Source organism: Nocardiopsis sp. NPDC007018, from assembly GCF_040635075.1.
GTDB lineage: Bacteria > Actinomycetota > Actinomycetes > Streptosporangiales > Streptosporangiaceae > Nocardiopsis.
This window is the reverse complement of the sequence record NZ_JBEYHA010000013.1, coordinates 37004-93623: the sequence shown is the minus strand read 5'-3', so window position 1 is coordinate 93623 and position 56620 is coordinate 37004. Positions and strand designations below refer to the sequence as shown.

General features: G+C 73.3%; 51 protein-coding genes, 1 other RNA gene and 1 pseudogene (1 of these 53 only partly in view). 21 read left to right on the top strand and 32 right to left on the bottom strand.

Annotation, left to right across the window (positions count from 1 at the left end):
- The 13 genes from ABZ635_RS09930 to ABZ635_RS09870 form a co-directional block, all read right to left on the bottom strand.
- Positions 1 to 997, bottom strand: the 5' portion of a protein-coding gene (locus ABZ635_RS09930) for a peptidase C39 family protein (protein WP_357761719.1). 119 nt of this gene lie to the left of the window's left edge; only the first 997 of its 1116 coding nucleotides appear in the window; its start codon is at positions 995 to 997; the stop codon falls past the left edge of the window.
- 51 nt (positions 998 to 1048) lie between these two features.
- Entirely contained in the window at positions 1049 to 3151 is a 2103-nt protein-coding gene (locus ABZ635_RS09925; protein WP_357761716.1) for an iron ABC transporter permease, read from the bottom strand.
- Positions 3148 to 4203: an iron-siderophore ABC transporter substrate-binding protein gene (locus ABZ635_RS09920; RefSeq protein ID WP_357761713.1), complete on the bottom strand. Its 1056-nt coding sequence runs from the start codon at positions 4201 to 4203 to the stop codon at positions 3148 to 3150. The genes ABZ635_RS09925 and ABZ635_RS09920 overlap by 4 nt, the downstream gene beginning before the upstream one ends.
- 107 nt (positions 4204 to 4310) lie before the next feature.
- A complete protein-coding gene (locus ABZ635_RS09915) occupies positions 4311 to 5147 on the bottom strand; it encodes an ABC transporter ATP-binding protein (RefSeq protein WP_357761711.1) in 837 nt (278 codons plus the stop codon).
- A gap of 258 nt (positions 5148 to 5405) precedes the next feature.
- Positions 5406 to 6131: an AraC family transcriptional regulator gene (locus ABZ635_RS09910; RefSeq protein WP_357761709.1), complete on the bottom strand. Its 726-nt coding sequence runs from the start codon at positions 6129 to 6131 to the stop codon at positions 5406 to 5408.
- 231 nt (positions 6132 to 6362) lie between these two features.
- Positions 6363 to 7337 (bottom strand): bile acid:sodium symporter, encoded by a 975-nt coding sequence (locus tag ABZ635_RS09905; protein ID WP_357761707.1) that lies wholly within the window; start codon positions 7335 to 7337, stop codon positions 6363 to 6365.
- A gap of 180 nt (positions 7338 to 7517) precedes the next feature.
- Positions 7518 to 8471: an alpha/beta hydrolase gene (locus ABZ635_RS09900; protein WP_357761704.1), complete on the bottom strand. Its 954-nt coding sequence runs from the start codon at positions 8469 to 8471 to the stop codon at positions 7518 to 7520.
- 136 nt (positions 8472 to 8607) lie between these two features.
- Positions 8608 to 9429: an ABC transporter ATP-binding protein gene (locus ABZ635_RS09895; protein WP_357761702.1), complete on the bottom strand. Its 822-nt coding sequence runs from the start codon at positions 9427 to 9429 to the stop codon at positions 8608 to 8610.
- Positions 9426 to 10493, bottom strand: a complete 1068-nt coding sequence (locus tag ABZ635_RS09890; RefSeq protein WP_357761699.1) for an iron ABC transporter permease — start codon at positions 10491 to 10493, stop codon at positions 9426 to 9428. Before ABZ635_RS09890 ends, ABZ635_RS09895 begins: the two co-directional genes overlap by 4 nt.
- Positions 10490 to 11509 carry an iron ABC transporter permease gene (locus ABZ635_RS09885; protein WP_357761695.1) on the bottom strand — a complete coding sequence of 340 codons (1020 nt, stop codon included), beginning with the start codon at positions 11507 to 11509 and terminating at the stop codon, positions 10490 to 10492. The genes ABZ635_RS09890 and ABZ635_RS09885 overlap by 4 nt, the downstream gene beginning before the upstream one ends.
- On the bottom strand, positions 11506 to 12552 hold the full coding sequence (locus ABZ635_RS09880) for an iron-siderophore ABC transporter substrate-binding protein (RefSeq protein WP_357761692.1): 1047 nt from the start codon (positions 12550 to 12552) through the stop codon (positions 11506 to 11508). Before ABZ635_RS09880 ends, ABZ635_RS09885 begins: the two co-directional genes overlap by 4 nt.
- Positions 12553 to 12862: 310 nt before the next feature.
- The gene (locus ABZ635_RS09875; protein WP_357761689.1) at positions 12863 to 13660 is read right to left on the bottom strand and encodes an ABC transporter permease; all 798 of its coding nucleotides are present in this window, start codon (positions 13658 to 13660) and stop codon (positions 12863 to 12865) included.
- A complete protein-coding gene (locus ABZ635_RS09870) occupies positions 13657 to 14667 on the bottom strand; it encodes an ATP-binding cassette domain-containing protein (protein ID WP_357761686.1) in 1011 nt (336 codons plus the stop codon). Before ABZ635_RS09870 ends, ABZ635_RS09875 begins: the two co-directional genes overlap by 4 nt.
- A 113-nt stretch (positions 14668 to 14780) precedes the next feature.
- Here ABZ635_RS09870 and ABZ635_RS09865 point away from each other — a divergent pair, with 113 nt between their 5' ends.
- On the top strand, positions 14781 to 15881 hold the full coding sequence (locus ABZ635_RS09865) for a helix-turn-helix domain-containing protein (RefSeq protein WP_357761683.1): 1101 nt from the start codon (positions 14781 to 14783) through the stop codon (positions 15879 to 15881).
- A gap of 354 nt (positions 15882 to 16235) precedes the next feature.
- Positions 16236 to 17450: a PP2C family protein-serine/threonine phosphatase gene (locus ABZ635_RS09860; RefSeq protein WP_357761680.1), complete on the top strand. Its 1215-nt coding sequence runs from the start codon at positions 16236 to 16238 to the stop codon at positions 17448 to 17450.
- A gap of 18 nt (positions 17451 to 17468) precedes the next feature.
- On the opposite strand, the gene ABZ635_RS09855 is transcribed toward ABZ635_RS09860, so the two are convergent.
- Together ABZ635_RS09855 and ABZ635_RS09850 are read right to left on the bottom strand one after the other, a co-directional pair.
- Positions 17469 to 18278 carry a cyclase family protein gene (locus ABZ635_RS09855; protein ID WP_357761677.1) on the bottom strand — a complete coding sequence of 270 codons (810 nt, stop codon included), beginning with the start codon at positions 18276 to 18278 and terminating at the stop codon, positions 17469 to 17471.
- Positions 18248 to 19603 (bottom strand): MFS transporter, encoded by a 1356-nt coding sequence (locus ABZ635_RS09850; protein WP_357761674.1) that lies wholly within the window; start codon positions 19601 to 19603, stop codon positions 18248 to 18250. Before ABZ635_RS09850 ends, ABZ635_RS09855 begins: the two co-directional genes overlap by 31 nt.
- Positions 19604 to 19784: 181 nt before the next feature.
- Here ABZ635_RS09850 and ABZ635_RS09845 point away from each other — a divergent pair, with 181 nt between their 5' ends.
- The 6 genes from ABZ635_RS09845 (at position 19785) to ABZ635_RS09820 (ending at position 26942) form a co-directional block, all read left to right on the top strand.
- On the top strand, positions 19785 to 21458 hold the full coding sequence (locus ABZ635_RS09845) for an alpha-glucosidase (protein WP_357761671.1): 1674 nt from the start codon (positions 19785 to 19787) through the stop codon (positions 21456 to 21458).
- Between the two features lie 82 nt (positions 21459 to 21540).
- The gene (locus ABZ635_RS09840; RefSeq protein WP_357761668.1) at positions 21541 to 22692 is read left to right on the top strand and encodes an FAD-dependent monooxygenase; all 1152 of its coding nucleotides are present in this window, start codon (positions 21541 to 21543) and stop codon (positions 22690 to 22692) included.
- Positions 22693 to 22994: 302 nt separating this feature from the next.
- Positions 22995 to 24020 carry an iron-siderophore ABC transporter substrate-binding protein gene (locus ABZ635_RS09835; protein ID WP_357761665.1) on the top strand — a complete coding sequence of 342 codons (1026 nt, stop codon included), beginning with the start codon at positions 22995 to 22997 and terminating at the stop codon, positions 24018 to 24020.
- Between the two features lie 20 nt (positions 24021 to 24040).
- Positions 24041 to 25057 (top strand): iron chelate uptake ABC transporter family permease subunit, encoded by a 1017-nt coding sequence (locus ABZ635_RS09830; RefSeq protein WP_357761817.1) that lies wholly within the window; start codon positions 24041 to 24043, stop codon positions 25055 to 25057.
- Positions 25054 to 26139, top strand: coding sequence for an iron chelate uptake ABC transporter family permease subunit (locus tag ABZ635_RS09825; protein WP_357761662.1), 1086 nt, complete (start codon positions 25054 to 25056; stop codon positions 26137 to 26139). The genes ABZ635_RS09830 and ABZ635_RS09825 overlap by 4 nt, the downstream gene beginning before the upstream one ends.
- On the top strand, positions 26136 to 26942 hold the full coding sequence (locus ABZ635_RS09820; protein ID WP_357761659.1) for an ABC transporter ATP-binding protein: 807 nt from the start codon (positions 26136 to 26138) through the stop codon (positions 26940 to 26942). The genes ABZ635_RS09825 and ABZ635_RS09820 overlap by 4 nt, the downstream gene beginning before the upstream one ends.
- A 2-nt stretch (positions 26943 to 26944) precedes the next feature.
- Here the strand turns inward: ABZ635_RS09820 and ABZ635_RS09815 are convergent, their stop codons facing one another.
- Positions 26945 to 27529, bottom strand: a complete 585-nt coding sequence (locus ABZ635_RS09815; RefSeq protein WP_357761656.1) for a MarR family transcriptional regulator — start codon at positions 27527 to 27529, stop codon at positions 26945 to 26947.
- A 9-nt stretch (positions 27530 to 27538) separates the two neighbouring features.
- Positions 27539 to 28183 carry a TetR/AcrR family transcriptional regulator gene (locus tag ABZ635_RS09810; RefSeq protein WP_357761653.1) on the bottom strand — a complete coding sequence of 215 codons (645 nt, stop codon included), beginning with the start codon at positions 28181 to 28183 and terminating at the stop codon, positions 27539 to 27541.
- Between the two features lie 75 nt (positions 28184 to 28258).
- Here ABZ635_RS09810 and ABZ635_RS09805 point away from each other — a divergent pair, with 75 nt between their 5' ends.
- Together ABZ635_RS09805 and ABZ635_RS09800 are read left to right on the top strand one after the other, a co-directional pair.
- Entirely contained in the window at positions 28259 to 28675 is a 417-nt protein-coding gene (locus ABZ635_RS09805) for a VOC family protein (RefSeq protein ID WP_357761650.1), read from the top strand.
- A gap of 138 nt (positions 28676 to 28813) precedes the next feature.
- A complete protein-coding gene (locus tag ABZ635_RS09800; protein WP_357761647.1) occupies positions 28814 to 29428 on the top strand; it encodes a TetR/AcrR family transcriptional regulator in 615 nt (204 codons plus the stop codon).
- Between the two features lie 327 nt (positions 29429 to 29755).
- Here the strand turns inward: ABZ635_RS09800 and ABZ635_RS09795 are convergent, their stop codons facing one another.
- Genes ABZ635_RS09795 through ABZ635_RS09780 form a run of 4 tightly spaced genes read right to left on the bottom strand, consistent with a single transcriptional unit; the run spans position 29756 to position 33527 of the window.
- On the bottom strand, positions 29756 to 30967 hold the full coding sequence (locus ABZ635_RS09795; protein ID WP_357761644.1) for an acyl-CoA dehydrogenase family protein: 1212 nt from the start codon (positions 30965 to 30967) through the stop codon (positions 29756 to 29758).
- A gap of 6 nt (positions 30968 to 30973) precedes the next feature.
- Positions 30974 to 31987 (bottom strand): phosphotransferase family protein, encoded by a 1014-nt coding sequence (locus ABZ635_RS09790; protein ID WP_357761641.1) that lies wholly within the window; start codon positions 31985 to 31987, stop codon positions 30974 to 30976.
- Complete coding sequence (locus tag ABZ635_RS09785) at positions 31984 to 32766, bottom strand: SDR family oxidoreductase (RefSeq protein ID WP_357761815.1); 783 nt, start codon at positions 32764 to 32766, stop codon at positions 31984 to 31986. Before ABZ635_RS09785 ends, ABZ635_RS09790 begins: the two co-directional genes overlap by 4 nt.
- 5 nt (positions 32767 to 32771) lie before the next feature.
- The gene (locus ABZ635_RS09780; RefSeq protein ID WP_357761638.1) at positions 32772 to 33527 is read right to left on the bottom strand and encodes an SDR family oxidoreductase; all 756 of its coding nucleotides are present in this window, start codon (positions 33525 to 33527) and stop codon (positions 32772 to 32774) included.
- A 150-nt stretch (positions 33528 to 33677) separates the two neighbouring features.
- Between ABZ635_RS09780 and ABZ635_RS09775 the strand changes: the two genes are divergently transcribed.
- Together ABZ635_RS09775 and ABZ635_RS09770 are read left to right on the top strand one after the other, a co-directional pair.
- Positions 33678 to 33959, top strand: a complete 282-nt coding sequence (locus tag ABZ635_RS09775; protein ID WP_357761635.1) for a GNAT family N-acetyltransferase — start codon at positions 33678 to 33680, stop codon at positions 33957 to 33959.
- Between the two features lie 27 nt (positions 33960 to 33986).
- The gene (locus ABZ635_RS09770) at positions 33987 to 34901 is read left to right on the top strand and encodes an LLM class flavin-dependent oxidoreductase (protein WP_357761633.1); all 915 of its coding nucleotides are present in this window, start codon (positions 33987 to 33989) and stop codon (positions 34899 to 34901) included.
- A 103-nt stretch (positions 34902 to 35004) separates the two neighbouring features.
- On the opposite strand, the gene ABZ635_RS09765 is transcribed toward ABZ635_RS09770, so the two are convergent.
- Together ABZ635_RS09765 and ABZ635_RS09760 are read right to left on the bottom strand one after the other, a co-directional pair.
- Entirely contained in the window at positions 35005 to 35964 is a 960-nt protein-coding gene (locus tag ABZ635_RS09765) for a zinc-binding dehydrogenase (RefSeq protein ID WP_357761630.1), read from the bottom strand.
- 167 nt (positions 35965 to 36131) lie between these two features.
- Positions 36132 to 37547, bottom strand: a complete 1416-nt coding sequence (locus ABZ635_RS09760; RefSeq protein WP_357761627.1) for a phospholipid scramblase-related protein — start codon at positions 37545 to 37547, stop codon at positions 36132 to 36134.
- 275 nt (positions 37548 to 37822) lie between these two features.
- Between ABZ635_RS09760 and ABZ635_RS09755 the strand changes: the two genes are divergently transcribed.
- Complete coding sequence (locus ABZ635_RS09755) at positions 37823 to 39337, top strand: carboxylesterase family protein (protein WP_357761624.1); 1515 nt, start codon at positions 37823 to 37825, stop codon at positions 39335 to 39337.
- 80 nt (positions 39338 to 39417) lie between these two features.
- Complete coding sequence (locus ABZ635_RS09750; protein WP_357761812.1) at positions 39418 to 40158, top strand: GTP pyrophosphokinase family protein; 741 nt, start codon at positions 39418 to 39420, stop codon at positions 40156 to 40158.
- A 19-nt stretch (positions 40159 to 40177) separates the two neighbouring features.
- Here the strand turns inward: ABZ635_RS09750 and ABZ635_RS09745 are convergent, their stop codons facing one another.
- From ABZ635_RS09745 to ABZ635_RS09730, 4 genes are all read right to left on the bottom strand, one after another.
- Positions 40178 to 40480: a hypothetical protein gene (locus ABZ635_RS09745; RefSeq protein WP_357761621.1), complete on the bottom strand. Its 303-nt coding sequence runs from the start codon at positions 40478 to 40480 to the stop codon at positions 40178 to 40180.
- Between the two features lie 43 nt (positions 40481 to 40523).
- The gene (locus ABZ635_RS09740) at positions 40524 to 42947 is read right to left on the bottom strand and encodes a Tex family protein (RefSeq protein WP_357761618.1); all 2424 of its coding nucleotides are present in this window, start codon (positions 42945 to 42947) and stop codon (positions 40524 to 40526) included.
- A 247-nt stretch (positions 42948 to 43194) separates the two neighbouring features.
- Positions 43195 to 43719, bottom strand: coding sequence for an SRPBCC family protein (locus ABZ635_RS09735; RefSeq protein WP_357761615.1), 525 nt, complete (start codon positions 43717 to 43719; stop codon positions 43195 to 43197).
- 149 nt (positions 43720 to 43868) lie between these two features.
- A complete protein-coding gene (locus tag ABZ635_RS09730; protein WP_357761612.1) occupies positions 43869 to 44216 on the bottom strand; it encodes a hypothetical protein in 348 nt (115 codons plus the stop codon).
- Between the two features lie 178 nt (positions 44217 to 44394).
- Between ABZ635_RS09730 and ABZ635_RS09725 the strand changes: the two genes are divergently transcribed.
- Together ABZ635_RS09725 and ABZ635_RS09720 are read left to right on the top strand one after the other, a co-directional pair.
- Positions 44395 to 45087, top strand: a complete 693-nt coding sequence (locus ABZ635_RS09725; protein ID WP_357761609.1) for a helix-turn-helix domain-containing protein — start codon at positions 44395 to 44397, stop codon at positions 45085 to 45087.
- Between the two features lie 499 nt (positions 45088 to 45586).
- Positions 45587 to 46882, top strand: coding sequence for an MFS transporter (locus ABZ635_RS09720; RefSeq protein ID WP_357761606.1), 1296 nt, complete (start codon positions 45587 to 45589; stop codon positions 46880 to 46882).
- A 113-nt stretch (positions 46883 to 46995) separates the two neighbouring features.
- On the opposite strand, the gene ABZ635_RS09715 is transcribed toward ABZ635_RS09720, so the two are convergent.
- Positions 46996 to 47862: a deoxyribonuclease IV gene (locus ABZ635_RS09715; protein ID WP_357761603.1), complete on the bottom strand. Its 867-nt coding sequence runs from the start codon at positions 47860 to 47862 to the stop codon at positions 46996 to 46998.
- A gap of 46 nt (positions 47863 to 47908) precedes the next feature.
- Complete coding sequence (locus ABZ635_RS09710; protein ID WP_357761600.1) at positions 47909 to 48733, bottom strand: alpha/beta hydrolase; 825 nt, start codon at positions 48731 to 48733, stop codon at positions 47909 to 47911.
- 108 nt (positions 48734 to 48841) lie between these two features.
- Here ABZ635_RS09710 and ABZ635_RS09705 point away from each other — a divergent pair, with 108 nt between their 5' ends.
- From ABZ635_RS09705 to rnpB, 4 genes are all read left to right on the top strand, one after another.
- Positions 48842 to 49714 carry a Nif3-like dinuclear metal center hexameric protein gene (locus ABZ635_RS09705; RefSeq protein ID WP_357761597.1) on the top strand — a complete coding sequence of 291 codons (873 nt, stop codon included), beginning with the start codon at positions 48842 to 48844 and terminating at the stop codon, positions 49712 to 49714.
- A gap of 77 nt (positions 49715 to 49791) precedes the next feature.
- Positions 49792 to 50553 carry a C4-type zinc ribbon domain-containing protein gene (locus ABZ635_RS09700; RefSeq protein ID WP_357761594.1) on the top strand — a complete coding sequence of 254 codons (762 nt, stop codon included), beginning with the start codon at positions 49792 to 49794 and terminating at the stop codon, positions 50551 to 50553.
- On the top strand, positions 50550 to 51209 hold the full coding sequence (locus ABZ635_RS09695; RefSeq protein WP_357761591.1) for a histidine phosphatase family protein: 660 nt from the start codon (positions 50550 to 50552) through the stop codon (positions 51207 to 51209). The genes ABZ635_RS09700 and ABZ635_RS09695 overlap by 4 nt, the downstream gene beginning before the upstream one ends.
- 16 nt (positions 51210 to 51225) lie before the next feature.
- Positions 51226 to 51608, top strand: an RNA gene (gene rnpB, locus ABZ635_RS09690) — RNase P RNA component class A.
- A gap of 113 nt (positions 51609 to 51721) precedes the next feature.
- On the opposite strand, the gene ABZ635_RS09685 is transcribed toward rnpB, so the two are convergent.
- Positions 51722 to 52690, bottom strand: a complete 969-nt coding sequence (locus ABZ635_RS09685) for a peptidoglycan-binding protein (protein ID WP_357761588.1) — start codon at positions 52688 to 52690, stop codon at positions 51722 to 51724.
- A 308-nt stretch (positions 52691 to 52998) separates the two neighbouring features.
- Between ABZ635_RS09685 and ABZ635_RS09680 the strand changes: the two genes are divergently transcribed.
- On the top strand, positions 52999 to 53148 hold the full coding sequence (locus ABZ635_RS09680; RefSeq protein ID WP_357761585.1) for a hypothetical protein: 150 nt from the start codon (positions 52999 to 53001) through the stop codon (positions 53146 to 53148).
- On the opposite strand, the gene ABZ635_RS09675 is transcribed toward ABZ635_RS09680, so the two are convergent.
- Positions 53097 to 55463 (bottom strand): bifunctional SulP family inorganic anion transporter/carbonic anhydrase, encoded by a 2367-nt coding sequence (locus ABZ635_RS09675; protein ID WP_357761582.1) that lies wholly within the window; start codon positions 55461 to 55463, stop codon positions 53097 to 53099. The two genes, ABZ635_RS09680 and ABZ635_RS09675, sit on opposite strands and share 52 nt — an antisense overlap.
- Before the next feature lie 314 nt (positions 55464 to 55777).
- A pseudogene (locus ABZ635_RS09670) lies at positions 55778 to 56620 on the bottom strand (hypothetical protein); the annotation flags it as partial.

Genomic DNA, 56620 nt, shown 5'->3' with positions numbered 1-56620 from the left:
CGACGGGTAGCAGGTGGGCGTCCACCCAGGTGTCGCCCGTGGCGGTGTTGGTCCAGGGGTCCTCGACCACCAGGGCCCCCGGCACCGCGCCGTGGCAGAGCACCCAGTGCGGCACGTCGAACCCCTGCATCGCGGCCAGCGACACCAGCAGGAGCACCTGCCCGCCCCGGGCCACGACCGCGCGCATCTCCTCCGTGGAGAGCCGGAGGGGGTCGACCGGGAGTCCGGCCCGGGCCGCGTCCTCCCGGGACCGCCGCTGGAGCACGGCCCGCCACGCGCGCTCGTCGCCGTCGTAGGAGTCGAGCAGCACGGGTGCGTCGGTGTCGAGGCGTACCGTGACGGAGGCGTCCGGCCACGCGCGGTGCGCGGCCAGGCCCAACCCGACGGGTTCGCAGGCGGGGAAGTTGGTGGCCTCGCGCCACAGCGCGAGCTCGGCGGGGCGGTCGAGGTCCGCGGGCCGCAGGGCCCCCGCGTGCGCCCGGGCGGCCAGCGCGGCCACCGCCCCGCAGGTGAAGGTGGTGGTCTGCCGGTAGTACGGGGGCTCGGCCACCCCGGCGCCGTCCCGCCAGCGCACATAGCCGGTGGCGGGCTGGCCGGGGTCGTCCACGCCGCCGCGCGGGGAACGCAGCGGGGCGAACCCGGCGGCGGCCGCCTCGTCGGCGCCGACGGTCCATCCCTCCCACACGACCTGGGGGTGTCCCCGCTCCCGCGCGAGGTCGACGACGGCCGCGACCGTGCGCGCGCGATCGCCCGCCACGTCCACGATCTTGGCGTAGGCCGCCCCGGGGCGGGAGGTCACCAGGGCGGCACCGGTCCACGCGCCGCCCGGCCGGTCGGCGACGGCCACGACCACGGGGGAGTGGGTGGACCGGTCCGGTGCGGCCCAGCGTTCGCGCACGTCGGAGGGGACGACGCGCTCCAGCTCCGGTGGTGGGGCGGCCGGGTCGAACGGGACGACCACGCGGTTCTCGGACGGGCTCCGACGGTCTGCGGACATGCTGTGCTCCGGGGGTTCACCGGCGCGGCCCCCAAGCGGCGCCGCACCGTCTCACGCGCGCGAACGGCGCAGGACGTAGATCAGGTAGGGGCCGCCGACCAGGCAGATCATCAACCCGGCCGGTACCTGGGAGGGGGCGATCAGCGTGCGGCCGAGGGTGTCGGCGACACAGACCAGGAGCCCGCCCAGCAGCATCGCCACCGGAACCAGGCGGCCGTGCCGGGCCCCCACCAGGGCGCGCGCCAGGTGGGGCGCCATGAGGCCGACGAAGCCCACCACGCCCACCGCGACGACACTCACGGCGGCCAGGACGGCGCCGACCGCCAGTAGGCCCAGCCGGGTCGGCCCCACCCGCACCCCGAGGACACGCGGGGTGTCCTCGTCCACCGACACCAGGTCCAGGTGACGGCTCGCCCCGAGCACCAGCGGCGTCGCCACCAGCAGGGCCACGGCCACGGGGAGGACGTCGGGCAGGGTACGGCCGTAGGTGGTCCCCGACAGCCACGTGAAGATGCGCGGAGTCTGCCAGGGGTCAGCGCGCAGCAGCAGGAACGTGGTCACCGCGCTCAGGGCGTACCCGCTCCCGATCCCGACCAGGACGAACTGGTCCGGGCGGAACCCGCCCCGCCACGCCAGCGCGCAGATCAGCGCGAAGGTGGCCAGCCCCGTCAGCACGGCCATCGACGTCAGCGAGAGGACCCCGGCGACCGCACCGGAGGTCACGACGAGCACCGCGCCCAGGCCCGCCCCGGCCGTGATGCCCAGTAGGCCCGGCTCGGCCAGGGGGTTGCGCACCGTGCCCTGGACCACGCTTCCGGCCAGACCGAGCGCGGCGCCCGCGAGGACCGCCGCGGCCACCCGGGGGAACCGTTCGTCGAGTGCCCGGCCCACCAGGTCGGGGGCGGTGCCCTGGAACCAGGGCACGAGGTCCCCGGTCCGCAGCCACAGGCTGCCCGCGAGCACACCGACCAGCGCGGCCGCGGCCAGCAGCACGGCGGTGGCGAGGAGGACACCGAGGAACCGCCGAGGCGTGCGGGGGCCGGTCCGTGCCCCGGGCGGTCGGCGGAGCGTTCCGGCGTCACGCAGGCGCAGGGCCAGGACGACGATGAGGACGCCGCCGAGCACCGCCGTGGGCACCCCGGTGGGGATGGACGCGGCGCCCTCGGCGCCCACCAGGGCCCGCAGGGACGCGTCCGCCAGGAGGATGAGGGCGGCGCCGAGCAGCCCGGAGACCGTCACCAGGAGCAGGTGTCGGTGCAGGGCGGGTACCCGGGCGGCGATGAGGCGGGTCAACACGGGTGCGGCCAGACCGACGAAGGCGATCGGGCCCGCCAGCGTCACGGCGGCTCCGGTGAGCAGCACCGCGCACACCACCGCCGTGATCCGGGTGGAGCGCACGGGCACGCCGAGGGACGCCGCGGTGTCCTCGCCCAGACCGAGCACGTCCAGCCGTCGGCTCAACAGCAGCGCCACCACCAGCACCGCCGCGACGAGCGGCAGCGCGCGCAGCGACGCGTCCGCGTTGAGCTGGGCCAGGGAACCGCTGCCCCAGGCGTACAGGCCGGTGGTGTTCTCCTTGAACAGGATCAACAGCATGCCGGTGGCCGCGTCCAGGGCCAGCGCCAACGCCGAACCGGCGAGCACGAGTCGCGTGGTGGCGGTCCCGGCGGCGCTTCCGGCCAGCGCCAGGACGAGCGCGGCTGCCAGCAGGCCCCCGGAGAAGGCCACCAGGCCCGACGCCCACAGCGGGATGGCGAGGCCGAACGCGGCGACCAGCGTGAGCGAGAAGTAGGAGCCCGCTGTGACGGCGAGCGTGTCGGGGGAGGCGAGCGGGTTGCGGGTCACGGACTGGAGCAGCGCACCGGCCACACCCAGGGCGAAACCCACCGCCACACCGGCGAACAGGCGGGGGACCCGCGACCCCTCCAGCACGTGGGCGACCGGCACCCCGCCGACCTCGGCGCGCTCCCCGGCGAGGAACCGCACGAGGTCCCACCACCCCACGCCCGAGGTGCCCTGCGTGAGGTGCCACAGGCCCAGCGCGGCGACGGCGACGGCCAGGACGGCGACCACCGCCGCCCCGGCGGCCGCGCCGCGCGGACCCGGCCCCCGCGGTGGGGCCGTCCGGGGCCCGGCGGCGCGGAGGTCGCTCATGCCCCGGTGAGGGAGTCGACGAAGGCGTCGATCGCCTGCGCGGTCGAACGCGGGCCCCCGGCCCCCCACACGCGCGGCGGGAAGGCGTGCGCCCGGTCCTCCTTGACGGCGGGCAGGGAGGTCCAGATCGGGTTCTTGCCCAGCTCCTCCACGTAACCGCCGACGCCCTCGTCGTTGGCGTAGAAGAGGTTGGCCCCGCCCACTGCGGTCAGGCCCTCGACGTCGGTCTGCGCCAGCCCGTAGGAGGGGTCGACGCCGCCGTCACCGTAGGCGTCGTTGATGTCGTCGGTCCAGGCGGAGGTCATCCCCAGCTCCTCGCCGAGCGCGGTGAACAGCGCGCCCTGGCCGTAGGGGCGGATCGTGAGGTTCCCGCCCTGGAGCCAGCCGTCGAAGAAGAGGAAGTCGGTGGTGGGCAGGTCGACCCCCTCCACCTGCTCGCGGGCCTCGGCGAGGTGGTCGTCGAACTCGCGCGTGACCTGGTCGGCGCGTTCGGTGCGCCCGGTGGCCTCGCCGATCATCCCGAACACGTCGAGCATGTTGCCGATGGGGTCGGCCGGGTCGGCGCCCCGGGTGACCAGCACGGGCACACCCCGCTCCTCCAGCCGGGAGATGATCTCGTCGTCGGGGGAGGCGGCCTCCACGATGATCAGGTCCGGGTCCTGCGCGTACAGGGTGTCGAGGTCGGGCTCCTCGCGGCTACCGATGTCGGTCACGCCCTCGGGAAGCTCCTCGGCGCTCACCCACGTGCTGTAGCCCTCGGGATCGGCGACGGCCACGGGGGTGACGCACAGCGTGAGGGCGTCCTCGACCTGCTGCCACTCCAGGACGGCGACGCGTTCGGCGGGCTGGTCGAGTTCGACCTCGCGGCCGACGCCGTCGGTGAGCGCGACCGGGTCGCCGGAGGTGGCCGTGGTGTCCTGGGCACAGTCCTCGGACGCGGGGGCGGCCGGGGCATCGGAGGCGGACTCGTCGACGGTGGTGGTGCCGCACCCCGCCGCGGTGAGGGCGAGAGCCGCGGCGGCGAGGGCCGCGCGTCGGGTGGCGCTGGTCATGGTGGGTTCTCCCTGCTCTGTACTGCTCTGGAGACTGCTGTCGAGGGGGTGGGTGGAGGCGTGGGGGGCGGGGCCGCCGGAGAGGCGGACGGTCCGTTGGGCGCGGTCTACCGGCGGAGTTCGGCTCGTCGGCCGACCGGGTCCATGCGCAGGCGGCCGGTGACCGGGTCCTCGCTGACCTCGATCCGGATGCCGTAGACCTCGCTGAGGTGGTCGGTGGTGAGCACCTCGGCGGGAGGGCCCTCGGCGTGCGCGCGACCGGCGTTCAGGAGCAGCACCCGGTCGGCGACCCGCGCGGCGTGGTCGAGGTCGTGCAGCACGACCCCCACCGCGACCCCGTGATCCTCCGCCAGGTCGCGGATCAGGTCGAGGGTCTCGACCTGGTGGCGCAGGTCGAGGTGGTTGGTGGGTTCGTCGAGCAGCACCACGCCGGTGTCCTGTGCCAGGCAGGCGGCGAGCCAGACCCGCTGCATCTCGCCGCCGGAGAGCGCCCCGGCGGCGCGGTCGGCCATGTCCGCCACCCCGGTGGCGCGCATGGCGCGCCCGACGGCGTCCCGGTCCTCGGCGCTCGGTCCCGCGAACCCGCGCCGGTGCGGGTGGCGGCCGAAGGCCACGATCTCGCTGACGGTCAGCCCCTCCGGTACGGGCCGGGACTGGGCGAACAGGGTGACCTCCCGGGCGAACCGGCGCGCGCTGAGCAGGGACACCGGCCGTTCGTGCCCTCCGTCCGGGGCTCCGAGCGTCACCCGGCCGCCGTCGACGCGGTGGAGTCGGGCGAGCGAGCGCAGGAGGGTGGTCTTCCCGCTGCCGTTGGGGCCCACCAGGGCGGTGACCCGGCCGGAGGTCAGGGTCAGCGAGGTGCCGTGGACGACGGTGGTTCCGCCGTGGCTCAGGACGAGCCCCTCGCCGCGCAGGGCGCTCACGGGTGGCGCGGCGTCGGGCACGCCGAGGGGTCGGTGCGGGTGGGGTCCGCAGGGCCGATCACGCCTCCGGTTCGCACGGTGCGGCCGGGGCCGGAGCGGTGCGCGGGGGCGTCGGCGATGCCCGGCCCCTCGTGGCCGTTTCGGGCACGGGGCACGGTCGGACACGTGTGAGCAGGGCCGACGCCAGAAGAAGTTAGGTTAGCCTTCACTCACTCAGAATAGGATCGGCGGTGTCCTGGCCGCAATCAGGACTTCCGGACACCGGATACGGAGAACCGGTCAGCGCCCCCGCGTGCTCCCCGCGAAGGACCCCGGAGTCGTGCCCATCACCCGCCGGAACGCGTCGATGAACGTGCTGGTCTGCGCGTAGCCGAGCAGGTCGGAGGCCTCTTGTACCTCGTGCCCCTCGCTGAGTAGCACCAGTGCCCGGTGGATGCGCAGTGACTGCCGCCACTGCGCGAAGGACAGGCCGGTGGAGGCACGGAACGCGCGGCTGACCGTACGGGGACTCGTACCCAGGTCCCGCGCCCACTCCTCCAGGGAGCGGTCGTCGGAGGGGTCGGCCATCAGGGCCCGGGCGACCGCGTCAGCCCGGGGGTCGCCGGGCATCCGCAGCGCCAGTCGCGGAGCGGCGGGCTCCAACAGGTCGAACACGACCGCCTCCGCGCGGGCGCGCGCCTGGGCGTCGAGGTCCGTGCGGGACAGGTGGACCAGAAGCGACTCCAGGGGCGGGGTCATCGCGATGACCGTGGGCTCCCCGAACGCGAGGGGTGTGCGCTCCGGAGCGAAGAAGGCGTTGTGGAGCCCGGCCCCCGTCGTCAACCGACCCGCGTGCACCCGCCCCTCGGGAACCCACAGGCCGCATCCCTCGGAGACGGTGAACAGGCGGTCTCCCACCCGCGCGGTCAGTGCCCCGTGGCGCACCCACACCAGCTCGTGCGCCGGGTGCGCGTGCGGTTCCCACTCGGTGGGGCCGTCCGGAGCGTGCGACTCGGAGACGATCACGAAGGGCGACGGAGTTCCCTCGGGCAGAGCGGAGGCCCGCCGTAGCCGTGTCCTCGGCTCACGCCGCCAGACCCCCCGCCCGGCACCCTCCGAGGACGCCGCCGACCCGGTCACACGCACGCGCCCCCCAGCCCCTCGCTCCGCGTACCACCCGACACCGCAAAAATATCCGAATCGTCCCAGGTCATCGCACGCGGGGGCTCGTTTCCACGCCCACGGGGCGCGCCCGACTCAGCCGACGGCTGCGCCCTGCCCGGTGTTCGGGCGCACCCGCACCAGTTGGGCCAGCAGGGCCAGGACCGGCAGTTCCACGAGCGGGCCGACCACGAGGGCGACCGCGATCAGGGGGCGGTCCGGGAAGGCCGCCACCGCGATGGCCAGCGCGATGGGGGAGTTACGGGCGACCGTGACCATGGTCAGCGTCACCCGCTGGTCGGCGGGCAGCCGCAGCGCCCGGGACAGCCCCGTCGCGACCAGCGGCAGGAGGACGAAGAAGACCGCCAGGGGCGCCAGCAGGGCCACCAGGGCACCGAGGTGGTCCACGACCGTCCTCGCCTGCCAGGCGAACATCGCAAACACGGCCACGTACAGCAGCGGCAACACCAGGTTCCCGGCCGGTCCTGTGACACGGCGCTCGCGCCAGTCGGCGTCCCCGAACCGGGCCGACGCCCACCGCACCAGCATCGCCACCGCCAACGGCACCACCAGCACCAGCAGCACCGCCTCCGCGAGGGTGCCCGCGTCCACCATGGCGGCCCGTCCGCCCAACAGGAGCACGTACACCGGCAGCAACAGCAGTTGGAGGACCAGGTTGACGGGCAGCAGGGCGGCGGCTATACCCGTGTGCCCCCGTGCCATCGCGGTGAAGACCAGGTACCAGTCCGTGCAGGGGGTGACCAGCAGCAACAGCAGGCCGATGCGCAGGTCCGGCTGCCCGCCGAGCAGTCCCGCGCCCAGAGCCCAGGCCAGCGCCGGAGTGAACACGAAGTTCAGCACCAGACTGGCCGCCACCAGGGTCCGCGCCCGCCCCGCCTCGCCCACGTGGGCCGCGTCCATCTGGACGAACACCGCGGCGAGCATCACCAGCAGGGCGGGCAGTACCACGTGCTCGGCCGCCGGGCCGATCGGCAGCAGTAGGCCCGCGACCAGGCCCGCCGCCGCGGCCAGGGCCACGAACAGACTCTGGAGGCGTTCGGCGATCGACATCGGTTCAGTGCTCCTTGGCGGCGGGATCGAAGGCGCCCGGGATCAGGGCGGCCTCCCCGGCGGGGGAACCGGGGTCGGGACGGTGGTCGGGGTGGACGGACGCGTGCAGGTGCACACGGTGGGCCCTCGAGTCGGCTGGAAGGACAGCCGCTGGTGCGGGCCCGGGCGCGCGGGTGCCGATCACAGGGCGGCGAGGAAGTCCAACAACGCCCGGTTGACCTCCTCGGGGCGTTCCTGCTGGGTCCAGTGGCCGCACCCGGGCAGGGTGAGGTCGGCGCGCAGCCGTGGGACGATCCGGCGCAGCGACGCGCGCAGCTCGGGCACACCGCGCAGCGTGGTCACCATGTCCCGGTCACCCACCGCGTACAGGGCCGGGACCTCGATCCGCAGCCCCTCGAAGGCCGCCATCAGCCCCTGGTTGCGGTCGATGTTGCGATACCAGCCGAGAGGGCCGGTGAAGGCGTCCGGGGCCGCGTAGTCCTCGGCGAACACGGCCAGGTCCTCGGCGGTGAGCCACCCGGGCAGCTCATCGGGCTCGGGCAGGCTGTCCAGCAGCCCCACGCCCTCAGGGACGACCCAGGGCCGGGGCCGGTGCGCCCCGGAGGCCCCCACCAGCATCCGCCGCAGGAACGCCGCCGGGTCCGCCGCCAGCTCCGCCTCGGCACGCCCGGGCTCCTGGAAGCGGACCTGGTAGTAGCCCTCGCCGTAGGCGCGGCGGGACGACGCGATCGAGGGCACCCCCGCGGGCGGCACCGGGGGCACGCTCAGCCCCGCCACCGCGCGGACCAGGTCCGGCCGGAGCAGCGCCGCCGTCCAGGCGACCACCGCGCCCCAGTCGTGGCCGACCACCACGGCGTCCTCGGCACCCAGGGCACGGATCAGCCCGGTGACGTCGCCCACCAGGTGGGGCAGCGCGTACTCCTCGGGGGAGGGAGCGCGGTCGCTGCGGGCGTACCCGCGCTGGTCGGGGGCGACCACCCGGTACCCGGCGTCGGCGAGGGCGTCGAACTGGTACCGCCACGAGTACCAGCTCTCGGGGAAGCCGTGCAGCAGCAGGACCAGCGGCCCCTCACCCTGCTCGGCGACGTGCAGGCCGAGGCCGTTCACCCCGACGCGGTGGTGCCTGACGTTCAACACGACTCCTCTCGTGCCCCGAGGGGGCGGCGGACCGGTCCGGCGGGGCCAGCCTAGGGGAGCGGGGAGGACGGGCTCGGCTCACCGGAGCGGGCCCGCCGGGTTCGGGCCCGATCAGGTCTGGTGCCGCCCCCGATCAGGTCCGGACGGTGCGCTGGGGGACGATCACCGGGGTGCCCGACACCGGGTCGGTGAGCACCGCGGCCTCCACGGAGAACACCTCGCGCAGCAGGTCCTCGGTCACCACCTCGGACGGCGGCCCCTGGGTGACGATCCGGCCCGCCCGCATGGCCACGATGTGGTGGGCGTACCGGCAGGCCAGGTTGAGGTCGTGCAGCACCATCACCACGGTGCTGCCCCGCTCGCGGTTGAGGTCGGCGACCAGCTCCAGTACGTCCAGCTGGTGCGCCATGTCCAGGTAGGTGGTGGGCTCGTCCAACAGGAGCAGGTCGGTGCGCTGGGCCACCGCCATGGCGATCCACACCCGCTGCCTCTGGCCGCCGGACAGCTCGTCCACGTCGCGGTCGGCGAGCTGGTCGGTGCCGGTCGCCCGCAGCGCGTCGTCCACGGCCGCGTGGTCGTCCTCGCCCCACTGCCGCCACCAGCTCTGGTGCGGATGGCGGCCCCGGGAGACCAGGTCGCGCACGGTGATGCCCTCGGGGGAGGTGGGGGACTGCGGCAGCATGCCCAGCACCCGCGCGACCTCGCGGGACGGGGTCCTCGCCAGGTCCCTGCCGTCCAGGAGCACCGTGCCGCCGGAGGGCTCCAACAGCCGGGCCAGTCCGCGCAGCAGCGTCGACTTGCCGCAGGCGTTGGCGCCCACCACGGTCGTCACCAGGCCGTCGGGGACCTCCAGGGACAGGCCCGGCACGATCGGTTCCCCGCCATAGCCCAGGCGGAGGTCGCGGGCCTCCAGACGGGTGGCCCGCCCCCCGCCCCGGTTCTCGGTCTCGGTCATCGGGCGGTACCTCTCGATCCACGGCGTCGCTGCAACAGGTACAGCAGGTACGGGGCGCCGACCAGCGCGGTGAGCACGCCGACCGGGAGCTGCACGGGCAGCGCGGTGCGCGCCACCGTGTCGGCCACCAGCACCAGGGCGGCGCCGATCAGCGCGGACAACAGGGGCGGGATGTCGGGCACGGCGGCGATCCGCCGGGCGACCTGGCCCGACACCAGGGCGACGAAGGCCACCGGCCCGGCCGCCGCCGTCGCGAGCGCCGCCAGGCACACCGACACCAGCAGCAGCGTCCCCCGGGCGCGCCCGGTGCGCACGCCCCAGCCGGCGACCACGTCGTCCTCGAACAGCAGGGCGCGGTTGGTGTGCGCCATGACCAGCGCGGCGGGCAGCAGCACCGCCAGGCCGAGGCCGACCGGGAGGGCGTCGTCCCAGGAGCGCGTGTTCAGGCTGCCGGTGAGCCACACGGCCGCGCGCTGGGCGTCGTGCACCTCCACCACGGTCAGCAGGTACTGCGTGAACCCGGTCAGCGCCGCCGACAGCGCGATCCCGACCAGGAGGAGCCGCCGACCCCGCAGCGACTCGTCTTTGGACAGCAGGAAGATCAGCGCGGCGGCGCCCAGGCCCCCGGCGAGGGCCGCCACCGGGATCGGGACGACGCCGACGGGGCCGCCCAGCGTTCCCACGGCGATCACCCCGACGGCGGCGGCGGAGGCGCCCGCGCTGATCCCGAGGACGTCGGGACTGGCCAACGGGTTGCGCAGCACGCTCTGGCTGAGCCCGCCCGCCAGACCGAACGCCCCGCCGACCAGCACCGCGAGCACCACGCGCGGGAGCCGGACCTCCAGCACCGCGTAGACGGTGTTCTCCGCGCCCCGGCCGTGCAGCGCCGCCCACAGTTCGGCCGGGGCCGTGGGCCGGTCCCCCAGGCTCAGGGCCACGAGCGCGGCGACCACCACCACGGCCGCCGTGGCCAGGGTCGCCGCCACCACGCGCACGCGCGGCCGGGGTCGGGGAAGCAGGTCGAGGGCGCGGTGAGGACGGCCTCCGCGCACGGTGGCGGTCACAGGCCACGCTCCTTGGTACGCCGGGTCAGCCAGAGGAAGAAGGGGGCTCCGACCAGGGCGGTCACGACCCCCACCTGGAGTTCGCCGGGACGCGCGACCAACCGCCCCACGACGTCGGCGACCAGGAGGAGCAGCGGGCCGAGCAGGGCTGCGCAGAGCAGCAGCCGTCGGACGTCTGCGCCGACCAGCGCCCGCGCGATGTGCGGGATCACCAGGCCCACGAAGGCGATCGGCCCCGCCAGGGCGACGGCGGTGCCCGAGAGCAGGACCACCGCCGCACCGGCCAGCAGACGGGTCCGCGCGACCCGGACCCCCAGGGCGGCGGCGGTGTCGTCGCCCAGCGCCATCGCGTTGAGCGAGCCGGAGACCAGCAGGGCCAGCACGGCTCCCGCGACCATGAAGGGTAGGGCGGGCGGCAGCACCCCGGCTCCGGGCATGGTCAGCGCCCCGACCACCCAGAACCGGTACTGGTCCATGGTCGAGGCGCTCAGCAGCACGGTCGCTGAGGTCACCGCGCCGAGGAACGCGGTGGTGGCGGCGCCGGCCAGGGTCATGTTGACGGGGGTGAGGCCCTCAGGGGAGCGCCGGGCGAACGTGTACACCGCGGCGGTGGCCAGCGCGGCTCCCAGCAGGGCGAGCAGCACGCGCGGAAGGCCCGCGCCCAGGCCGAGCAGGGCGCTGCCCGCGACCACGGCGACCGCCGCCCCGGCGGAGATGCCCAGCAGCCCGGGATCGGCGAGGGGATTGCGGGTCACGGACTGGGCGAGCACCCCGGCCGCGCCCAGGCTCGCCCCGACGAGCAGGCCCAGCAGGGTCCGGGGGAAGCGCATCTCCCAGATGACGGTCGAGGCCACCCCCTCACGGCCGAACAGCCCCTGGAGCGTCTCGGCCGGGGACAGCACGCGCGTGCCGACGGCGAGGCTGACCAGGGCGGCGGCGACCAGCAGGACGAGGGCGCCGAGCAGGACCGTGCCGGTGGGCGCGGTCCTGCCCGGCGTGAGGGAGCGGAGTGTCACCGGAGGCTGTCGGCGATCTCGGCCAGGTCGTCCAGCACGTGCTCGGCGCCGGTCACGCCCAGCCCCAGGTACCAGGTCTCGTCGGGGATCTCCCGGACCAGGCCGTCCTCGGCGACGGCGGGTACCTCGCCCCACAGGGGGCCGTCCACGACGTTGGCCTGCTCGGTGGAGTCGGCCTCGCCGTAGGTGCCCCAGAGCACCCAGTCGCCCTCGGCGAGGGTGATCTCCTCGGGCGAGATCTCCAGGGCCAGTTCGTCGATGTCCTCGGCCTCGGGACGGTCAAGGCCGACGTCACGGAGGAGGACGCCGATGAAGGAGTCGTTGCCGTACAGGCGGGTGCGCCCGGCCATGAACCGCAGCATGGACACGGTGGGGACCTCGCCCGCGTTGGCCTCGACGATCGACGCGCCGACCTCGCGGGCGCGCTCCTCGTAGGAGTCGAGGAGATCGCGGGCCTGCTCCTCCTCGCCCAGGGCGTCCGCGTTGAGGAGGAAGTTCTCCTTCCAGAGCACGCCCGGTCGGGGCGCCAGGACGGTCGGGGCGATGTCCTGGAGGCGCTCCTTCAGCCCGTCGTCGTCGATCCGGAGCGTGGTGCCCAGGATGAGGTCGGGCTCCAGGTTCTTGATCTGTTCGAGGTCGAGCGCGTCGTAGGCGCCCAGGTCCACCGCGTCGCCGACCTCCATGTAGTCGGGGGCGATCCCGGCGTCGGCGGGGTGCGCGATTCCGACGGGCTCGATGCCCAGGGAGAGCACGTTGTCCAGCTCACCGGTGTCGAGGACGACGACCCGCTCGGGCTTGGCCGGGATCTCGGTCTGTCCGATCTCGCCGTTGGCGACGAGGTTGTCGACCACACGGGGGAACTCGCCGGGAGCGGCGTCCGTGCCCAGCTGGGCGGCGAGCTCGCGGACGTCCTGGAAACCCTCCTGGCCCGCGGCCACGTTCGACTGGTTGTCGCCGGTGCCGGAGGTGCCGGTGGTGCCGCAGCCGGTGAGCAGGAGCGCTCCCGCCACGAGGGCCGTGGTGAGGGTGGTGGTTCTGGACAAGGGAATCCTCTGATCGCTGATGGGTCGCCACGGGCGGTTCCCCGGAGGGCGGAGGCGGAGCGCGGGGCGGCCTCGGCCGCGCACGGGTCCGTCACCGTGCTGCCCGTGGTCCCGGAGGGCGCACGACGGCACCGGGGTGCCCGAAGAACACCCCGGTGCCCGATTTAGGTAAAGCTAACCTATAAGTCGTGCCCGTCGCCACTCGGGGGCGCCGAACTCCCTGGCCAGCCGGGTGGGGCCGGTCCGGTCATCGGCGGCCGCGAGGCGTCCGTCGCCCCCGGCGGCGTTCCCTGCGGCCCGGGGGGAGGTGTCAGCGCTCGCGACCGAAGGCCCACACCGACAGCGGCGCGAACACCGCGACCAGGGCGGCCGACCACACCAGCGCCAAGGCCACCGAGTCACCGGCGGGGGCGCCGGTGAGCAGGGCACGCGCGGCGTCCATGGCGTGGGTGACCGGGTTGGCTCCCGCCCAGGCCCGCAACCACCCGGGCAGCGTCTCCACCGGCGCGGCCATGCTGGTACCCAGCAGCAGGGGGATGATCGCGACGAAGGTGAGCGCCATGACCGCGCCCTCCTCGCGCAGCAGTACCCCCACGAACACCATCACCCAGCTCAACGCGAACCCGAAACCGACGGCGAGCGCGCACGCCGCCAACGCCTGCCCGGGACCGGTCTCCACCCGGAACCCCATCAGGTGTCCGATCGCGAGCAGGACGAGAACGGTGATCGCGTAGCGCACCAGGTCGGCGAGGACCGAGCCGAGCAGCGGGGCGAAACGGCTGATGGGCAGGCTCCGGAAGCGGTCGTAGACTCCCTTCTTCGCGTCGATGTTGATGGTCAGCCCGGAGGAGAGCATCCCGGCCACGCCCGCGCCCATGACCAGGACCCCGGGGAAGAGGTACTGGAGGTAGGCGCCGGTCGAGCCGGAGACGGACCCGCCGAACAGGTACACGAACAGGACGAGGAACATGCTGGGGGTCACCACGCCGTTCACCAGCGAACCGGGGTCGCGCAGTGACTTGGCGAGGCTCCGGCGGGCCAGGACCAGGCCGTGTCGCAGGAGCGGTGCGGGGCGCGGGGTGGGGCGGTCGGTCTCGGTGGTGTTCACGCGGTGTGCTCCTTCGCGGCGTCGGTGTCGTCATCGGTGCCGGTGCCGGTGTCGTCGTCGTTGTCGGTCCCGGTGCTCGGGGCCGTTCCTGTGAGGGCGTGGAAGACCTCGTCGAGGCTGGGCAGGTGGAGCGAGAACTCGGTCACCGCGATGCCTTCCTCCCGCAGCGCGTCGGCCACCTCCCAGGCGTCGGCGTCACCGCCGACCGGGACCGACAGGACGTGCCGGGTGTTCTCGGGGGGTCGGCCCGCGACCCGTTCCATGATCCGGGCGGCCCGCCCGGTTCGGTCGGGGTCGGCGGTGCGCAGTGACACCGCCTGTCCGCCGACCACGCGTTTGAGTTCGGCCGGTGTCCCCTCGGCGATCACGCGGCCCCGGTCGATCACCGCGATCCGGTCCGCGAGGGCGTCGGCCTCCTCCAGGTACTGGGTGGTCAGCAGGACGGTGGTGCCCTCGTCGGTGAGTGTGCGGACCATGCCCCACAGGTCCTCGCGCCGCCCGGGGTCGAGCCCCACGGAGGGTTCGTCGAGGAACACCACGCTGGGGCGCCCCACCAGGCTGGCTGCCAGGTCGAGTCGGCGCCGCATTCCCCCTGAGTAGGTGGAGGCGGGGCGGGCGGCGTCCTCGGAGAGCCCGAAGCGGGCCAGGAGCTGGTCGGCGCGGGCCCGGGCCTCACTGCGGCGCAGGTCCAGGAGCTGGCCGAGGAGTACCAGGTTGGCGCGGCCGGAGAGCTCGTCGTCGACCATCGAGGACTGCCCGGTCAACCCGATCAGGCGACGCGCGTCGGCGGCCCGGCGCACCACGTCGAACCCGCCGACCGCGGCGGTGCCCTCGTCGGGGCGGGCGAGGGTGGACAGGACGCGGATGGCCGTGGTCTTGCCGGCTCCGTTGGGGCCGAGGACCCCGAGCACCGATCCGGGGCGGGCCGCGAGGTCGACTCCGGCCAGCGCCGTCGTGCGTCCGAATCGTTTGACCAGGCCCCGGGCCTGGAACGCGTACTCATGCATGGCTCGCTTCGCCCTTCCGGAAGATTAAGATGATCTTGTCATTTGGATGTTGAGAGTATCTGAGTGCTCGTGGCATCTCAACGTAGGATGGGGGGACCGAGACGAGGAGGAAGATGGTCCGGCTCAACAGGGCGCAGCAGCAGGAACGCAACCGGGCGCGCGTGCTCGCCGCCGCCCGGGAGGAGTTCGCCGAACGCGGCTACCGCGACGCCAAGATCGACCGCATCGCCCACCGGGCCGACCTCACCCGGGGGGCCGTCTACTCCAACTTCCCGGGCAAGCGCGCCCTGTACTTCGCGGTGCTCGCCGAGGCGGCCGCCCGCGCTGAACCGGGCCACGCCCCCGCGTCCGGCGCTGACCCCGCCCAGGCCCTGGGCACCTTCGCCCGTGCCTGGGTGGCCCGCCTGCCCCTGACCGGCGACGAGGAGCGCGTTGGTGCCGAGCTCATGGGAGAGGTGGCCGCAGACCCACGGGTGGGTGCGGTGTTCTCCCAGCTCACAGCCCTCCAAGCGATCCTGCTCGGCCTGGCTCTGGAGAACCTGGAGGCCGGGTCGGAGCCCGGTCGACGCCGCGTCCGGACGGCCCGGAGCGTCCTGACCACCCTGCACGGAGCCGCGCAGCTGGCCGTCGCGGCGCCGGGGTTCGCGGACCCGTTCACGGTGATCCGCTCCTGCGAACGCCTGGCCGGGCTCGACCTGGAGGACGCCTGGCCCCTCCCGTACGTCGACCACCTCCCCGACGCCCGCGCCGTGGACGAACCGTGGTCCGCTCCCACGGGCGTCGACGTCCTGCGCGGCAAGGCGACCACGGTCGACGACGGCGTCGTGGCGGTGGTGGGGCTGCGCCGACTGGAGGCCGTGGAGGAGGCCCTGCGCGCCGCTCCCGAGGGGGCCCCGGTGACGGTCGTGCCCGTCACCACCGAACCCGCCGAACTCCTGCCGCTGGTCCGGCTGGCGCTGGCCGAGCTGCGGACCTGCCTGGTTCCGGCGTTTCCCGCGCGGTGCTGGGCGCGGCCGGTGTTCGTGCTCGACCCCGGGCTGGCCCTCGCGGCCGGTGCGGCCGATCCCCACGACGACCTCGAACTGGCCCTCCGTGTGCACGGGGGGCGGGTCGTCGCCCGGGCCGAGGGACGGGGCGCCGCGCACGCGGTGGGAGCGTTCGTGCCCGCCGGAAGCGGAGGGCGCGGATCGGCGGGGGGTCGGGCGGCGCGGTAGGCGGCGCCCGGGCCCCTCTCCGCCGGTGCCCGGCCGCGACGGGGTCGCGGTCCAGGCGTGCGGGGCTCCGGGAGCGGGAGCGTGGGTGTCGGCGGCGCGTGCCATGGGGTCCTCCCGCGTCGGCGGTGTCGAGGTTGGGGTGCTCGGGTCGGTGGGTTCGGCCGACCATGAAGTCAACCTAAGTTGACTTCCACCGAAAAGTCAACCTCGGTTGACTCGTGATGGTTCGAAGTGCCGACGACACCGCTGTGGCCTGCTGCGGGACACGCCACACACAGACTGGGACAGGCGCGCCCCCGGTGCGACACTGGGAGGCGCCGGAGACCCCCGCCCGGCCACGAGCGGGGGGTGGGCATGGCAGAGGGGCGCGAACCGGCCGGACCGCTCGGCGAGGGCGAACTCCTGTTCCAGAGCCTCGTCAGGTCCGTGCACGACAGCGGACCCGTGGAGGTGTTGGAGGCCGCCGACCGCTACGGAGCCTCGATCGGCCTCGGCAAGATCACCGTCCACCTCGTGGACCTGCAACAACGGCTCCTGGTGCCGCTCACCGGAGGGCCGATCCTCGACGTGGAGACCACCGTTGCCGGGGAGGCCTACCGCACGGACACCCTGCGGCTCGTCGAGGGCGGCGCCGACGCCCTCAGCCTGTGGCTGCCCCTCAAGGACGGTGCCGACCGCATCGGGGTCGTGCACATCAGGACCCCCTGCATCGACGAACCCACGCTCCGCCGCTGCCAGACCCTGGCCGCGCTGCTGGCGTTGGTCATCACGTCCAAACGCGCCTACAGCGACACCTACGTCCGCCGTACCCGCGCCCGTGACGTGCAGCTACGCACCGAGATGCTGCGCGCCTTCCTCCCGCCGCGGACCCTCGGGACCCGGCGCGGCGTCTCCACCGCCGTCCTCGAACCCGCCTACGAACTGGGCGGGGACGCCTTCGACCACTCCCTGACCCGCGACACCCTGCACGCGGTCATCCTGGACGCCATGGGCCACGACCTCGCCTCGGGGCTCACCGCGTCGGTCGCCATGGCGGGGGCCCGCAGCGCCCGCCGCAACGGCGCCGACCTGGCCGAACTCACCCAGAACGTCGAACGCGCGCTGGTCACCTGGCTCCCCGAACGCTTCTGCACGGCCATCTTCGCGACCCTGGACCTGTCCACCGGCGTGTTCTCGTGGGCCAACTGCGCCCACCCCGCTCCGCTGCTCATCCGCCGCCAGCGCCTGGTGGAGGGCGCCCTGGAACGCACGCCCGAGCTTCCGCTCGGCCTGGACGGGGTGGTGCCCGGCACCACCCCGCGCACCGTCCACCGGGCCGCCCTCGAGCCCGGTGACCAGGTCCTGCTCCACACCGACGGCGTCACGGAGGCGCACGACAGCGACGGGCGGATGTTCGGGCAGGAGCGCTTCGCCGACTTCGTCATCCGGGCCGCCTCCGCCGACGAACCCGCGCCCGAGACGCTGCGCCGGCTCATCCACGACATCCACGAACACCAGCGCGGCAGCTTCACCGACGACGCCACCATCATGCTGCTGGAGTGGACCCCCGACGCCACGGGGCGGGGATGACCGCCGGCGTCGGGCGGCTCACCAGAGGGCGAGGACCCGGCTGGGGCCGCCCGAGGCGTCCAGGCCGGGCAGGACGCCCACCGTGATCACGGCCCCGCTCGGAGGCAGCCGCTCCAGACCGGTCAGGGACTCCAGCCCCCACCGGTCGGCGCGCCCCACCACCTCGTGGGCGGCGAAGTCGGTGGACGCGCCCGGGTCCGTGCTGAGCGTGTCCACACCCGTTCCGGCGATGGCCCGCTCGGCGACCAGGAACTCGCAGGCCTCGGGGGAGAACCCGGGAAAGTGCCAGGAACCGTCCGCGGCCACGCCCCGGACCCGGTCGTCGCCCTCGGCCCAGCGGGCGCTCCACCCCGAACACATCAGGACCGCCGCCCCGGCCGGGATGCGCCCGTGGACGCGTTCGAAGGCGTGGACGTCGTCCACGGTCACCGTCGTGTCGGGGTCCTCGGCGGCCCGGGCCCGGATGTCGATCACCGCGGCCGGGGCGACCAGCTCGGACGGGTCGATGTCGGGTACCAGCCGTCCGCCCCCGATCACGTGTCCCGGCGCGTCCAGGTGGGTGCCGGTGTGCTCGGTCAGGCTCCACCTCTGGAGGTAGATCCCGAACTCCCCCTCGGCCGGTTGCGGTACGACGGTCTCCCGCACCGGTTTCTCGTCGTCCCAGGAGGCCATGCCGGGGGCGATCGTGTGGCTGAGGTCGGCCACCCGGCGAAAGCCCTTCGGCCAGGGGCGCGGCGTGGTGGGCGGGGTCGGCGGTCCGGCGGGCGCGGCGGGTCCGCCGTGCCCGGTTCGGGCCCTCACGGTCTCGCCGGTTCCGTGCAGGCACATGGCGTCCCCTTCGTCGTGGGTCCCTCGGGGCGGCGCCCGCGCGGGTGTGTGGGTATCACTCTCCCAGGCCTCGCGCGCGCGGGCCAGCCAAGGGCGGCGGTTCGGGAGCGCGTCGGCCTCAGGAGGGCGGCGGCACCCGGGAGGAGCACCGTCCGCGTCCCGAGCACCTCGGCGACGGGGCCCGCCAGGGCCTGACCCACCGGCAGCATCGCCACCGACCCCGCCACCTCGTAGGCGTGGATGCGGCCCAGGACCGGACCCGGTACCCGCGTCTGCACGCTGGTCATCCACATCACCCCCCAGAACCCCACGCACGCGCCGCTCACCGCCGCGCCCAGGGCCAGCCACGGAACCGCCGCCCCCAGGCCCACCGCCACCGAGTACGCACCCGCCCCGAAGAGCCCGACCGCCCCCGCGCGCAGCGGGTAACGCGGCCGTACGCGCATGGCCAGCACCCCGCCCAACGCGGTGCCTCCGCCCAGGGCCGCGCTGACCAGGCCGTACACCTGCGGTCCGTGCCCGAGGATGATCTCCGACGAGGTCAGCGGAATCTTGGGCCCCCACAGGGTCACCATGACCACCATCCACAGCAGGATCACCGACCACATCCAGGTCCGCGAGCGGAACTCGTGCCACCCCTCCACCAGATCGGCCAGGTACCCCGGTCCCTCCCCGCGCCGCCGCGCGGGCTCGCGCACCCGGATCAGCCCGAGCAGCAGCGCCCCCACCGCGTAGGTTCCGGCGTGTACCGCGAACACCCCGGCCGCCGACACCGTGGCCACCAGCACCCCCGCCACCGCCGGACCGACCAGCATCGCCAGGGCCTCGGCGGTGCGGATCACCCCGTTGGCCCCCTGCACGTCCCGGACCACCCTCGGCACCACCGAGGCCACCCCCGGCTGGAACGCCCCCGCCGCGATCCCGTTGACCGCCCCGATCAGGCAGATCTGCCAGAGCACCACGTGTCCGGTCAGGAACAGCACGGCCGCCGTTCCCTGCGTGACCACGCGCACCAGGTCGGCGCCGACCATCATCCAGCGCGCCCCCCAACGGTCGGAGAACACTCCGCCGAAGACCACGAACCCCACGAAGAACACGGTGAAGGCGGCCATCGCCAGACCGACCCCGCTCGCGCCCATCCCGTGGGCGAGCAGGCCCGCGGCCAACGCCACCGGCAGCATGCCGTCACCGGTCTTGGCCACCGCCCGCGCCGCGAAGAAGAGGGTGAAGTCCCGTGTCCACACGCGCGGACCGGGTTCCCGCAGTGGTGCCGGTGTTCCGGGCGGCTCCCGGTCCAGCTCTTCCCCTGCCTGGCCGTGCTCCATGGGGCACCCTCCGTCACCCCCGCGCCGGTCGCGGGGGCCTGTGCACCCTACCGGTCCAGACCAGTTGCCTCCAGGGGCTGACGGCCTCGGGAAACACCGCCGACACCGCCGCGATTCTCCTCCCCAACGGGGCACCCGGAGCGGTTGAATGGTGGGCCGTCCACGAGAAGAGAAGGAACCCATGCCCGAACCCAGCGCCGACTGGTGGAAGTCCAGCGTCGTCTACCAGATCTATCCGAGCAGCTTCAAGGACAGCGACGGGGACGGCGTCGGCGACATCCCCGGGGTCATCGAGAAGCTGGACTACCTCCAGCTCCTCGGGGTCGACGTGGTGTGGCTGTCGCCCGTCTACCCCTCGCCCTGGGACGACAACGGATACGACGTCAGCGACTACACCGGCATCGACCCCCGGTTCGGCACCCTGGAGGACTGGGACCGGCTCCGGGACGGGCTCCACGAGCGGGGCATGCGCCTGGTGATGGACCTCGTGGTCAACCACACCAGCGACCGCCACCCCTGGTTCGCCGCCTCACGCGCGGGCGACGAGGACAAGCGCGACTTCTACTTCTGGCGTCCCGGTCGCGACGGCGGCCCGCCCAACAACTGGGGGTCGGTGTTCTCCGGCCCCGCCTGGACCTACGACGAGGGGCGCGGCGAGTACTACCTCCACCTGTTCAGCCCCTCCCAGCCGGACCTGAACTGGGAGAACCCGAAGGTGCGCGCGGCCGTGCACGAGGTGGCCCTGTGGTGGCTGGCGCGCGGCGCGGACGGGTTCAGGATGGACGTCATCAACTTCGTGTCGAAGAACCCGGCGCTGCCGGACGGGCCGGTGCGCGGCGAGTACGGTGACTTCACCCGGCACGCGGTGAACGGGCCGCGTCTGCACGAGTTCCTGCACGAGTTGCACGAGACCGCGTTCACCGGACGCGACGTGCTCACGGTCGGTGAGATGCCGGGGGTGGGCGTGGGCCAGGCACGCGTCCACACCAACCCGGTCAACCGCGAACTCGACATGGTGTTCCAGTTCGAGCACGTGGACCTGGACCACGGACCGGGCGGCAAGTTCGACCCGCGCCCCCTGGACCTGGCCCGGCTCAGGGCCTCGCTCAACCGCTGGCAGGCGGGGCTCGACGACCACGGTTGGAACAGCCTCTACTGGAACAACCACGACCAGCCGCGGGTGGTCTCGCGCTTCGGCGACGACGGGCGGTACCGGGTGGAGTCGGCGACCGCGATCGCCACCACGCTGCACATGATGCAGGGCACCCCCTACGTCTACCAGGGCGAGGAACTGGGCATGACCAACGCCCACATGGACGACATCGCCGACTACCGCGACCTGGAGACCCTCAACCACCACCGTGCCGTGGTGGGGTCCGGGCGGGTCGACGAGGCGACCGCCATGGCCGCGATCGCCCGGATGAGCCGGGACAACGCGCGCACCCCCATGCAGTGGACCGCGGGAGAGAACGCCGGGTTCACCACCGGGACGCCGTGGATCGGCGTCAACCCCAACCACACGCGCGTCAACGCCGAGGCGGCCGTCGCCGACCCGGGGTCGGTCTTCCACCACTACCGCCGACTGATCGCGCTGCGCAAGGAGCACGCGGTGATCGCGCGCGGGCGGTTCGCGCCGTTGCTGGAGGAGGATTCCAGGATCTACGCCTACACCCGGGCCTACAACGGCCAGACGCTGCTCGTCCTGGCCAACTGGAGCGACCGGGAGGCGGCGGTGGACCTGCCCGAGGACGTGGTGGGGCCAGAACCGGAGCTGCTCATCGGCAACCTGCCCGATCCCGGGTCGGTCCTGGACCCTCTGCGCCCGTGGGAGGCCCGCGTCCACCTCGGCCGCTGACGCTCCGGAGCACCGGACCCGCGCCCGCACCCGGCCCGTGAGTACTGTGTGGGGCAGCCGATCGAGCGGGAGTGGGGCTGACATGAGGGTCGTCATCGTCGGAGCCGGTGTGGGCGGGCTCGCCCTGGCGCGGGGGCTCACCGGCCGGGGCCACGAGGTCGAGGTGCACGAACGCGCGCCCGAACCGCGCGCCGAAGGGGCCGGAGTCGGTCTGTACCCCAACGGCACCGCCGCCCTGCTGGAGCTGGGGGTGGACACCACGGGTGTCGGACGGCGCCTGGACGGGGTGGAGCACCGCGACCCCTCCGGGCGGCTTCGCCACACGCTCGACGTGGACGCCGTGGGCGACCACTACGGGTCCGGGAGCCGGACCGTTCCCCGGCGCGCCCTCCTGGACCTGATCGCCGAAGGGCTCCCGGAGGGCACCGTGCGCCACGGCCGCGTGTGCACCCGGGTGCGCGTCAATCCCGACGGCACCGTGAGCGCGCTCTTCGGGGACGGCACCGGCTCCACGGGCGACGTGGTGGTCGGCGCGGACGGTGTGCGCTCGGCGGCCCGGCGCGACCTGTGGGAGGGAGACCGGTCCCGGCCCACCGGCTGGGCCAGCTGGCACGGGCTCACCCGGGTGCCCGTGGACCTGGCGGCGGGCACGGTCGCGGCCGTGGTCCAGGGGCGCCAGGGCCTGTGCGGGATGGCGCCCGCCGGGGACGGGCTCGTGCAGTGGTGGTTCGACGTGCGCTGGCGACCGGACATCCCCCGGCCCGCCTCACCGGTCGGTGTGCTGCGCCGCCTGTTCCGGGACTGGACCGACCCGGACGTGCGCGCCGTCCTGGAGCACGTGGAGGACGAGGACCTCACGCTGTTCGAGCACGCGCGCCACCGGGTGCCCCGGGTCTGGGGCGAGGGCGGGGCGACTCTGCTGGGCGATGCCGCGCACGCCTTGCCGCCCTCCAGCGCGCAGGGGGCCAACCAGGCCCTGGAGGACGCGTGGGCGCTGACCCTGGCGCTGTCGGGAGAGGGGGCCGGAGCCGACCCCGCCGCCGCGCTGCGCCGGTACGAGTCGGTGCGCCGGGGGCCGGTGCGGTTGGCGTCGCTGGCCTCGGGTGCGGAGGCCCTCACACGGTTGCCCGCACCCCGGTTCCTGGGGGCCGAGCGGATCGACTCGCTGGTCACCCGACAGTTCGTGGGCTATCTGGGCGGGGTGAGCAACGTCCTCACCGGCCGCCGTCCCTGAAAAGCTGCCCCAGGAACAACACCAGCGCCTCAGCGCACTCCAGTCGCCCGATTCACGGAATCGGGCGACTTTCTCGTGTCCTGAGGAGTTCCTTGTCCGCGAGGGCCGCGAGGGGAGCCGCCTGGGAGGTTCAGATTTTTTGAAACTCGCCGAAGTGAGGTTAGACTAACCTTGCTTGATGTCGGGGTTCTCCCGTTTTGTTGGTTCCTTCGTGCTGCCCTCCACCGAGGCCACCCCCCGCACGCGCAACCGGCCCGCCCACAGCGACGCGGCCGCTCCCCGTGACGAAGAAAGCAGTGAACATGCACTCCACCCTGCGCCGAAGCGGCGGCATCGCCCTCACCACGGCCCTCGCGCTCGGCCTGGCCGCCTGCGGCACCGACACCGGGGACACCCCCTCGGAGGTGAACGCGGACGGCACCTTCCCCGTCTCCGTCGAGAGCGCCCTCGGCACCGCCGAGATCTCCGAGCGGCCCGAACGCGTCGTCACCCTCGGCCAGGGCTCCGCCGAGACCGCCATCGCCCTGGGCACCGTGCCGGTCGGTATCGAGAGCTACGAGTGGGGCAGCGACGACACCGGGTACCTGCCGTGGATTCACGAGGCCGTCACCGCATCCGGCGAGGAACTCCCCGAACAGTTCGCGGGCGCCGACGACATCGACTTCGAGGCGATCATCGAACTCGCCCCGGACGTCATCCTCGCCCCCTGGTCCGGGGTGACCCAGGAGCAGTACGACATCCTCACCGACATCGCCCCCACGGTCGCCTACCCCGACCTCGCCTGGAGCACCGACTGGGACGAGCAGATCGAGATCATCGGCCGGGCGCTGGGCCAGCCCGAGGAGGCCGAGGAGCTCGTCACCGAGATCGAGGGCCGGTTCGAGGCGGCCGCCGCCGAGAACCCCGACTTCGCCGACCTCACCTTCTCCTACGTCTACACCGACGGCCCCGGCACGCTCGGCGTCTTCCTCCCCGACGAACAGCGCGTGGCCATGGTGCGCGGCCTCGGGCTCCAGGTGGACCCGGTCGTGGAGACCTTCCCCGAGACCGAGGGCACCGACTCCGCCCTGGTGGGACTGGAGAACGCCGACCGGTTCGGTGACAGCGACCTCGTCTTCACCTTCTACACCGACGCCGAGACGCGCGCCGAGATCGAGTCCCAGGACCTCTACGGCTCCATCCCCGCCATCGAGCGCGGCTCCGTGGTCACCAGCGACGACAACTCCTTCGTCACCGCCTCCTCCCTGATCAACCCGCTCACGGTGCCGTGGGTCATCGACCGGTACGTCCCCCTCATCGAGGAGGCCGCCGGGACACTGGACGACTGAGGCGGACCGGCGACGTGATCGTGAAGACAGCCGCGGCGCCGCACCGCACCGGGCCCGCCCGCGCCGCGCTCGCCCTGGGCGCGGCCGGGGCGGTCCTGGCGGGTGCGGTCCTGCTCAGCCTCGTGGCGGGCAGCAAGCCCACCTCGCCCGCGGAGGTGTGGCAGGTGTTCGCCGGTACGGCGGACCCGCACACCACCGCCGTGGTCGAGAGCCGCTACCCGCGCACCCTCCTCGGGATCGTCGCGGGAGCCGCGCTGGCCCTGTCCGGCACCCTCATGCAGGGGGTGACTCGCAACCCTCTGGCCGACCCCGGGCTGCTGGGGGTCAACGCCGGGGCGGCGGCCGCCGTGGTCACCGCCACCGCCCTGCTCGGACCGGCCTCCACCACCGCCACCGTCTGGTGGGCGCTGCCCGGTGCGGTACTGGCCGGGCTGGCCGCCCACACGGTGGGCACCCGGGGCGGAGACGGAGGCATGGTTCGCCTGGTCCTGGCCGGTGCGGTGGTCTCGGCGGTGCTCACGGCCTACGTGCAGGCGGTGTCGCTGAGCATGCCGGACGTGTTCGACAGCTACCGCTACTGGGTGGTGGGATCGCTGGCCGGTCGCGGGTTCGACGTGGTGCTCGCGGTCCTGCCGGTGCTCGGCGCGGGGACCCTGCTGGCACTGCTGGTCACGGGGTCGCTCAACGCCCTGGCCCTGGGGGAGGAGGCGGCGGTGGCCACCGGCGCCAACGTGTTCCTGGCGCGCTCGGGCGGACTCTTGGGGGGCACCCTGCTGGCGGCGGGGGCGACGGCGGCGGCGGGACCGGTCGCCTTCGTCGGCCTGGCCGTCCCGCACGTGGTGCGCGGGCTGGTCGGGGTGGACTTCCGGCTCCAGGTGCCCTTCGCCCTGCTGGTCGGTCCCTCCCTGCTGCTGGTGGCCGACGTCGTGGGCCGCACCCTGGTGCGCCCGATGGAGCTGATGGTGGGCGTGGTCACGGCCTTCGTGGGGGCGCCCGTGCTGTTGTACGTGGTCCGAAGGTCGAGGGCGGGGACATGAACCTCGGAGTCCGATCCGCGCCGGTGTCCTCCGCGACCCCGGTGGCGTCACCTCCGTTCCCGGTCCTGCGGCTGGGCCGGTTCGTCGCCCTACCGCTGCACCGGCGCTCGCTGGTCGTGGCCCTGGCGCTTCTGGTACTCCTGTGCGCGGCGGCCGCCGCCACCCTCAGCCTGGGCCGTCTTGGCGTGCCCCTCACGCAGCTGCCCGCCGTCCTGTCCGGACGCGGGGAGGCCGCCCACCTGTTCGCCCTCGAACGGTTGCGCGGCCCCCGGCTGGCCGTGGCGGCGGGGACGGGGATCGCCCTGGGACTGGCCGGCGCGCTGTTCCAGTCGGTCACGCGCAACCCGCTGGGCAGCCCCGACGTGATCGGCCTCGGAGCGGGCGCCGGGGCGGGCGCGGCCTTCGCCGCGCTCATGCTCCCCGGGATCGTGCCCGTGCCGATGGGCGCCCTGGCCGGTGCGGCGCTGGCCGTGGCGGTGGTGGCCTCCGTGACCGGGACCGGGCTGCGCGACCCCGGCCGGCTGATCGTCGCGGGCATCGGCGTGGCCGCCATGGCCCAGGCCTTCACGCACTTCGTGGTGTCGGTGATGGCCCGGGACAAGGCCAGCGTGCTGGCCGCCTACGTCAACGGGAGTCTGGGCGCCCGGTCCTGGGACCACGCCGCCACCGTGTGGCTCGCCCTCGCCCTGGCGGTGCCGCTGCTCGTGCTCCTGGCCGGGCCGGTCGCGCTCAACGAGATGGGTGACGAGCTCGCCGACGGGCTCGGGGCCCGTGCGTCCGGCACCCGGACGGCCGCGGTCGTGCTCTCGGTGGTGCTCTCGGCCGCGGCGGTGAGCGTGGCCGGGCCGATCGCGTTCGTGTCCCTCACCGCGCCGCAGATCGCCCGCAGGCTCAGCGCGGCGCCCGGCCCCAACCTGGCGCTCTCCGCGTTGGTCGGGGCGCTGCTGCTGGTGTCGGCCGACCTGGCCGTGCAGCACGCGCCGGTCGCCGAGGGGCTGCCCGTGGGGGTCCTGACCCTGGCGATCGGCGGTGTGTACCTGGGCTACCTGCTCATCCGTGAATGGCGAAGGGGAAGACTGTGAGCCGTGAGACCACTCCGGTCCTGTCCGCCGAGGGGCTCACCCTGGGCTACGGGGCCGATCCGGTCGTGCGCGACCTGGACCTGACCGTGTCCGAGGGCGAGTTCACGGTGATCGTGGGCCCCAACGGCTGCGGCAAGTCCACGCTGCTCAAGGCGCTGGGCCGGGTGAACCGGCCGGTGGCGGGCCGGGTGCTGCTGCACGGGCGCGACGTGCGCTCCCAGCGGCCCAAGGCGGTCGCCCGCCGGCTGGCGCTGCTGCCGCAGAGCCCGCTGGCACCCGAGGGCATCACGGTCCGCGCGCTGGTGGCGCGCGGCCGCTTCCCGCACCACACCCTGCTGCGCCAGTGGGTGCCGGAGGACGAGGCGGCGGTGGCCGGAGCCCTGGAACTCGCCGGGCTGGCCGGACTGGCCGACGCGCGGGTCGGCTCGCTCTCGGGCGGGCAGCGTCAGCGCGCCTGGGTGGCGATGGTGCTGGCCCAGGACAGCGGCACGCTGCTGCTGGACGAGCCCACCACCTACCTGGACATCGCGCACCAGTACGACCTGTTGGAGCTGTTCGCCGACCTGCACCGGCGCGGCCGCACCGTGGTGGCGGTGCTGCACGACCTCGCCCAGGCGGCCCGCTTCGCGACGCGCATGGTGATGATGGACGGGGGAGCGGTGGTCGCGGACGGCGCGCCCGAGGAGGTCGTCACGGCCGAGCGGGTGGCCCGGGTGTTCGGGCTGGCGTGTGACGTGGTGCCCGACCCCCGGACGGGGACTCCGCTGGTCGTCCCGCACGAGCGGGCGCGCACGGGGGCCTGAGTTCAGGCGTGCGCCGGACCGGGGCCGGGTTCCTCCGGCGGCTCGGTCGTGTGCCGCTCGGGGCGTTCGGCCTTGTACCGCTCCCACTGCTCCAGCAGAACGTCGTGGTAGCCGTCCAGCCAGGTCATGTAGTCGTACATGTTGTGCAGCCGGGTGCGGGAGGACGGACCCAGGTGGGGGAGGCGTTCGAGCGCGGAGGCGGCCAGGTCGCGCTGTTGGCGCAGGTAGCCGCGTTCGTTGCGCAGGAACCCGCCCCAGACGTCCTCGTCCATGCTGATCAGTCGTGAACGGCTGTCGGGGGAGTCGACCAGGGTCACGAACCCGAGCTCGCGCAGGCGGCGCACCGACTGTGAGACCGATCCGCGGCTCACTCCGGCGCCCTCCGCGACGGCCTCGGCGCTCACGGCGTCCCGGTCGGCCACCAGCAGGTAGCCCACGATGCGCCCCTCCGCTTTGGGTCGTCCCTGGGACTGCCAGTAGGCGGCGAAGCGCCCGACGAAGTCGTCGCGGAACTCCTCGGCGCCGACCTCGCCACCGTCCGCCTCCACGGTGTCCAACGCCTGTTCCTCCCGTGCACCCTGCGTCATGGGGCCACCCTAGCGCCCGGACGGGCGCCCCCTCTCCGGTTCCGCCGGACGGGCGCGAGAGGTGCGGCGCAGGGGTTCCAGCAGCCCCGCCAGGGCCGTCCAGACCTCCTCCAGGTCCCCGTCGCCACCGGTGTCCGCGAGCCACAGGGCCGCCTCGTTCATGGCTCCCGAGAGCAGGTGCGCCAGGGGAGCCACGGGACGGGGGTCGATGACGCCCGCGTCGACGAGCGCCGTGAGCGACTCGGTGAGGTGGTGGGCGGAGGAGGCCTCGTCGAGGGCGCGCCACTCACGCCAGCCCAGGACGGCGGGGCCGTCCACGAGCATGATCCGGCGGACGTCGGGGGCGGTGCTGGCGGTGAGGAAGGCGCGGCACCCGGCGGTGAGCTGGTCCCAGGGGTGGGTGTGGGCGTCGGCGGCGGCGGCCACGGCGGCCCCCACCTCCTCCTGGGTCTGGGCCAGGACCGCGCGGAACAGGTCGGCCTTGCCGTCGAAGTGGTGGTAGAGCGCGCCCTTGGTGACCTGGGCGGCGTCGACGATCCCGGCCAGGCCCACCCCGGTGTACCCGTGCTCGGCGAACAGGCGCCGCCCCTCCCGAAGAAGGGTCCGTCTGGTCCTGGCTCGCTGCTCGGCCCGTGCGCCCGTGTCCCTGGTCATCGACCCCCCTGTTGACATACCGACGGTACGTGAATAGCGTAGCTCAACATACCGTTGGTATGCGAAAGGAACGCCATGCGCCTCACCAGCTTCTATCCCGTGCTGTGCACACCCCGCCTCCAGGAGAGCCACGACTTCTACACGCGGTGGTTCGGCTTCGAGGACACCTTCGTCGCGGACTGGTACGTCAGCCTGCGCAGGCCCGGTCCTCCGGACCACGAGCTCGCCCTGGTGGCGGCGGGCCACCCGACCCTGCCCGAGGGGTACCGGACCGCCGCCGCGCAGGGGGTACTGCTCAACGTCGAGGTCGCCGACGTCGACGCCGAGTGGCGCCGCCTGGTCGTCGACGGCGGGCTGGAGCCCGTGCTCACGCTGCGCAGCGAGGCCTTCGGGCAGCGGCACTTCATCGTGGCCGACCCCGCGGGGGCCCTCGTCGACGTCATCACTCCGATTGACCCCTCCGAGGAGTACGCCGACCAGTTCCTCGACTGAGACGCCCCGGAGCCCACCGTCCCGCCGCCGGACCCGGACGCCCCGTGCGCGCGGGGTACCATCCGGTCGGTATGCTGGCCGGGGCGGTGGTCAGGAGCCCCGCCGTGGGGAGACCCGGGGCACGAAACGAGGCGGGACATGGCGCGAGAACAGCGGACGGCCGAGGTCGGAGCCGGGCGCGGGACCGTGCCCGAACGGCTCCTGGAGGCGGCCACCCGGCTCTTCGCGGAGAAGGGCTTCGAGAGCACCTCGGTCCAGGAGGTCGTGGCCGCCGCCGGTGTCACCAAGGGGGCGATGTACCACTACTTCGGCTCCAAGGACGACCTGCTGTACGAGGTCTACGCGCGTGTCCTGCGCATGCAGACCGACCACCTGGTGGAGATCTCCTCCCGGGAGGAGCCCGTCGCCGAACGGGTCCACGCGGCCGCCGCCGACGTGATCGTCACCAGCGTCGCCAACATGGACGACACCAAGATCTTCTTCCGGTCCATGCACCAGCTCGCCCCGGAGAAGCAGCGTGACGTGCGGGCCGAGCGCCGCCGGTACCACGAACTCTTCCGGGCGATGGTCGAACAGGGCCAGGAGGAGGGGGTTTTCCGCACCGACGTCCCCGCCGACCTCGTCGTCGACTACTTCTTCGGCTCCGTGCACCACCTGGGCACCTGGTACCGGCACGACGGTGAGCTCACCGGCGACGACGTGGGCCGCCACTTCGCCGACCTGCTCATCGCGGGCCTGCGCCCGCTGGCCTGAGGCACACGGGCCGCGTTCACGGGCCCGGAACCCGTTTCGCCCGCCCCCGCCGAGCGGCGCCGGGGCCGGAGCGCCCGGCCCCGGCCACGGCCACGGCGGCGACCCCGGCGACGACCGCGCCCGCCAGGCCGTGTTGTACGGCCTAGGGTGTGTTTTGTGGATGCTTTCGCCTTCTGGCGGCGGAGCCGCCAGCACCGCGAGCGGCCGCCAGGCCATCTCTCGCAAGACGATGAGCGACGGTCAGCCCGGGTTTGGCTGTCCGAGCTTCATCGGCGCAGCGAGAGGCAGCCTGGCCACGCGAGCGCGGAATGATTCACAAAACAGGCCCTAGGCGTACCTGCGCAGCTCGGCGCGGGCCAGCGAGCGCAGGTGCACCTCGTCCGGGCCGTCCGCCAACCGCAGTGAGCGCACCCCCGCCTGCCATCCGGCCAACGGGGTGTCCTGGCTGACGCCGGCGGCACCGTGCGCCTGCACGCACCGGTCCAGAATCCACTCCACCGTGCGCGGCGTGGCGATCTTGATGGCCTGGATCTCGGTGTGCGCCCCCTTGTTACCCACCGTGTCCATCAGGTACGCGGTCTTGAGCACCAGCAGACGCAGCTGTTCGATCGCCACCCGGGCCTCGGCGATCCACTCGCGGACCACGCCCTGCTCGGCCAGCGGACGGCCGAACGCCACCCGGTCCAACACCCGTCGGCACGTCAGCTCCAGGGCGCGCTCGGCCATGCCGATGGAGCGCATGCAGTGGTGGATGCGGCCCGGTCCCAGCCGGGCCTGGGCGATGGCGAACCCGTCGCCCTCCCCGCCCACGAGGTGGTCCGCGGGTACGCGGACGTCGTCGAGGAACACCTCCGCGTGGCCGCCGTGGCCGCTGTCGTCGTAGCCGAACACCCGCATGCCGCGCTCGATCCGCAGCCCCGGGGTGCCACGGGGTACCAGAACCATGCTCTGCTGCCGGTGCCGCTCGGCCCCGGGGTCGGTCTTGCCCATCACGATGAGGACCTCACAGGCGGGGTCGAGCGCGCCGGTGATGAACCACTTGTGGCCGTTGACCACGTACTCGTCGCCCTCACGGACGATCCGGGTGGTGATGTTGGTGGCGTCGGAGGAGGCCACCTCCGGTTCGGTCATGGCGAAGGCGGAGCGGACGCGCCCGTCCAGCAGCGGCTCCAGCCACCGCAGCTTCTGCTCCGGGGTGCCGAACATCGCCAGCACCTCCATGTTGCCGGTGTCCGGGGCGGAACAGTTGAGCGCCACCGGGGCCAGCTGGGGGCTGCGTCCGGTGATCTCGGCCAGCGGCGCGTACTGGAGGTTGGGCAGCCCGCCGTGCTCGGGGTGCCCGGCCAGGAAGAGGTTCCACAGCCCCCGGCGGCGGGCCTCGGCCCGCAGCTCCGCGACGACCGGCGGCGCCGACCAGGGGCTGGCGCGCTCGGCCAGCTGGGCGGCGAACACGGGTTCGGCGGGATAGACGTGCTCGTCCATGAAGTCCAGCAGCCGGGACCGCAGCTCCTCGGTCCGGGCGTCGTACGCGAAGTCCATCGCTCCTCAGTCCTCCTCAAGAACGGAACGCGCCCGACGGACCAGGGGGGCGACGACGTCCCCGATCCCGTCGAAGCCCGCCCCCACGGTCAGTCCGCGCGTGTGCCGGTAGTGGATGCCCTCGGCGATCACCGCGAGCTTGAAGCAGCCGAAGGCCACGTACCAGCCGATCCGGGACACGTCCCGTCCGGTCGCGGCCGCGTAGGTCCGCGCCAGTTCGGCGGAGTCGGGGAACCCCTCGGCGGAGGTGGCCGGCCGGGCCCCGCCGATGACGGGCTGTTCCCGGTAGACCAGCATCAGGCCGAGGTCGACGAGCGGGTCGCCGAGGGTGGCCATCTCCCAGTCCAGGACGGCGGTGAGGCGGCCGTCCCCGGTGACCAGCACGTTGTCCAGCCGGTAGTCGCCGTGCACGATCGCGGGCGCTCCCTGCTCGGGGAGCGTGGCGGCGAGCCGGTCGCGGAGTTCGTCGACGCCGGGGATGTCACGGCTGCGCGAGGCCTCCAGCTGTCGGCTCCACCGGCGTACCTGGCGTTCCAGGAACCCGTCCGGGCGGCCGAAGTCGCCCAGGCCCACCGCCTCGGGGTCCACGGCGTGCAGCGCGCCGAGCGTGGCGATCAGCGCGCTGGCGATCGAGCGGACGCCCTCGGCGCCGAACGGGGCGATCTCGTCCAGGGTGCGCAGCGGGGTGCCCGCCACGTGCTCCATGACGTAGAACGGCGCGCCCAGGACGTCGGGGTCCTCGCACAGGACGTGCGTGCGCGGCACCGGGACGTCCGTCCCGCGCAGCGCGCTCATGACCCGGTACTCGCGGGGCATGTCGTGGGCGGTGGCCAGAACGTGCCCCAGGGGCGGGCGGCGCACCACCCACGAACCGGTGCCGTCGGTGACGGTGTAGGTGAGGTTGGACTTGCCGCCCGTGATCATCCGGCCCCCGAGCGGCCCCGCGACCAGGCCGGGCGCCGCGCGGTCCAGGTACGCGCGCAGCCGTTCGAGGTCCAGGCCGGGCAGCGCCTCGCTCATGTCCGCTCCTCGGTCGTGAACACCCGGGCCTGGATGCGGCGCATCCCGGCCAGCCAGGCGTCGGTGTCGGTGGCCCTGGCCGCGTAGTAGTCGGCGACGCGGGGGTGCGGCAGGATGAGGAAGCGTCCGTCGGCCAGTCCGGCGAGCGCCGCCTCGGCGACCTCCTCGGGGCTGATGGCCTCCCCTTCCAGGATGGCCCTGCCCTCCGGTCCGGTGGAGTCGAGCATGTCGGTGCGCACGCCCAGCGGGCACAGGCACTGGGTGGTGACGCCCCGGTCCCCGTAGGTGGCCGACATCCACTCGCCGAAGGCCAGAGCCGCGTGCTTGGTCACCGAGTACGGAGCGCTGCCCAGCATGCTGAGCAGCCCGGCGGCCGACACGGTGGTGAGCAGGTGTCCACGGCCGCGTTCGAGCCATCCGGGAAGCAACAGGCGGGCCGCACGCACGTGAGCCATCACGTTGACCTGCCAGGACAGGTCCCAGTCGGACTCCGGCGCCTCAGGGCCTCCGTGGACGCCGACCCCGGCGTTGGCCACGTAGAGGTCGATTTCGTCCAGGTGCTCCCGGGCCCGGGCGACCAGGTGGGCCACGCCCTCCTCGGTCGCGGCGTCGCCGGGAACGGCGGTGCCGCCGACCTCCCGGGCCACCGCGTGCGCGGCGTCCGCGTCCAGGTCGTTGACCACGACCCGTGCACCGCCCCGGGCCAGGCCTCGTGCCAGGGCCGCGCCGATCCCGTTGCCGCCGCCGGTGACGACGGCGCCGATCCCGTTGGGGTCCATGGTGCTCACATCTCTCCGGTGAGGGTGACCCCGCCGTCCAGCACCAGGGTGCGGCCGGTGATCCACGCCGCGTCCTCGGAGAGGAGGAAGGCCACCGCTCCGGCGACGTCCTCGGGGACGCCGAGTCGGCCCAGCGGGTACTGTGCGGCGACCTTCTCCTCCCGCCCCTCGTACAGGGCCTCGGCGAAGCGGGTCTTGACGACGGCGGGGGCGACCCCGTTGACGCGGACGCCCGGGCCGAGTTCGACCGCGAGTTCCTCGGTGACGTGGGTGAGCATGGCCTTGGTGGCACCGTAGAAGCCGATGCCGGGGGCGGGTTTGGTTCCGGCCACGGAGGACACGTTGACGATGGCGCCGCCGTGTTCGGCGAGCCGCGCGCGGTAGGCCTTCTGGACCCAGGCGATGGCCGAGAGCGCGTTGACCTCGAAGATCTTGCGGGCGGCGTCCAGGTCGAGGTCGACCATACGGCCGTAGACGGGGTTGATGCCGGTGTTGTTGACGAGCAGGTCGAGACCGCCGAAGGCCTCCAGGGTGGCGGCGATCGCGGCGTCCTGGTGCTCGGGGTCGTCGGCCCGACCGGGTACGCCGATGGCGTGCTCGGGGCCGCCCAGCGCCTCGACGGCCTCACGGAGGGGTTCGGCTCCGCGCGCGGTGACGCACACGCGGGCGCCCTCGGAGACGAGCCGCTGGGCGATGGCCAGGCCGATGCCGCGACTGGCGCCGGTGATGATGGCGGTGCGCCCGGTGAACCGCGATGTCATGCGTACTCCCTAGACCGACTGGTCGGTATGTCACGGAGACTCTACGTCCGCGAGGGCGCGTGCCGCAAGGGGACCAGACGCGGGCCGGGGGAGAATGGCGGCCCGGGCGCGGGCACGACCGTCCGCGCCCCCGACGCAGGAGGTTCCACCATGGCCACCGAGGTCACCGACGTCCCCGACCGCCGCCGCTACGAGGTCAGAGCCGACGGTGAGGTCGCCGGGTTCGCCGAGTACATCCTCACCGACGGGCTCATCACCTTCACGCACACCGAGATCGACCCCGCCTACGAGGGACGCGGGCTGGGCGGCACCCTCGTGCGGGAGGCCCTGGACGACGTGCGCGGGCGCGAGCTGGCCGTCCTCCCCCTGTGCCCCTTCGTCAAGGAGTGGATCGGGCGCCACCGCGAGTACGCCGACCTCGTGTACCGCTGAGACCCCGCACCGAAAGGAGACAGCAGAGTGGGTACCGACTACGGGCGCGACATCGCCTTCGGGGTCTTCCCCTCGCCGGACGCCGCCCCGGACGCCCTGCGGCGCACCTGGGCGGTGGTCGAGGCGGCCGAACGCGGCGGGCTCGACCTCGCGGGGTTCCAGGACCGCCCCTACCAGCGCCGCCACCTGGACGCCTGGAGCCTGATGGCCACGGTGCTGGCCCGCACCGAGCGGCTGCGGGTCTTTCCCGACGTCGCCCACCTCCCCCTGAGGTCCCCGGCGGTCATGGCCAAACAGGCGGCCACGCTCGACGTGCTCTCCGGCGGCCGGTTCGAGCTGGGCCTGGGCGCCGGGGCGTTCTGGGAGGCGATCGAGGCCATGGGCGGTCGGCGCCGCACGCCGCGTGAGGCCGCCGACGCCCTCCTGGAGGCGATGGAGGTGATCCGTCTGATGTGGTCGGACCAGCGGTCGGTCCGTTTCGAGGGCGACCACTACCGGCTGGCAGGGGTCAAACCCGGTCCCGCCCCGGCGCACGACATGGGGATCTGGCTCGGAGTGAGCGGTCCGCGGCTGCTGGGGGCGGTGGGGCGCGCCGCCGACGGGTGGGTGGTCTCCCATCCCTACCTGGGCACGGAGGCGCTGCCGGGGATGCACGCGCGCATCGACGAGGGCGCCGCGGAGGCGGGCCGGGACCCGGCGCACGTGCGACGCGTCTACAACCTGTGGGGCACCATCACCGGCCACGGGGTCGGCGGTGACTCCGGGGAGGCGTTGCGCGGTCCGGTGGAGGCGTGGGTGGAGGCGGTCACGGGGTTCGTGCTGGAGCACGGCATGGACACGTTCGTGCTCGGTCCGGCGGAGGGGGCGGCGTCCCAGGTGGAGGTGTTCGCCGCCGAGGTGGTGCCCGCGGTCCGGGCGGCGGTGGAGGCGGCCCGGGCCTGAGGCGGGTCTTCCTCCGTTCCGGGCGAAAGGGTCCGGAACGGAGGAATCAGACAAATGTGAATCTACATCGTCAAGGTGATGCTCCTGGCGTGTCCGGTACGGGTTACGCCGAAGGGTCCAGGGTCAGTTTGCCCACGGTGCCGCGCGAGCGCAGATCCTCGTGGGCGCGGTGCGCCTCGGACAGGGGGTAGATGGTCCCGAGCACCGGCCGCAGCGCGCCCTCGGAGACCAGCGCGAACAGTTCGTTCATCGCCTGCCTCACCACGTCGCCCGGCAGTAGGAACGCGTGAGGGAGCCACATGCCGCCGACGATGGTGGAGTGGCGCATGAGGTTGGGCAGCTTCACGGGGGCGGGGAGCTCACGCGAGGCCATGCCGTAGAAGCCCAGGCGGCCGAAGGGGGCCAGCGCCCGCACGCTCTCGTCGGTGACCCGGCCGCCCACCATGTCGAGGACGACGTCGACCCGCCGGCCCTCGTTGGCCTCGATGAGGGCGGCGGTCATGTCGGGTGCGGCGGAGTCCACCACGGCGTCCGCGCCCAGCCCCAGGGCCAGGTCGCGCTTGTCACCGGTGCTGGCCACGGCGATCACCCGGCCCGCGCCGAACCGCTTGGCGAGCTGCACGGCCAACGTGCCGACCCCGCCGCCCGCCGCGTGCACCACGACCGACTCCCCGGGCTCGACCCGGGTCGTCTTGCGCAGCAGCATCCAGGCCGAGGCGCCCTGTACGACCAGGGACAGCGCGGCCGCGTCGGTCACGTCGTCGGGGATGTCGTAGGCCAGGTTGGGGTCGACCGCCGCCCGCTGCGCGTACCCGCCGCCGCCGTTGAGCAGGGCCACGACCCGGCGACCGTCCGGGGTACGCCCCGCGACCTCGCTGCCGGGAACCAGCGGCAGGGACGAGGAGGAGAGGTAGCTGTTCTCCGCCTGGTGGGTGTCGGCGAAGTTCACCCCGCTCAGGGCCACGTCGACCACGATCTGGCCGGGGCCGGGCTCCGGTTCCGGCAGGTCCGTGGGTACGAGGACCTCGGGTCCGCCGAACTCGGTGATCTGGATGGCGCGCATGGTGGGCCCTTCCCGGTGGTGGAGCGGTGTCGGGCGGACATCATACCGACCAGATGGTATGTGTGGTGGACCCGCTGTCCCACGGGCGTGTGGCGCCGCGAAGCGGACGGGCCCCTCGCCGCGGCGGTGCGCCGGGGTCGAGGGGCCCGTGTACGGAAGCGCAGGACCTACCTGCGACGCGAGGAACCGCCGCCGGAGCGCCGGGAACCGCCCGAGCGGCCCGAACCGCTCGAACGGCTGCTGGAGGAGCGGCCCGAACTGCTGGAACGGCTACTGGAAGAGCGTCCGGAAGCGCTGGAACGGCCGCTGGAGGAGCGACCGGAAGCGCTGCCGCCGGAGCTGCGGAAGCCTCCCGAAGCGCTCCCGGACCCGTTCCGGCCGGAGTCGCTCCGGGACGAGAAGCCCCCGGAGGAGGACCGGCGCGAGGACGAGGTGCCGCGCGAGGACGACGCGCTCCCCCGGGAGGAGGTTCCCCGGGCCGCCGAGGCCCCGCGTGAGGTGGACGCTCCCTTGGCCGGGGGACGTCCGCTCGCCATGGGTAGACCCGAGGACGCGGCTCCCGGGCTCCCGGTCGTCCCGTCCCGCGCGGGTCGGGCCGTCCGGTTCTGCGACGAGTCGCGCCGGGACCCGGCCGCCCGCGAGATGCCGCCGCTCTGGGAGCGCCCCTGGCGTTCGCGGCGGGAGGTCGACCCGCTGGAGGGGGCCTCCGAACGCGAGGCGAACCCGCCTCCGCCCCGGCGCTCCACGCGCGGCGTGCGGGTGGCCCGAGGTGCGGGTGCCTCGGAGCGGCTGGAGAGCGGGCGGTAGGAGCCCCGTGAACCGCCCACGCGGTCACGGGGGGCCGTGCTCCGACGGCGTACCGGCCGGAAGGTGTGCACCACCAGGGGCGGGCGCTGGCGCCGGCTGACCACGTACCCGCGCCGGGGGTGGTGCCAGTGGTGGCGCGGTTCGTAGCCGTACTCGGGGTAGCGCCGAAAGTCCGCGTAGTGGGAGTGGTAGAACTCCGGCTCGCGCTCGTGCAGCAGCACGTCGATGGTGATCGCGGCGCCGATCACCAGGCGGCGCAGCGGCCAGGGCAGGTCGTAGGCGAACTCCAGCGCGTAGCGGTCCTCGGTGGTGAAGAACTGGCCGCCCAGCCCGGGGTGCTCCTTGCCGATCCGGGCGATCTCGATCCCGGCGTGGTCCAGGACGGTGAAGTCCCAGCCGCTCCAGTCGCCGCGGATCTCGGCGACGGTGTGGCCCCGGGGGTCGTTGAGCCGGAACCGCGATCCCATGAAGGAGCGGTCCTGGACGATGCTGCCGTAGGGCTCGTTGTGCGGGCCGCTCACGTGGATGTAGGGGCGGCCCCGGTCCCAGGGCTTGTCCAGGCTCAGGAGCGGGTGCCCGTCGGGCGCGTAGATCGTGAACCGGTGGGGCAGTTGGGAGCTGCGCCGGTGCGAGTGCGTCCACGCGGTCATGTGCTCGTTCACGTACGCGAGCGGCTGTCCGTGCTCGCTGAGGACCTCGTAGTGTCCTTCGGCCGAGAACAGGCGGCGGGGTTGCTCGACCAGCAACACGGGCGCGGTGAACAGGGGTGCGTGCATGTGGGGGCCTTTCCGGCGCTGTCGCCCTGGGGCGGCGGGTCGGTTGGGTGCCAGTCGGCTGGTTGCGCAGCGGGGAGAATTCGGGAGAATCCAGCAGAAAACCTATCGTCTGGTTTCGACGGAGGCGCACTCCTCCGGGTTCCCCGGCGTGGGGGACGCTCCCGTGGGCACCGGCCCCGGGCCCCTCGCGGCGGTCGGGCCCGGTCCGGCCTTGCGCCGCCCTACCTAACGTTGTTAGGTAGGGGTGCCCCGACCGATCCCCCCAGGAGGCACCCGTGAACGCCCAGTACATCGTCGACACCCGGAACGGACCGGTGCGCGGCGCCCCGTCCCCACGGTCCGAGGACGGGCGGATCACGGCCCACCTGGGCATCCCGTACGCGGCGGCCCCCTTCGGCGAACGCCGCTTCGCCGCCCCCGCGCCCCCGCCCGCCTGGAACGGTGTCCGCGACTGCGTCGAGGCCGGACCGCCCGCGCCCCAGAGCGCCCGGTTCATCGGTACCGAACCCTGGGACTCCGAGACCTCCCTGGACTGCCTCGTCCTCAACGTGTGGTCCCCGGGACCGGCGACCGGCGGCGACGGCGCGGGCTCCCCGGTCATGGTGTGGATTCACGGCGGCGCCTACATCGTCGGCTCCGGGGCCGAGGCCACCTACGACGGGACCCGACTCGCCGAGGCCGGGACGGTCGTGGTCACCGTCAACTACCGCCTGGGCTTCGAGGGCTTCGGCCACGTCCCGGGCCGTCCCGACAACCGTGGCCTGCTCGACCAGATCGCCGCCCTGCGCTGGGTCCGCGACAACATCGCCGCGTTCGGCGGCGATCCGGGCAACGTCACCGTCGCGGGGGAGTCCGCGGGCGCCGGTTCCGTGGTCTGCCTGATGGCCTCGCCCGCGGCGCGCGGCCTGTTCCGTCGCGCCGTCGCGCACAGCGTTCCCGGCGACATGCTCACCGTGGGCACCGCCCGGTTGCTGGCCGAGGGGATCGCCGGGGTCATCGGGGTGCCCCTGGAGGCCGACGCCCTGGCCGGGGTTCCCCCCGAGAGGCTCCTGGCTGCCACCGACACCGTGCTGGCCGGTACCGGCAGGACCAGCAAGGGTGTGCGGACCAGGGCGTTCACCTGTTACGGGCCCGTGGTCGGCGGCCCCGAGCTGCCCGAACCGCCCCTGGAGGCGATCGCCCGGGGCGCCGCCGCCGACGTGGACCTGCTGGTGGGACACAACACCGACGAGTTCACGCTCTTCACCGGCCTCGGGCAGCGGGTGGAGATCGACGGTGAGGCGGCGCTGGCAGTGGCCGCGAGTCGTCTCGGCCTGGGGGAGGACGCGGTGGAGGTCTACCGCGCGGCCCACCCCGGGGCCTCCCTCACCCGTCTCTACGACGAGATCCGCGGCGACGCCATGTTCTGCGAGTACTCCACCCGTGTCGCCGAGGCGCACGCGGCGGCGGGCGCGAGCGCGCACTTCTTCCGGTTCGCGGCGCGCAGCCGGGTCCTGGGCGGAGCCCTGGGCGCCTGTCACGCGTTCGAGCTGCCCTTCGCCTTCGGGAACACGGACTGCGACCTGGCGCGGTTCCTGTGCGAGGGCGACCCGGGCCCCGAGTACCTGGCCCTGTCCGAGCGGATGAGGGCGGCCTGGACCGGTTTCGCGGCCGTCGGGGACCCCGGCTGGGAGCCGGTCCGGCCGGGTGCGACCACGGCCCGGGTGTGGGACCTGGAGGACTCCCTGGTGACCGACGGGAGGTCCCCGCTGAGGGACCTGTGGGCCGGGGTGGCGTTCGCCCCGAAGTAGTTCCCGTGCCCCCGGGGGCCCCGGTGGTCGATAACATCGGACACGGGGACGCGTACTGGTGCGACGGGGGTCGATGCGTGGTGGATGACGTTCCGGAGGCGCTGCTGGCCGCACGCGACGACGTCGCGCGCTTCCTCCTGTCGTACAAGTTCGCGATCGACACCGTGATGGCCAAGGTCAACATCCTCAACGAGGAGTTCCGCTACACCCACGACCACAACCCGATCGAACACGTGAGCTCACGGCTCAAGACCCCGGCCAGCATCATGGAGAAGGCGCGGCGGCGGGGGGTGCCCTACGACCTCAACGAGATCCGCGGGTCCATCCTCGACATCGCCGGTATCCGGGTGACGTGCAGTTTCGTCTCGGACACCTACGCCATCCGGGACATGCTGGCCGGGCACGAGGACATCCGGGTGATGGAGGAGCGCGACTACATCCGTTCGCCCAAGCCCAACGGGTACCGGAGTCTGCACCTGTTGGTGGAGACCCAGGTGCGGATGTCGGACCGTACCGAGGACGTGCCGGTGGAGATCCAGATCCGCACGATCGCGATGGACTTCTGGGCCAGCCTGGAACACAAGATCTACTACAAGTACGCCAAGTCGGTCCCGGACCGGCTGCTGGAAGAGATCCGTGAGGCGGCCGAGACCGCCAACCAGCTGGACGTGACCATGGAGCGCCTGCACGGGGAGGTCCGGGAGCAGGGCGACCGCTCCAGGGCGCCGCTGCCCGGCCCGGAGGAGCTGCGCAAGCTGCCGTTGGCCGACGAACTGCTGCGGGCGCTGGCTGACCGGGTCAACTCCGAACGCTCCGACTGACGGCGGGTGGAACCCGAGGTCAGGACGCCTCCGTGCGGGAGACGACCTCGCTGGAGAGCAGGACGCGCTTCTCCCGGGTGTCGGCGGTGAGCACGGTGAGGAACTGGCTGCCGTTCTGGACGACGTAGGCGTACACCACCTCGTCCCGGAGCTCGACGCGTTCCTCGGGCACCCACACCTCGTCGACGACGGTCGCTCCCAACAGGACCGCGACCAGGGGGACGAAGAACGCCAGGAGCCACAGGGTGATCCGGCCCGCGCCGGTCGCCCCACAGGGAGAAGGGGTCCCCGACCAGTCGGGAACCCCTTCGTCACACCTCACCGACCCCGTCGGACCCGTGGTCCGGCGGGCGACGGGTTACGGGCTACGTGCCCAGACCGGCGCGGCGCAGCGCGTCGGCCATGGCGCCCGAGGGCGCCGGAGCGGAGTCCCGTCCGCCGTTGCCGCGACCGCCGCCACGGCGCTGCTCGCCGCCGCGTCCGCCCTGGCGTCCGCCGGAACCGCCTCGGCCCTGGCCGCCGCCGTTCCCGCCGCCCGAGCGGGTGCCGCGCTCGCCGCGCCCGCCGCCCTGGCCGCCGGGCGCGGGCGCCTCGTCGTCCAGACGCATGGTGAGCGAGATGCGCTTGCGCGGGATGTCGACCTCGCGCACCTTCACCTTGACGATGTCACCCGGCTTGACGACGTCGCGCGGATCTTCCACGAACTTGTGGGACAGCGCCGACACGTGCACGAGTCCGTCCTGGTGCACGCCCACGTCCACGAACGCACCGAAGGCGGCCACGTTGGTGACCACGCCCTCCAGGATCATGCCCTGCTCCAGGTCGTCCAGCTTCTCCACGCCCTCCTTGAAGGTGGCGGTGGTGAAGGCGGGACGCGGGTCGCGGCCGGGCTTCTCCAGTTCGCTGAGGATGTCGGTGACGGTCGGGAGCCCGAACTTCTCGTCCACGAAGTCCTGGGGGCGCACGGCCGCCAGTGCCTTCTTGTCGCCGATCAACGACGCGAGGTCGGTGCCGGAGCGGTCCAGGATGCGCCGCACCACCGGGTACGCCTCGGGGTGCACCGCCGACGCGTCCAGCGGGTCGTCGCCGCCCGGTACCCGCAGGAAGCCCGCGCACTGCTCGAACGCCTTGGGGCCCAGCCGGGGCACGGACCGCAGTGCCTCACGGGTCCGGAACGGTCCGTTGGCGTCGCGGTGCGAGACGATGTTGCGGGCCAGGGTCGAGGTCACCCCCGACACCCGGGTGAGCAGCGGCACGGACGCGGTGTTGACGTCCACGCCCACGCCGTTCACGCAGTCCTCGACGACGGCGTCCAGGGAGCGCGACAGCTTCGCCTCGGCGAGGTCGTGCTGGTACTGGCCCACGCCGATGGACTTCGGGTCGATCTTGACCAGCTCGGCCAACGGGTCCTGGAGGCGCCGGGCGATCGAGGCGGCCCCGCGCAGGGACACGTCCAGGTCCGGCAGTTCCTCGGAGGCGTAGGCCGAGGCCGAGTACACCGAGGCGCCCGCCTCCGACACCATCACCTTGGTCAGCTTCAGCTCGGGGTGGAGCTTGATGAGGTCGCCCGCGAGCTTGTCCGTCTCACGCGAGGCGGTGCCGTTGCCGATCGCCACCAGCTCCACGTCGTGCGCGGAGCACAGCTTGGCCAGCCGGTCGATCGATCCGTCCCAGTCCCGGCGGGGGGCGTGCGGGAAGACCGTGTCGGTGGCGACCACCTTGCCCGTGGGGTCGGTGACGGCGACCTTCACGCCGGTGCGCAGACCCGGGTCCAGGCCCAGGGTGGAACGGCTTCCTGCGGGGGCGGCCAGCAGCAGGTCGCGCAGGTTGGCGGCGAACACGTTGACGCCGTCGTCCTCGGCCTGCTGCCACAGGCGCATGCGCACGTCGATGTCGAGGCGGACCAGGACACGGGTGCGCCAGGCCCAGCGCACGGTGTCCTGGAGCCAGCGGTCGGCGGGGCGGCCCCGGTCGACGATCCCGAAGTGGGAGGCGATGGCGTTCTCGTAGGAGCTGCGCGGGACACCGCCGTCCGCGTTCGCCTCGGGGACCTCCTCCGGCTCCAGGTTGAGGGTGAGGACCTCCTCCTTCTCACCCCGGTACATCGCCAGGACGCGGTGCGAGGGCAGCGCGGTGAGGGGCTCGGAGAAGTCGAAGTAGTCGGCGAACTTGGCCCCGGCCTCCTCCTTGCCCTCGCGGACCGACGAACCCAGGCGCCCCTTCGCCCACAGGCGTTCGCGCAGGGTGCCGGTGAGGTCGGCGTCCTCGGCGAAGGTCTCCACCAGGATCGCCCGGGCCCCGTCCAGGGCGGCCTTGACGTCGGCCACGCCCTTGTCGGCGTCCACGTAGGCGGCCGCGGCCTCCTGGGGGTCCTGTTCCGGGTCGCCGAGCAGGCCTTCGGCCAGCGGCGCCAGACCGGCCTCGCGGGCGGTCTGCGCCTTGGTGCGGCGCTTGGGCTTGAAGGGGAGGTAGATGTCCTCCAGACGGGCCTTGGAGTCGGCCTCGTTGATCCGCGCCTCCAGCGCGTCGTCCAACTTGCCCTGGGAACGGATCGACTCCAGGATCGCGCTCCGGCGTTCGGCCAGTTCACGCAGGTAGCGCAGGCGCTCCTCCAGGGCGCGCAGCTGGGCGTCGTCCAGCGCTCCGGTGGCCTCCTTGCGGTACCGGGCGATGAAGGGCACGGTCGACCCGGCGTCGAGCATGTCGACGGCGGCACTGACCTGGTGCGCGCCCACGCCGAGCTCCTCGGCGATGCGCTGGTCGATCGTGGGTGTCACAGGGGTCGTCACGAGTAAACGTCCACTCTCTGGCTGTTCGGTGCGCGGACATTCTCGCGGTGCGCGGGGTCGTTGTCATCCCGGCGCGTCGCCGTCCGCCCTCCCAGGTTGCCGCACCGCCGGTCGTGTCCGGACCGGGGGCGTGTTCGGGCGGAGGGGGAGGAGTCCGATTTCGTCCCTTTCGCGGGAGAGGTCCGCCGTACTCGGTCCGCTGTCGTGTCGACAGCCGCAGGTCCCGGGAGGGCGCGCCGGGCGTCGGTCAGCCGTGCGCCTCGCGGATGTCCGTTCCCCGCTCCGCGAAGGCCTTGAAGTCCAGCATGTGCCGGAGCGACTGCTTACGGAAGGCCCCTGGTGCCAGGAACCCCACGAGCCGCATGAACAGGCCGTCGAACCGGTATTCGCTCTCGCTCGCCCAGAGCGTCGTCTCCGGCCCGGCCTCGGTCAGCCGGTCGCGCACGACGCTCCACATGCCCGCGCCGACGATCTCGCGGTCGAAGCGGACCACGCCCCCCTCGGGGATGTGGCGCAGGTCCGCCGGTTCCCGGCGCGTGACGGTCTCGGTGCACTCCATCCGCTGGTTCCCCGTCTGGAACACGACCCGGGACGTGGTGCCGACCTGCCCGTGTTCGCCGTCGACCGGCTCGTGCAGGACGAGGCCGCGTAGCCACTTCTCCACGTGTGCCGGGTCGGCCAGTAGCCGCGCCACCCTCTCCCTTGGGAGGGCGACCTCGATCGAGACGGTGTACTTCATGGCGGTGGGCTCCGGGTGTGCGTGGTGCGGCACGCGCGTGCCGCCTCGCCCCATGTTAGGCGGACTGTCGTGAAAGGACAGCGGTGACCTGCGCGTTCGTGCCGTCTCCCGGTGGCGCCGACGGGGTCGGGTTCGGGGTCGCCCCCGCGCGGAGGGCTCCCGGAGCGCGGTGCGACCGGGGATCAGGGGCCGGTGCCGTCGAGGTAGTCGGGGGCGTAGTACTCGTCGACGGGGAGCGGGCCCCGGTAGCCCTGGCACATGCACTGGCGGTAACTGGAATCGGACTGCCCGGTCCAGCGGCCGGGGATGACCACCCGGGTCTGGCACCGCTTGGTCTCCTGGTCGTGGAAGACCAGGTTGTGGCCGCATCCGCAGACCGGCTGGGGGGAGCGCGGGCTCCGGTCGGGGATCTGCGGGGTGCCGTGGTGGCGCTGGAGTTCGCGCTGGGCCTCGCGACGGGCGGTGCGCCGCCCGGCCAGGTACCCGGCGGCGGCGATGGCCGCGCCGATGACCATGAAGAACGGTTCCATGGGGTGAACACCCTCCTCGAATCCCGGGTCCAGTCACGAGCCCCCGCCCATTGTCTCCCATCGCTTCGGCTTTCCGGAGGGCGGCGTGCCCCCGGATGTCCGCGACCCGCCGAAATTTCTCCAAAGGAAGTTCTGCAAAGGTCTTTTTGCAAAGAAATCTTTGGGATAGGGTTCGAGCATGAACGACGAGGAGAACGCCGACGGGGCGTACACGGCCCCCACGTCCATGGAGGTCGGCGCGGACGCACTGCGTGGACTGGCCCACCCCCTGCGCGCCCGCATCCTGGACGAGCTCACCGCCCAGGGAGCCGCCACCGCGACCATCCTGGCGGGACTGTTGGGGGAGAGCAGCGGCTCCACCAGCTACCACCTGCGCCAACTCGCCCGCTTCGGGTTCGTCGAGATCGACCCCGAGCACACCGGGCGCCGTGACCGCTGGTGGCGGCCCCGCCGGGGCGGATGGCACATGAGCGGGGTCGGGCACCTGGCCAACCCCGCCACCCGGGAGGCCGCGGAGATCGTCCTGGACCGCTACTACGACGGGCGCCGGGAGCGGCTCGAACGGTGGCGGAACCGGGTGCGGACCAGGCCCGACGACCCCCAGGTGCTCCGCTGGAAGGAAGCCATGCAGGACTCCCTGGCCCACCTGCGGATGACCCCGGAGGAGACCGAGGAGTTCGCCAAGGAGCTCCAGGACCTCATCCAGACGTGGAGCAGCCGGTTCGACGGGAGGTCCGCCGCGAGCCACCCCGACACCGAGGCGGTGGAACTGCACACCGACCTGTTCCCCCACCTCGCCGATCCGCCCGCCGCCACGGGGGAGGGGACTCCGGGCGGCGGCCCTGCGGGCGACCGGCCCGGCCAGGCCTGACCGGAAGCTCCCCGAGCCGCCCCCACCGGCGAATCCCGTCCCCCCAGTCTTCCGGGGGGACGCGGCCGGGGCCGGGGCCGCTCCAGGGTCGCCTCACACCGCTGACGGGGCTTTCGCTCCCGGCCCCGGTGACCACGGGCCCCGTCTGCCCCGTCGTCGTGCCCGTTTCGTGGACCTCTACCACCCCGCAGGCCCCACCAGTCCTACCTGCCCCGTGCACCCCGCAGGCCCCACGCACCCCACCAGCCCAGCACCCCAGGCCCACCGGCCTCGTGTACCTCGCAGGCCCCACGCACCCCCCGGCCTCAGCGACCCGATCCCGCCGACCTGACAGGCCCCGCTTACCCCGCTTACCCCGCAGGCCTCACCAGTTCCACCGAAGGTCCCACCGGTCCCACAGGCCTCACACATCCGGTGAGCACCATCCGCGTGTCCGCACCACCGACTCCACGCCACTGACCCTCGGCGCCACCCGAACGCCACCCCCCTCAGGAGCGCCATGTCCACCGCACCCGCCACCCGAGGCGATCGCCTCGGCCCCGACTTCCACCGCTTCTGGGGCGCCGGGGCGTTCACCAACCTCGCCGACGGCATGCTCGCCGTGGCGCTGCCGCTGATCGCCGTCACCCTCACCCAGGACCCGCTCCTGATCGCCGGTCTGACCGCCGTGCGGTTCCTGCCCTGGCTGCTCCTGGCCCCGCTGTCCGGCGTGCTCATCGACCGGGTACACCGGATGCGCGCCATGGTGGTGTCGAACTCCCTGGCCGCCCTGGTCATGGTCGGCCTCGTCCTGACACTGGTCACCGGCCACCTGTCCCTCTGGGCCTTGTACGCCGCGATGTTCGCGGTCATCTGCTGCGAGACGGTGACCGACCCGGCCAGCCGGATCGCGGTGGTCCAGTTGGTCCCCGCACGCCTCCTGGACCGGGCCAACAGCAGGGTGGAGGGCGCTCGTCTGGTCGCCCAGGACTGTCTGGGCCGCCCGGTGGCCGGGTTCCTGTTCGCCGCCGGTGCCGCCGCTCCGCTCGCGGGCATCGCGGGGTCCTACGCCCTGTGCGTGCTGCTGCTGTGCGCCGTCCCGCTGGTGTGGCGGCGCCCGGTGCCCGAGGACGGCCCGGAGGTGGAACCGGCCGGTTCCGAGGGGTTCTGGCGTTCCACGGGCGAGGGCTTCCGCCAGGTCTTCACCGACCGCGTCCTACGAGGCAACATGCTCTGCAACGCGGGCATGATGGTCGGCGGGAACATGAGCGGAGCCGTGCTGGTGCTCTACGCGCAGAACGGCCTCGGGGTCTCCACCGCCCTCTTCGGCGTCTTCTCGGCGTCGATGGCGATCGGCGGGATCTGCGGGGCCCTGGCGGCGGGCGCGATCATCACCCGGATCGGGCGGCGGGCCACGGTGCTCGGCGGCTACCTGGTGATGTCGGTCGGTCTCACGAGCGTGGCCCTGGTCGCTGACCCCTACTCGGCCTTCGCGTTCCTGACGGTGGCCGGGTTCTGCATGGTCGCCTCCAACATCGCCGCGGGACCGTACTACCAGGTCGTGGTCCCCGACGCGGTACGCGGCCGGGTCTCCGGGGTCACCCGCATGGTCGGTTGGGGCGCGACACCGATCGGAGCACTCGCGGGCGGGCTGCTCGGCCGGATCGACCTGGTGCTGCCCTTCTTCGTGGGCGGGGCGATCGCGATCGTCACCACCGTCCTCGCATGGCGGGTCATCACCGAGACCGCGCGCCGTACCGACCGCGCCCTGGCCGACGCCGCCGAGAGCGAAGCGCTCCCGACCGGGGCGGGGTGAGCGTTCGGGCCGCCCTGGGCCAGACCGCGTTCCCGCGCACCGCGACCGCGTTGCCGCGCCCCACGGCCCGGCCCCGGAACCGATGCTCGGGGACCGCGGCCGCGGGGCGGGGGTCAGGCCTCGGCGCGCAGCCTCTTGAGCGTCGCCACGTCCTCGGCGTGCGGTCCCTCCGGCCCGGGGGTCTCCACGGTGATGGGGACACCGGCGGTCACCGGGTGGCGGAACAGCTCCGCGAACGGCGCGGCACCGATGTGGCCCGCGCCGATGTTCTCGTGCAGGTCCCTCCTGCTTCCGCAGGGCGCCTTGGAGTCGTTGCCGTGGATCAGCCTGAGCCGGTCGGCGCCGACCACCTCACCGAAGCGGTCCAGGGTCTCGCGCATGCCCTCGACCGTCGAGATGTCGTGCCCGGCCGCGAACAGGTGCGCGGTGTCCAGGCACACGCCCACGTTCGAGTGCCAGTCCAGGGCGTCGAGGTAGGTGACGAGGTCGTCGACGGTGGCACACAGGACCTGTCCCTGACCGGCCATCGGCTCCAACAGCACCGGCGGGACGTCGTCACCGAGCCGCTCCAGCAGAGGGACCAGACGGGCCCGCACCCGCTCCAGCCCGGCCTCGCGTCCGCCCGAGACCGCCGAGCCGGTGTGCATCACCACGCCCAGAGCGCCGATCTGCGCGCCTCTGCGCAGGGCGTGCTCCAGGGAGACCATCGACTTCTCGCCGGTCTCCTCCTTGGGCGCCCCGGGGTTGATCAGGTACGGGGAGTGCACGAACACGGGAAGGTCCGTGCGCTCGCGCATCTTCGCGTCCTGCGCGGGATCGCCCGCGTTGGTCGCCCAGCCGCGCGGGTTGGAGACGAAGACCTGGACGGTCTCCGCGCCGATCTGTTCCGCGTACGCCAGGCCCTTGGTGGCCATTCCGCCCGCCACGGGCACGTGGGCGCCGATCGGGGAGCGGGGTCGCTTCTGTTCGGTGTCGTTCATCGGGACACCACTCTACGGGCGGACACCGGGTGAGCGCGGCAGGCGCTCAGAGTCGGTCGCGCACCTCGGTGAGCAGGGCGGGCAGCTCCCACAGGACGGTGACGTGACCGTGCCCGGGCAGCACGCGCAGTTCGGCGTCCGGGACCAGTTCGGCGGTGTGCCGAGAGTGGGCGATCGGCACCACGGTGTCCAGGTCCCCGTGCACCACCACGAAGGGAGCGCCGGCGTCGGCGGGGTCGAAGTCCCACGGGCGGCCCTGGACCCAGGTGTCCTGGGTGTAGCCGCCCACGCCCTGGGCGAAGGCCTCCTTCGACGACGCCCTGAGGTGGGGGAGGTCGCGCGTGGAGATCAGTTCGCGGTCGGGGTCGGGCCACTCGATCCCGTCCGCGTCCGCGAGGTGGCGCTCGCCCCACTCCAGGGCGGCCCGTTCGTCGGGTTGGCGCATCATGGCGCACTCCGACGCGGAGAAGCCCTCCCAGCTCGGCCCCCACGCGAAGTCGGTGACCCCGCCCAGGACGACCGTGCCCCCCACCCTTTCGGGCAGCAGGGCGGCCACGGCCACCCCGTACGGTCCACCGGAGGAGTGCGCCGCCACCAGGAACCGGTCGATGCCGAGAGCGTCGGCGAGCGCCGCGGTGTCGTCGGCCCAGTCCGCGCGGGTCCGGCCCGGGACCGGGGAGGAGCCCCCGTAGCCGGGGCGGTCGGCGGTGATCACACGGAGCCCGGCGGCGGCGAACTCCGCGTGCTGGTCGCCCAGGTTCCTCCGGCTCACCGGAGCGCCGTGCGCGTACAGGACGGCAGTGCCGTCCGGATCACCGATGTCGGTGAGGGCGACCGTGCGCCCGTGGAGTTCGACCGTGGTGTCGCGCATGACGTGTCCCCGCTCCGCTCGGTGTCCCCGAACGTTAGGCGGTCCCGGGCGCGTCCACAAGGAGGGCTGGTGGCCGGTGCGCGCTCGCGCGGCGGTGGCGTTAGTCTCGTGCCCGTGAGCACCTCGACCACACAGCCACTGACCCTGTCCGACGTCACCGCCGCCTTCGAGGAGGTCTACCCGCCCCGGTGGGCCGCCTCCTGGGACGCCGTCGGGCTGGTCTGCGGAGACCCCGCGCAGCCGGTGGAGCGGGTCCTGTTCGCGGTCGACCCCGTCGACGCCGTGGTCGACGAGGCCCTCACCTGGGGCGCCGACCTCATCGTCACCCACCACCCGCTCATGCTGCGCGGCGTCACCAGCGTGGCCGCCCACACCCCCAAGGGCCGGATCGCGCACCGCCTCATCCGCTCCGGGGTGGCCCTGTACACGGCGCACACCAACGCCGACACCGCCGCACCGGGGGTGTCCGACGCCCTGGCCCGCGCGGTCGGCCTCGACGGACCGCTGCGGCCGCTGGACCCCGACACCACCGACCCCGAGGGGCGGCGCGGTATCGGCCGCGTCGGTGAACTGGACGAGCCGATGGTCCTGCGCGACTTCGCCGCCCGGGTGGCCCGGGGGCTGCCCGCCACCGCGGGGGGAATCCGGGTGGCCGGAGACCTCGACCGGCTGGTCACCAGCGTCGCCGTCTCCGGCGGGGCGGGCGACTCCCTGCTCGGCGCGGCCCGGTCCGCCGGAGTCGACGTCTACGTCACTTCCGACCTGCGCCACCACCCGGCCTCGGAGTTCGTCGGCGAACCCGGCGGGCCCGCGCTCGTGGACACCGCCCACTTCGCCAGCGAGTGGCCGTGGCTGGCGGACGGCGCCGCCCACCTGACCGACGCGCTCCGGCGCGCGGGCGGCCCCGATGGGGCTAACGTGGAGACCCGAGTGTCCACCACCGTGACGGATGCCTGGTCACGGACCTTCTCACACGTGTGACACCCCCGACCACCACAACTGCACAGGGCGCGGGCGGCCGCCACGGCCTCCCAACCGCGATTCCCAGGAGACCCCACGTGAAAGCCGAACCCGCCGCTCAGGCCAGACTCCTCGACCTCCAGGAGCTCGACACCCAGCTCCAGCGGCTGGACCACCGTCTGCGCGGCCTGACGGAGATCGCCGAGGCGGCCCGGCTCAAGGAGCGCGTCGACGCGATCGACGCCGAGCTGATCACCGCACAGACCCGCGCCTCCGACATCGCCCGCCACCAGCGCAAGGCCGAGGGCGACGTGGACCAGGTGCGCTCCCGCGCCGAGCGGGACACCCAGCGCCTGGAGTCGGGGCGGATCACCAACGCCAAGGAACTCCAGAACCTCCAGTCGGAGATCGTGTCGCTGGGCCGCCGTCAGGCCGAGCTGGAGGAGGTCGTCCTTGAGGTCATGGAGGAGGCCGAGACGGTCAACGCCGACGTCTCGCGCCTGACCGGTGAGCGGGAGGAAGCCGTCGCCCGGTTCACCGAGGTCACCGCGCGCCGGGACACCGCGGCCGCCGAGATCCAGTGGGACCGCGCCCGTGTCACCCAGGACCGCGAGCGGGTCAGCGCGGACATCCCCGCCGACCTCCTCGCCCTGTACGACAAGCTGCGTTCCCAGTACGACGGCGTCGCGGCCGCCCCGCTGCGGTACGGCCGCTGTAACGGCTGCAAGCTGGCGCTCAGCACCGTGGAGCTCAACGAGATCCGGGCCACCGCCGCCGACGAGGTCGTCCGCTGCGAGGACTGCCGCCGCATCCTGGTGCGCACCGAGGAGTCGGGGCTCAACGCGCCCGCGGCCGAATGAGCTGGGGCGCGCCGGACACCGAACCGACCCGCCTGGCGCTGCTCCGGCACGGACAGACACCGCTGTCGGTCGAGCGCCGCTTCGCGGGTCGGGGCGACGTCCCCCTCACCGAGGAGGGACACGCCCAGGCCCGGGCGTCGGCGCGGCGTCTGGTGGGGTGGGGGATCGACGCGGTGGTCTCCTCTCCGCTGCTGCGCACCCGGCAGACCGCCGGGTACACGGCGGACCTGCTCGGCCTCACGGTGGAGGAGGACGCCGGGTTCGTGGAGACCGACTTCGGCGCCTGGGAGGGGCTGACCTTCGCCGAGGCGCGCGAGCGCGACCCCGAGGGGATCGACCGGTGGTTGGCGGACCCGGAGGCCGGCCCGCCGGGCGGCGAGAGCTTCGCGGAGGTGGCCCGCCGGGTGGGTGAGGCCACCGACGCCCTGCTGGAGCGCCACCGGGGGCGCCGGGTTCTGGTGGTGAGCCACGTGACACCGATCAAGGTCACCGTTCAGCGGGCGCTGCTCGCGCCGATCGGCGCGCTGTACCGGATGCACCTGGACACGGCGTGCCTGACCGAGGTCGACTGTTACGCGGACGGGCCCCGGGTGGTGCGTTCGCTCAACGACACCGCGCACCTGCGCGGGTCCGCCGGACCCGCGCGGGACCGCTAGACTGGGCGCACGAGGGGGAGTCGGCCAGACGGTCGCGGACCCGCGCCCGGCGCGGGTTCGAGGAAAGTCCGGACTCCACAGGGCAGGGTGGTCGGTAACACCGACCCGGGGCGACCCGCGGGACAGTGCCACAGAAAACAGACCGCCACCGCTCGCGGTGGTCAGGGTGAAACGGTGGTGTAAGAGACCACCAGCGGCCGGAGTGATCCGGTCGGCTAGGTAAACCCCACCCGGAGCAAGGTCAAAAAGGGAACCCTCGGGTTCCCGCGCGGATGTTCGAGGGCGGCCCGCCCGAGTTCGCGGGTAGACCGCACCGAGGTCGTCGGCAACGGCGGCCCCAGATGGATGACCGTCCGGTCCCAGGACCGACAGAATCCGGCTTACCGGCCGACTCCCCCTCCTCTTCACTTGTCGGCGGTCCCGCCTCACGGGCGTTCCTCGGCGGCCACCGGTTGCGGCGCGGCGCGCCTGCGGGCTCGGCCCCGGGTCCGGGCCGGGGCCGAGCGGCTCGCTCAGCCGACCAGGGCACGCCAGGTGATGGCCCCGGCCTCCCCGTCGACCACCAGGCGGTTGACGCGCTGGAACTCGCGCACGGCGGTGTTCATGACCGGGCCGAAGTTCCCGTCGACCGCCAGACCTGCGCTGCGCTTGTTCATCGCGACCTGGAGCCCGCGCACGTGGGAACCGTCGCGCACTCCCTGCTTGAGCTCGTACACCAGGTGGGGCCAGGTCTTGGGGCCGACCTGGCCGTCGGCGACCAGCCCCTTGCTCCGCTGGAAGCCCTTGACCGCGTTGACCGACGTGGGCCCGTAGTAGCCGTCGGCCACCAGGGACGTGCCGCGCTGGGTCATGAGGTGCTGGATGGCGGTGACCGTCACGCCCCGGGCCTCGGGGTCGATGCTCGACCACCCTCCGCCCAGGTCCACGCCCCGGTTGCGCATGAAGGGCACGGGGTTGGTGATGCCTCCCAGACGTCCGGTGTGGGTCTCGAAGTGCAGGTGGGGGCCGGTGACGTTCCCGGTGGCGCCCATGTCGGCGATGCGCTGGCCCGCGCCGACCCGGGCGTTGAGCGCCACCCGGTAGACGCTGAGGTGGCCGTAGTACGTGTACACGTTGCCGCCGTGGGAGATGACGATGGCCTCGCCGGTCCGGCCGGTGAGGCCGCCGCCCCAGGAGCGGCCGACCACGGTTCCGGCGGCCGCCGCGTACACGGCGGTGCCGGTGCTGTTGGTGACGTCCTGGCCCGCGTGGGTACTGCCGCCCCGGGGAGCACCGTAGTGCCCGCCGTTGGGGAAGTAGCCCAGTGCCGGGTTGCACCATGAGGCGTTCATCGCCGAGGCGGCGTGGGCGGTGCCGCCCACGCCGGTCAGGGCCACGGCGGCTCCCAGTCCGGCGCCGAACAGCATGCGGCGCGACCAGGGGGAGGGGGAGGGTTCACCGGCGCGGGGGTCAGCGAGGGGCTCCGTGCAGGACTCGCACATCTGGTCTCCTGTGAAGGAACATGCCGAAGGAGCGGGGTAGTTTGGTTGGTTTCCTTCGGTCCCCTGGAGAGTAAGGTGCCCAACCGGATTCGTACAGGGGGGATCGCGGCACTTTCGGGACGGCCGGCCCAGGTGCCCGACACCACGGGGACAGGGTCCCGAATCGTCACGGTGATAGCCGGATCGCCTTGTGGAGCGGTAGATTGACCCTTGCGCTCCGTACCCCGGAAATCCCGGAGCGCGAACGCCCTCGGGCCGACCGGGGTGGACGGCCCGAAGGCATCCGCGTTCACGGGAATGGGTGACTCTTGTTCGACTCCACCGCCTTCTGGGTGGTCCTCTTCGGCCTGCCGATCCTGGCGATCGTGGCGATCATCCTGCTCGCCACCTACCAGGCCTCAGGTGTTCAGCAGGACGGACGGGACGACGCACCCGACGACGACCCGTCCAACGACTGACCGGCCGCCGCGCCCGCACGCGGGTGCGGCACCGGCTCGGGCACGTCCTGGAGGTCCCGCACCGGGGAGAACTCCCCGGTCTCGGCGTCCAGCAGGTGCACCTTGGCGGTCTCCAGGTCGTAGTACATCCCGGACAGGGTGAGCTCGCCCGACTCCACCCGTTCGCGGACGACCGGGTACCCCATGAGGTTGCCGAGCTGCTCCACCACGTTGGCCTGGGCCAGGCGCCTCAGGGCCTCGGAGGAGGGAAGCCCCGCCAGCTCGCCGTGGTCGGCGCCGGTCCGGCGCAGGCTCGCGGAACCGTTGGCCAGCCAGCGGCGGATGTGTGTGCTCTCCTCCTCCGCCGGGCCCTGGTGCGCCCCCTCGGTGAGCGCGCGCATGGCCCCGCAGTGGGAGTGCCCGCAGACCACGATCGAGGGCACCCGCAGAACGTTGACGGCGTACTCCACGGCGGCTCCGGCGGACCCGTCGGCGCTGTCGTGCGGGGGCACCAGGTTGCCGAGGTTGCGCAGGGTGAACAGGTCGCCCGGGCCGCTCGCGGTGATCAGGTTCGGCACCACGCGTGAGTCGGCGCACGTGACGAACAGGGCGGTCGGATGGTGTCGGTGGGAGAGGCGGCTCATCACCGAACGCATCTGGTCCGCGGTACTGGCGTGGTACTCGCGCGCTCCCGCGGTAAGCAGTCCCAGCGGGTGCACCGCCTGGTCGGCGCCGGACGGCTCCCGGCGCATGTCCCACGGGGCCCACCAACGCCCCTTGGGGATGGTCTTGGCCGCCGGGGCCGACCGGGTGGAGCTGCGTTCGTACCAGTTCTCGTGTACCTCGTCGATGTCGACGCTCCCGCCGGTGCGCTCGTGGTCCACCCGCCAGGCGTGGATGGCCTCGAAGGCGGCGTGGTCCATGAAGTCCACGTGCAGGTCGAGGTCGACGCTGGACCCCGCGGGGATGGTCCGCAGGACGTGTGCCAGGCGCGGCACCCCGAGGAAGGTGAGCGATCCGTGGACGGCCACGTGCACCCGACCGGCGCGTTCCTCGGTGACCACGGTGAGCTTGGTCAGGCGGCGCAGGGCGACGATCATCGCCAGCGCGAAGCCGATGAAGACCCCCTCCAGCAGCCCGATGAACACCACGCCGGACAGGGTCACGAGGTAGACGCTGGCCTCGTGGTGCTTGCGCAGGTCGCGCAGGTGGGCCAGGGACACCATCTGCACGCCGATGAAGACGAGCAGCGCCGCCAGGGCGGGCATCGGGATCAGTTCGACCACGTGCGCGAAGAACGCGACGAACAGCAGAATCCACACACCGTGCAGGATCGTGGAGAGCGGGGAGCGGGCCCCGGCCCGCACGTTGGCGGTGCTGCGCACGATGACCCCGGCGACGGGCAGGCCGCCGAGCGCTCCGCTGACGGTGTTGGCGGCGCCCTGGCCGCAGAGCTCGCGGTTGAGCTGCACGCGGCGGCCGCTGTGCAGCCGGTCCACGGCGATGGCGGCCAGCAACGACTCCACGCTGGCGACCATGGCCACCGCAGCCACTGCGAGGGCGACCCCGTGCCACTGGCCGGGCTCGGGCAGCATGGGCCCGTTCCAGGCGTCGGCCAGGGACGCGGGCAGGGCCACGGTCTCGACCTCCCAGCGGCCCAGGGTGGCGATGACGGTCGCGGTGCCCACCGCGACCAGGGCGGCCGGGATCATCCCGGGCCGGACCCTGCCGACGGCGGGCAGCCGGTTCCAGCCGAACATGATCGCGATGGTGATGACGCCGACCGCGACGGCGGCGGTGTGGTTGTGCGCGATCTGGTCGGGCAGGTCGGTGATGTTGGCCAGGGCCGAGCTCTGCGGGGCGCCGCCCAGGACCACGTGCAGCTGGGCCAGGGCGATGGTGACACCGACCCCCGCGAGCATGCCGTGCACGACGGCGGGCGACACGGCGAGGGCGGCCCGCGCGATGCGGAACGCCCCCAGGGCGAGCTGGACCAGTCCGGCCAGCAGGGTGATCAGGCAGGTGACCCGCCACCCGTAGGTCATGATCAGGTCGGCGACGATGATGGTGAGGCCGGCCGCGGGGCCGCTGACCTGCACCACCGATCCGCCGACGAGCCCGGCGACGATGCCGCCGACGACGGCGGCGATGATCCCGGCGATCAGTGGGGCGCCGGATGCTACGGCGATCCCCAGGGACAGGGGGACGGCGACCAGGAAGACCACGAGGGAGGCGCCGACGTCGGCGGCGACCCCCTTGCGATCCGTGTGGGTCCCGGGCCGTTCGGAGGTGGTCTCCGGCGGGCCCGGTGGTGCTCCCTGGGCGTCGTTGCGCATGGTTACTCCGTTCGGGTTGGACCAGGCAAGGCGTGTGCGCGGGCGCACGGGAACGGCAGTGTCCGAAACGGGGGGTACGTGGCTGCACGCGTGACGATGGCGGGACCGCGAAGGGTGCTCCGCCGATAACTAACTGTAGTCAATGAAGATGACTCTGTGTTACGGATTGTTGTGCTCTTGGTGGCCGTTTTCCGGACTTCACATGCCGGTGGTGACCAACGGGACGAAAAAAGCCGAGGTGGCGGGGTTGCCCGCCACCTCGGTGGTGTGAAGCGATGATCAGGGTGCCGACGGCTCCCTGCGAGGCCGTCGCCCTAGCGGAACCGGCCGTCCTCGTAGCCGCCTTCGTAGTGCTCCTGGCCGGGAGCGGGATGACCGTAGGGAGGCTGACCGTAGGGACCGGGGTCCGGCTGCTGACCGGGGCCGCCCCGGCCGTCGCCGACCTCGGGGGGTTGCGGCTGCCAACCATCCACCGGCGGGTATCCGTAGTCCGGATCGGGTCGCTGAGGGGAGAAACCTCCCTGGAGCGGGTCTCCCGGGGCGCCGTAGCCGCCCGGACGGGGCCGCTGTCCGTAGGGGTCTCCCGGCGTGGTGTGGCCCGGGAACGCGGTGGGGAGATCCCCGCGCAGCTGGTCCGCGGGGTAGGCGCCGGTGGGGTAGCCGGGGCCGCCGGGGGCCCCGGGGAAACCGGGCTGCCCCGAACCCTGTCCGCCGACCGGTCCGCCGGGAACCGGAGGGACCGCCGGTCCCTGACCGAAGGGGGAGGGTTGACCGGCGTGGCGTCCCCCGTCCGGGAGCGTGGACTGACCCGGCTGGCCGTACCCGGCCGTGTCGTCCTGGCCGCCCCACAGCGGCGGGTTGGCGCCGGACCCGCCGGGTGCGCCGTGGCCGGGTTGGCCGCCGGGTCCGTTGGGGGTGGGGAGTCCGGACTGGTAGTCGCGGGTGTGGGCTCCGGTGTCGTAGGGGTTGCGCTGGTGGGTGCCCGTGTCGTATTCGGAGCGGGTGAAGGAGTCGGTGTCGTAGGAGGGGCGGCGGTGGGTTCCGGTGTCGTACTCGGGTGCGCCGGGTCCGTTGGGGGTGGGGAGTCCGGACTGGTAGTCGCGGGTGTGGGCTCCGGTGTCGTAGGGGTTGCGCTGGTGGGTGCCCGTGTCGTATTC

Excerpts from the sequence above, each read along its gene's own strand:
- ABZ635_RS09765 (WP_357761630.1), bottom strand. The coding sequence starts at position 35,964 with ATGCGCGCCATCCAGATCACCGAGTTCGGCGGACCCGAGGTCCTCGTA.
- ABZ635_RS09685 (WP_357761588.1), bottom strand. The coding sequence starts at position 52,690 with ATGTGCGAGTCCTGCACGGAGCCCCTCGCTGACCCCCGCGCCGGTGAA.
- ABZ635_RS09710 (WP_357761600.1), bottom strand. The coding sequence starts at position 48,733 with ATGCGCGACACCACGGTCGAACTCCACGGGCGCACGGTCGCCCTCACC.
- ABZ635_RS09855 (WP_357761677.1), bottom strand. The coding sequence starts at position 18,278 with ATGTGCCTGCACGGAACCGGCGAGACCGTGAGGGCCCGAACCGGGCAC.
- ABZ635_RS09720 (WP_357761606.1), top strand. The coding sequence starts at position 45,587 with ATGTCCACCGCACCCGCCACCCGAGGCGATCGCCTCGGCCCCGACTTC.
- ABZ635_RS09725 (WP_357761609.1), top strand. The coding sequence starts at position 44,395 with ATGAACGACGAGGAGAACGCCGACGGGGCGTACACGGCCCCCACGTCC.
- ABZ635_RS09860 (WP_357761680.1), top strand. The coding sequence starts at position 16,236 with ATGGCAGAGGGGCGCGAACCGGCCGGACCGCTCGGCGAGGGCGAACTC.
- ABZ635_RS09785 (WP_357761815.1), bottom strand. The coding sequence starts at position 32,766 with ATGGACCCCAACGGGATCGGCGCCGTCGTCACCGGCGGCGGCAACGGG.
- ABZ635_RS09675 (WP_357761582.1), bottom strand. The coding sequence starts at position 55,463 with ATGCGCAACGACGCCCAGGGAGCACCACCGGGCCCGCCGGAGACCACC.
- ABZ635_RS09715 (WP_357761603.1), bottom strand. The coding sequence starts at position 47,862 with ATGAACGACACCGAACAGAAGCGACCCCGCTCCCCGATCGGCGCCCAC.
- ABZ635_RS09925 (WP_357761716.1), bottom strand. The coding sequence starts at position 3,151 with ATGAGCGACCTCCGCGCCGCCGGGCCCCGGACGGCCCCACCGCGGGGG.
- ABZ635_RS09730 (WP_357761612.1), bottom strand. The coding sequence starts at position 44,216 with ATGGAACCGTTCTTCATGGTCATCGGCGCGGCCATCGCCGCCGCCGGG.
- ABZ635_RS09905 (WP_357761707.1), bottom strand. The coding sequence starts at position 7,337 with ATGTCGATCGCCGAACGCCTCCAGAGTCTGTTCGTGGCCCTGGCCGCG.
- ABZ635_RS09800 (WP_357761647.1), top strand. The coding sequence starts at position 28,814 with ATGGCGCGAGAACAGCGGACGGCCGAGGTCGGAGCCGGGCGCGGGACC.
- ABZ635_RS09865 (WP_357761683.1), top strand. The coding sequence starts at position 14,781 with ATGGTCCGGCTCAACAGGGCGCAGCAGCAGGAACGCAACCGGGCGCGC.
- ABZ635_RS09895 (WP_357761702.1), bottom strand. The coding sequence starts at position 9,429 with ATGACCGAGACCGAGAACCGGGGCGGGGGGCGGGCCACCCGTCTGGAG.
- ABZ635_RS09835 (WP_357761665.1), top strand. The coding sequence starts at position 22,995 with ATGCACTCCACCCTGCGCCGAAGCGGCGGCATCGCCCTCACCACGGCC.
- ABZ635_RS09695 (WP_357761591.1), top strand. The coding sequence starts at position 50,550 with ATGAGCTGGGGCGCGCCGGACACCGAACCGACCCGCCTGGCGCTGCTC.
- ABZ635_RS09795 (WP_357761644.1), bottom strand. The coding sequence starts at position 30,967 with ATGGACTTCGCGTACGACGCCCGGACCGAGGAGCTGCGGTCCCGGCTG.
- ABZ635_RS09920 (WP_357761713.1), bottom strand. The coding sequence starts at position 4,203 with ATGACCAGCGCCACCCGACGCGCGGCCCTCGCCGCCGCGGCTCTCGCC.
- ABZ635_RS09790 (WP_357761641.1), bottom strand. The coding sequence starts at position 31,987 with ATGAGCGAGGCGCTGCCCGGCCTGGACCTCGAACGGCTGCGCGCGTAC.
- ABZ635_RS09810 (WP_357761653.1), bottom strand. The coding sequence starts at position 28,183 with ATGACCAGGGACACGGGCGCACGGGCCGAGCAGCGAGCCAGGACCAGA.
- ABZ635_RS09870 (WP_357761686.1), bottom strand. The coding sequence starts at position 14,667 with ATGCATGAGTACGCGTTCCAGGCCCGGGGCCTGGTCAAACGATTCGGA.
- ABZ635_RS09775 (WP_357761635.1), top strand. The coding sequence starts at position 33,678 with ATGGCCACCGAGGTCACCGACGTCCCCGACCGCCGCCGCTACGAGGTC.
- ABZ635_RS09840 (WP_357761668.1), top strand. The coding sequence starts at position 21,541 with ATGAGGGTCGTCATCGTCGGAGCCGGTGTGGGCGGGCTCGCCCTGGCG.
- ABZ635_RS09805 (WP_357761650.1), top strand. The coding sequence starts at position 28,259 with ATGCGCCTCACCAGCTTCTATCCCGTGCTGTGCACACCCCGCCTCCAG.
- ABZ635_RS09780 (WP_357761638.1), bottom strand. The coding sequence starts at position 33,527 with ATGACATCGCGGTTCACCGGGCGCACCGCCATCATCACCGGCGCCAGT.
- ABZ635_RS09760 (WP_357761627.1), bottom strand. The coding sequence starts at position 37,547 with ATGCACGCACCCCTGTTCACCGCGCCCGTGTTGCTGGTCGAGCAACCC.
- ABZ635_RS09845 (WP_357761671.1), top strand. The coding sequence starts at position 19,785 with ATGCCCGAACCCAGCGCCGACTGGTGGAAGTCCAGCGTCGTCTACCAG.
- ABZ635_RS09815 (WP_357761656.1), bottom strand. The coding sequence starts at position 27,529 with ATGACGCAGGGTGCACGGGAGGAACAGGCGTTGGACACCGTGGAGGCG.
- ABZ635_RS09825 (WP_357761662.1), top strand. The coding sequence starts at position 25,054 with ATGAACCTCGGAGTCCGATCCGCGCCGGTGTCCTCCGCGACCCCGGTG.
- ABZ635_RS09850 (WP_357761674.1), bottom strand. The coding sequence starts at position 19,603 with ATGGAGCACGGCCAGGCAGGGGAAGAGCTGGACCGGGAGCCGCCCGGA.